Annotated in this window: 56 protein-coding genes and 1 tRNA gene (1 of these 57 running past the window's edge); 35 read left to right on the plus strand and 22 right to left on the minus strand. The window is 41.3% G+C overall.

All coding sequences use genetic code 11. The annotated features are described in order from the left end of the window. Positions 1–564: 564 nt before the first annotated feature. From ACFPIB_RS12080 to rlmB, 4 genes are all read left to right on the plus strand, one after another. Positions 565–966 (plus strand): T9SS type A sorting domain-containing protein, encoded by a 402-nt coding sequence (locus ACFPIB_RS12080; RefSeq protein ID WP_378017718.1) that lies wholly within the window; start codon positions 565–567, stop codon positions 964–966. A 149-nt stretch (positions 967–1,115) separates the two neighbouring features. Next, positions 1,116–4,076: a glycosyltransferase family 117 protein gene (locus ACFPIB_RS12085; protein ID WP_378017719.1), complete on the plus strand. Its 2,961-nt coding sequence runs from the start codon at positions 1,116–1,118 to the stop codon at positions 4,074–4,076. A gap of 88 nt (positions 4,077–4,164) precedes the next feature. Next, on the plus strand, positions 4,165–5,376 hold the full coding sequence (locus tag ACFPIB_RS12090; RefSeq protein WP_378017720.1) for a GWxTD domain-containing protein: 1,212 nt from the start codon (positions 4,165–4,167) through the stop codon (positions 5,374–5,376). Next, positions 5,349–6,155 (plus strand): 23S rRNA (guanosine(2251)-2'-O)-methyltransferase RlmB, encoded by an 807-nt coding sequence (gene rlmB, locus ACFPIB_RS12095; RefSeq protein ID WP_378017721.1) that lies wholly within the window; start codon positions 5,349–5,351, stop codon positions 6,153–6,155. Before ACFPIB_RS12090 ends, rlmB begins: the two co-directional genes overlap by 28 nt. Positions 6,156–6,363: 208 nt before the next feature. Here the strand turns inward: rlmB and ACFPIB_RS12100 are convergent, their stop codons facing one another. The 7 genes from ACFPIB_RS12100 to ACFPIB_RS12130 form a co-directional block, all read right to left on the minus strand. Then, positions 6,364–6,918 carry a hypothetical protein gene (locus ACFPIB_RS12100; protein WP_378017722.1) on the minus strand — a complete coding sequence of 185 codons (555 nt, stop codon included), beginning with the start codon at positions 6,916–6,918 and terminating at the stop codon, positions 6,364–6,366. 276 nt (positions 6,919–7,194) lie between these two features. After that, complete coding sequence (locus ACFPIB_RS12105) at positions 7,195–8,541, minus strand: hypothetical protein (protein ID WP_378017723.1); 1,347 nt, start codon at positions 8,539–8,541, stop codon at positions 7,195–7,197. A 155-nt stretch (positions 8,542–8,696) separates the two neighbouring features. Next, positions 8,697–9,170 carry a hypothetical protein gene (locus ACFPIB_RS12110; RefSeq protein ID WP_378017724.1) on the minus strand — a complete coding sequence of 158 codons (474 nt, stop codon included), beginning with the start codon at positions 9,168–9,170 and terminating at the stop codon, positions 8,697–8,699. A 248-nt stretch (positions 9,171–9,418) separates the two neighbouring features. Further along, complete coding sequence (locus tag ACFPIB_RS12115; protein WP_378017725.1) at positions 9,419–10,432, minus strand: hypothetical protein; 1,014 nt, start codon at positions 10,430–10,432, stop codon at positions 9,419–9,421. A gap of 35 nt (positions 10,433–10,467) precedes the next feature. Further along, positions 10,468–11,148: a hypothetical protein gene (locus ACFPIB_RS12120; RefSeq protein WP_378017726.1), complete on the minus strand. Its 681-nt coding sequence runs from the start codon at positions 11,146–11,148 to the stop codon at positions 10,468–10,470. Beyond that, positions 11,129–11,686: an RNA polymerase sigma factor gene (locus ACFPIB_RS12125; protein ID WP_378017727.1), complete on the minus strand. Its 558-nt coding sequence runs from the start codon at positions 11,684–11,686 to the stop codon at positions 11,129–11,131. The genes ACFPIB_RS12120 and ACFPIB_RS12125 overlap by 20 nt, the downstream gene beginning before the upstream one ends. A gap of 194 nt (positions 11,687–11,880) precedes the next feature. Further along, positions 11,881–13,380, minus strand: a complete 1,500-nt coding sequence (locus ACFPIB_RS12130) for a T9SS type A sorting domain-containing protein (protein WP_378017728.1) — start codon at positions 13,378–13,380, stop codon at positions 11,881–11,883. A 300-nt stretch (positions 13,381–13,680) separates the two neighbouring features. Between ACFPIB_RS12130 and ACFPIB_RS12135 the strand changes: the two genes are divergently transcribed. From ACFPIB_RS12135 to ACFPIB_RS12150, 4 genes are all read left to right on the plus strand, one after another. After that, positions 13,681–14,532, plus strand: a complete 852-nt coding sequence (locus tag ACFPIB_RS12135) for a cyanophycinase (protein ID WP_378017729.1) — start codon at positions 13,681–13,683, stop codon at positions 14,530–14,532. A gap of 236 nt (positions 14,533–14,768) precedes the next feature. Next, positions 14,769–15,218: a DUF2231 domain-containing protein gene (locus ACFPIB_RS12140; protein WP_378017730.1), complete on the plus strand. Its 450-nt coding sequence runs from the start codon at positions 14,769–14,771 to the stop codon at positions 15,216–15,218. Positions 15,219–15,221: 3 nt separating this feature from the next. Then, complete coding sequence (locus tag ACFPIB_RS12145; RefSeq protein ID WP_378017731.1) at positions 15,222–15,881, plus strand: sigma-70 family RNA polymerase sigma factor; 660 nt, start codon at positions 15,222–15,224, stop codon at positions 15,879–15,881. Positions 15,882–15,983: 102 nt separating this feature from the next. Continuing rightward, entirely contained in the window at positions 15,984–16,325 is a 342-nt protein-coding gene (locus ACFPIB_RS12150) for a hypothetical protein (RefSeq protein WP_378017732.1), read from the plus strand. Between the two features lie 150 nt (positions 16,326–16,475). Here the strand turns inward: ACFPIB_RS12150 and ACFPIB_RS12155 are convergent, their stop codons facing one another. From ACFPIB_RS12155 to ACFPIB_RS12170, 4 genes are all read right to left on the minus strand, one after another. After that, positions 16,476–16,904, minus strand: coding sequence for a DUF1801 domain-containing protein (locus tag ACFPIB_RS12155; protein ID WP_378017733.1), 429 nt, complete (start codon positions 16,902–16,904; stop codon positions 16,476–16,478). 337 nt (positions 16,905–17,241) lie between these two features. Then, positions 17,242–18,249: a competence protein CoiA family protein gene (locus ACFPIB_RS12160; RefSeq protein WP_378017734.1), complete on the minus strand. Its 1,008-nt coding sequence runs from the start codon at positions 18,247–18,249 to the stop codon at positions 17,242–17,244. 227 nt (positions 18,250–18,476) lie between these two features. After that, entirely contained in the window at positions 18,477–19,553 is a 1,077-nt protein-coding gene (locus tag ACFPIB_RS12165; protein WP_378017735.1) for a mannose-1-phosphate guanylyltransferase, read from the minus strand. 7 nt (positions 19,554–19,560) lie between these two features. Next, positions 19,561–20,538, minus strand: a complete 978-nt coding sequence (locus ACFPIB_RS12170; RefSeq protein ID WP_378017736.1) for a KpsF/GutQ family sugar-phosphate isomerase — start codon at positions 20,536–20,538, stop codon at positions 19,561–19,563. Positions 20,539–20,591: 53 nt separating this feature from the next. On the opposite strand from ACFPIB_RS12170, the gene recQ reads away from it, so the two are divergent. Next, entirely contained in the window at positions 20,592–22,775 is a 2,184-nt protein-coding gene (recQ, locus tag ACFPIB_RS12175) for a DNA helicase RecQ (protein WP_378017737.1), read from the plus strand. Between the two features lie 904 nt (positions 22,776–23,679). After that, a complete protein-coding gene (gene purD / locus ACFPIB_RS12180) occupies positions 23,680–25,008 on the plus strand; it encodes a phosphoribosylamine--glycine ligase (RefSeq protein ID WP_378017738.1) in 1,329 nt (442 codons plus the stop codon). A 272-nt stretch (positions 25,009–25,280) separates the two neighbouring features. Here purD and ACFPIB_RS12185 read toward each other — a convergent pair whose 3' ends face one another. From ACFPIB_RS12185 to ACFPIB_RS12195, 3 genes are all read right to left on the minus strand, one after another. Next, positions 25,281–25,697 carry a BrxA/BrxB family bacilliredoxin gene (locus ACFPIB_RS12185; RefSeq protein ID WP_378017947.1) on the minus strand — a complete coding sequence of 139 codons (417 nt, stop codon included), beginning with the start codon at positions 25,695–25,697 and terminating at the stop codon, positions 25,281–25,283. Between the two features lie 252 nt (positions 25,698–25,949). Further along, complete coding sequence (locus ACFPIB_RS12190) at positions 25,950–27,068, minus strand: S1C family serine protease (protein ID WP_378017739.1); 1,119 nt, start codon at positions 27,066–27,068, stop codon at positions 25,950–25,952. 39 nt (positions 27,069–27,107) lie between these two features. Continuing rightward, positions 27,108–27,686, minus strand: a complete 579-nt coding sequence (locus ACFPIB_RS12195) for an RNA polymerase sigma factor (RefSeq protein WP_378017740.1) — start codon at positions 27,684–27,686, stop codon at positions 27,108–27,110. A 136-nt stretch (positions 27,687–27,822) separates the two neighbouring features. On the opposite strand from ACFPIB_RS12195, the gene ACFPIB_RS12200 reads away from it, so the two are divergent. Beyond that, on the plus strand, positions 27,823–28,041 hold the full coding sequence (locus tag ACFPIB_RS12200; RefSeq protein WP_378017741.1) for a hypothetical protein: 219 nt from the start codon (positions 27,823–27,825) through the stop codon (positions 28,039–28,041). A gap of 840 nt (positions 28,042–28,881) precedes the next feature. On the opposite strand, the gene dinB is transcribed toward ACFPIB_RS12200, so the two are convergent. The 4 genes from dinB to ACFPIB_RS12220 all read right to left on the minus strand — a co-directional run bounded on the left by dinB (position 28,882) and on the right by ACFPIB_RS12220 (position 31,376). Continuing rightward, positions 28,882–29,925: a DNA polymerase IV gene (gene dinB / locus ACFPIB_RS12205; protein WP_378017948.1), complete on the minus strand. Its 1,044-nt coding sequence runs from the start codon at positions 29,923–29,925 to the stop codon at positions 28,882–28,884. Between the two features lie 86 nt (positions 29,926–30,011). Beyond that, a complete protein-coding gene (locus ACFPIB_RS12210) occupies positions 30,012–30,560 on the minus strand; it encodes an arylesterase (RefSeq protein ID WP_378017742.1) in 549 nt (182 codons plus the stop codon). Between the two features lie 55 nt (positions 30,561–30,615). Further along, the gene (locus ACFPIB_RS12215) at positions 30,616–31,029 is read right to left on the minus strand and encodes a hypothetical protein (RefSeq protein WP_378017743.1); all 414 of its coding nucleotides are present in this window, start codon (positions 31,027–31,029) and stop codon (positions 30,616–30,618) included. 188 nt (positions 31,030–31,217) lie between these two features. Further along, the gene (locus ACFPIB_RS12220; protein WP_378017744.1) at positions 31,218–31,376 is read right to left on the minus strand and encodes a hypothetical protein; all 159 of its coding nucleotides are present in this window, start codon (positions 31,374–31,376) and stop codon (positions 31,218–31,220) included. 806 nt (positions 31,377–32,182) lie between these two features. Between ACFPIB_RS12220 and ACFPIB_RS12225 the strand changes: the two genes are divergently transcribed. From ACFPIB_RS12225 to ACFPIB_RS12270, 10 genes are all read left to right on the plus strand, one after another. Continuing rightward, a complete protein-coding gene (locus ACFPIB_RS12225) occupies positions 32,183–33,400 on the plus strand; it encodes a tyrosine-type recombinase/integrase (protein ID WP_378017745.1) in 1,218 nt (405 codons plus the stop codon). Positions 33,401–33,411: 11 nt separating this feature from the next. After that, the gene (locus tag ACFPIB_RS12230; protein ID WP_378017746.1) at positions 33,412–34,314 is read left to right on the plus strand and encodes a hypothetical protein; all 903 of its coding nucleotides are present in this window, start codon (positions 33,412–33,414) and stop codon (positions 34,312–34,314) included. 192 nt (positions 34,315–34,506) lie between these two features. After that, positions 34,507–34,785: a helix-turn-helix domain-containing protein gene (locus ACFPIB_RS12235; RefSeq protein WP_378017747.1), complete on the plus strand. Its 279-nt coding sequence runs from the start codon at positions 34,507–34,509 to the stop codon at positions 34,783–34,785. Positions 34,786–34,797: 12 nt separating this feature from the next. Then, complete coding sequence (locus ACFPIB_RS12240; protein WP_378017748.1) at positions 34,798–34,983, plus strand: hypothetical protein; 186 nt, start codon at positions 34,798–34,800, stop codon at positions 34,981–34,983. A gap of 30 nt (positions 34,984–35,013) precedes the next feature. Then, positions 35,014–35,250, plus strand: coding sequence for a hypothetical protein (locus tag ACFPIB_RS12245; protein ID WP_378017749.1), 237 nt, complete (start codon positions 35,014–35,016; stop codon positions 35,248–35,250). A gap of 125 nt (positions 35,251–35,375) precedes the next feature. Continuing rightward, complete coding sequence (locus tag ACFPIB_RS12250) at positions 35,376–36,836, plus strand: DUF3987 domain-containing protein (protein WP_378017750.1); 1,461 nt, start codon at positions 35,376–35,378, stop codon at positions 36,834–36,836. A 344-nt stretch (positions 36,837–37,180) separates the two neighbouring features. Further along, a complete protein-coding gene (locus ACFPIB_RS12255) occupies positions 37,181–37,540 on the plus strand; it encodes a hypothetical protein (RefSeq protein ID WP_378017751.1) in 360 nt (119 codons plus the stop codon). 65 nt (positions 37,541–37,605) lie between these two features. Beyond that, positions 37,606–37,887 (plus strand): hypothetical protein, encoded by a 282-nt coding sequence (locus ACFPIB_RS12260; protein WP_378017752.1) that lies wholly within the window; start codon positions 37,606–37,608, stop codon positions 37,885–37,887. A 107-nt stretch (positions 37,888–37,994) separates the two neighbouring features. Further along, entirely contained in the window at positions 37,995–38,993 is a 999-nt protein-coding gene (locus ACFPIB_RS12265; RefSeq protein ID WP_378017753.1) for a DUF3871 family protein, read from the plus strand. 65 nt (positions 38,994–39,058) lie between these two features. Further along, positions 39,059–39,517 (plus strand): JAB domain-containing protein, encoded by a 459-nt coding sequence (locus ACFPIB_RS12270; RefSeq protein WP_378017754.1) that lies wholly within the window; start codon positions 39,059–39,061, stop codon positions 39,515–39,517. A 272-nt stretch (positions 39,518–39,789) separates the two neighbouring features. Here the strand turns inward: ACFPIB_RS12270 and ACFPIB_RS12275 are convergent, their stop codons facing one another. Both ACFPIB_RS12275 and ACFPIB_RS12280 read right to left on the minus strand, forming a co-directional pair. Beyond that, positions 39,790–40,797 (minus strand): GTP pyrophosphokinase, encoded by a 1,008-nt coding sequence (locus tag ACFPIB_RS12275; RefSeq protein ID WP_378017755.1) that lies wholly within the window; start codon positions 40,795–40,797, stop codon positions 39,790–39,792. 1 nt (position 40,798) lies between these two features. Next, positions 40,799–41,872, minus strand: a complete 1,074-nt coding sequence (locus ACFPIB_RS12280; RefSeq protein WP_378017756.1) for a hypothetical protein — start codon at positions 41,870–41,872, stop codon at positions 40,799–40,801. 216 nt (positions 41,873–42,088) lie between these two features. On the opposite strand from ACFPIB_RS12280, the gene ACFPIB_RS12285 reads away from it, so the two are divergent. From ACFPIB_RS12285 to ACFPIB_RS12345, 13 genes are all read left to right on the plus strand, one after another. Next, on the plus strand, positions 42,089–42,769 hold the full coding sequence (locus ACFPIB_RS12285; protein WP_378017757.1) for an SOS response-associated peptidase: 681 nt from the start codon (positions 42,089–42,091) through the stop codon (positions 42,767–42,769). Between the two features lie 104 nt (positions 42,770–42,873). Further along, positions 42,874–43,329 (plus strand): LexA family protein, encoded by a 456-nt coding sequence (locus ACFPIB_RS12290; RefSeq protein ID WP_378017758.1) that lies wholly within the window; start codon positions 42,874–42,876, stop codon positions 43,327–43,329. Further along, complete coding sequence (locus ACFPIB_RS12295; protein WP_378017759.1) at positions 43,326–44,600, plus strand: Y-family DNA polymerase; 1,275 nt, start codon at positions 43,326–43,328, stop codon at positions 44,598–44,600. Before ACFPIB_RS12290 ends, ACFPIB_RS12295 begins: the two co-directional genes overlap by 4 nt. A 350-nt stretch (positions 44,601–44,950) precedes the next feature. Continuing rightward, entirely contained in the window at positions 44,951–45,925 is a 975-nt protein-coding gene (locus tag ACFPIB_RS12300) for a YiiX/YebB-like N1pC/P60 family cysteine hydrolase (RefSeq protein ID WP_378017760.1), read from the plus strand. Between the two features lie 784 nt (positions 45,926–46,709). Further along, the gene (locus ACFPIB_RS12305; RefSeq protein WP_378017761.1) at positions 46,710–46,994 is read left to right on the plus strand and encodes a helix-turn-helix domain-containing protein; all 285 of its coding nucleotides are present in this window, start codon (positions 46,710–46,712) and stop codon (positions 46,992–46,994) included. Between the two features lie 15 nt (positions 46,995–47,009). Beyond that, complete coding sequence (locus tag ACFPIB_RS12310) at positions 47,010–49,802, plus strand: N-6 DNA methylase (RefSeq protein ID WP_378017762.1); 2,793 nt, start codon at positions 47,010–47,012, stop codon at positions 49,800–49,802. Positions 49,803–49,805: 3 nt separating this feature from the next. Continuing rightward, positions 49,806–51,173, plus strand: a complete 1,368-nt coding sequence (locus ACFPIB_RS12315; RefSeq protein WP_378017763.1) for a restriction endonuclease subunit S — start codon at positions 49,806–49,808, stop codon at positions 51,171–51,173. Next, the gene (locus ACFPIB_RS12320) at positions 51,170–51,805 is read left to right on the plus strand and encodes a restriction system modified-DNA reader domain-containing protein (RefSeq protein ID WP_378017764.1); all 636 of its coding nucleotides are present in this window, start codon (positions 51,170–51,172) and stop codon (positions 51,803–51,805) included. The genes ACFPIB_RS12315 and ACFPIB_RS12320 overlap by 4 nt, the downstream gene beginning before the upstream one ends. A 5-nt stretch (positions 51,806–51,810) precedes the next feature. Continuing rightward, positions 51,811–52,188 (plus strand): hypothetical protein, encoded by a 378-nt coding sequence (locus ACFPIB_RS12325; RefSeq protein WP_378017765.1) that lies wholly within the window; start codon positions 51,811–51,813, stop codon positions 52,186–52,188. Continuing rightward, entirely contained in the window at positions 52,166–52,345 is a 180-nt protein-coding gene (locus ACFPIB_RS12330; protein WP_378017766.1) for a DNA modification system-associated small protein, read from the plus strand. The genes ACFPIB_RS12325 and ACFPIB_RS12330 overlap by 23 nt, the downstream gene beginning before the upstream one ends. A gap of 2 nt (positions 52,346–52,347) precedes the next feature. Continuing rightward, positions 52,348–54,330 (plus strand): DNA sulfur modification protein DndD, encoded by a 1,983-nt coding sequence (dndD, locus tag ACFPIB_RS12335; RefSeq protein WP_378017767.1) that lies wholly within the window; start codon positions 52,348–52,350, stop codon positions 54,328–54,330. A gap of 9 nt (positions 54,331–54,339) precedes the next feature. Then, entirely contained in the window at positions 54,340–55,866 is a 1,527-nt protein-coding gene (locus ACFPIB_RS12340) for a DndE family protein (protein WP_378017768.1), read from the plus strand. A 26-nt stretch (positions 55,867–55,892) separates the two neighbouring features. Further along, complete coding sequence (locus tag ACFPIB_RS12345; protein WP_378017769.1) at positions 55,893–56,027, plus strand: hypothetical protein; 135 nt, start codon at positions 55,893–55,895, stop codon at positions 56,025–56,027. Positions 56,028–56,372: 345 nt separating this feature from the next. Here the strand turns inward: ACFPIB_RS12345 and ACFPIB_RS12350 are convergent. Both ACFPIB_RS12350 and ACFPIB_RS12355 read right to left on the minus strand, forming a co-directional pair. Continuing rightward, positions 56,373–56,446, minus strand: a tRNA-Arg gene (locus ACFPIB_RS12350). A gap of 58 nt (positions 56,447–56,504) precedes the next feature. Next, complete coding sequence (locus tag ACFPIB_RS12355; protein WP_378017770.1) at positions 56,505–57,233, minus strand: TVP38/TMEM64 family protein; 729 nt, start codon at positions 57,231–57,233, stop codon at positions 56,505–56,507. A gap of 306 nt (positions 57,234–57,539) precedes the next feature. Between ACFPIB_RS12355 and ACFPIB_RS12360 the strand changes: the two genes are divergently transcribed. Further along, on the plus strand, positions 57,540–57,671 hold the 5' end (the start) of the coding sequence (locus tag ACFPIB_RS12360; RefSeq protein ID WP_378017771.1) for a cystathionine gamma-synthase. It continues 1,008 nt past the right edge of the window; only the first 132 of its 1,140 coding nucleotides appear in the window; the start codon lies at positions 57,540–57,542; its stop codon lies beyond the right edge, outside the window.

Here is a 57,671-nt window from a genome sequence, read left to right on the forward strand (position 1 = left end):
TTTGCTTGTTTGTGATATATGGGTTTTAACGCCGGGTTGGAAAGGGAGTTGTACTTTAGCAAGGGGCTGTTTCAGGAGTGCAATTAATTTGTTGCTAAAGTGCTAAATGGAATGGCTGAAAAGGTGAGAAAGGGCAATAAATAGCGGGTGAAGAGCGAAACTAAGCTGGTGGAAAGGTTTTTATTGAATTGTACTATGCAAAGATACTGGTTGTAGGAACAGGCAGTCATCCCGTTGCACTGCCAGCGGGAAAGGAGGGAAGGGTGGTTTTAGAAGCCGGCAGCAAAGCGCTTTTTCAATTGAATAAGGAAGGAAAGATTGTACTCTTTTTTCGGAGGGAAGAAAGAGGCAAGAAATGGGTGCAAAAGAAAAGGGAACGTTGACAAACTTAACCGGTAACAGATTTGTTTATGAAGAAATTAAATTTTAATTTTAGAAAAATCAGATGCGTGCAACAAAACCGGTCATTCCGGCGTCAGTATTTTTAGGCACAGAAGTTGTAATGCATTTAACAGAATTAAGCAGGGTGCTGCTTTTTAAGAACAATACATTTTAAATTACTACATGATGAAAATCTTTACGCGCATATTTGGTTTAACCTTTTTTATATTCACGCTGCATACCTTTGCTATGACGGGTGTTTGCTCTGGTTCTACTGCCAATGGTGCAGTTGCAAAACCGCAGACGCAGACCGATCGTGACAAAGTAACCGCTAGTCTGGATGCTTATCCGAACCCGAGCCGCGGCGAAATTTATTTTACGCTTTCCAAAGCTTCCGGCGAAGATTATAAGATCCGGATCTCAAACGCTATTGGTAGAGTGGTAAAAACTGTAGATCTGAACAAAGCTACCGCCGAAACCCGCGTGCAGGTAGATTTAACCGGAATGCCGGCTGGCTTTTATTTCTACAGCCTGATCGCAAACGATAAAATGATCGAAACCAAACGCCTTATTGTGCAGCGCTAATACTTTTTAGCCTCAAAAGCATACCATTTTTTAAGCCCCGCAGACCGCGGGGCTTTTTTTGTTCAAAATAAATCGCATCTAAACCGCGTTAAGAACCCATATATTTTATTTATTTTATTAATTTCGGCGGTTCATTTAAACACTACTTAATGCGTACTTATAAACGGATCAACGACCTGGCCGGCTGGATCATCTTTCTGGTTGCCACTTTTGTTTACGTTAAAACGCTGGAACCTACAGCCAGCTTCTGGGATTGCGGTGAATTTATTGCCTGTTCTTACAAACTTCTGGTACCGCATCCGCCGGGAGCACCCTTCTTTTTAATGATCGGACGCCTGTTTTCCATGTTCGCTACCGATCCTTCCAACGTAGCATTCATGGTGAATTTGCTTTCGGCGCTTTCGAGCTCGTTTACGGTACTGTTTTTATACTGGAGCATTACCATTCTGGGCAGAAAAATGCTGATCGGCGACCGCTTTACTGAACCAACTGCCGGCCAGACCTGGCTTTTGATCGGTTCTGGTACGGTGGGTGCTTTAGCTTTTACTTTCACCGATTCGTTCTGGTTCTCAGCCGTAGAAGCAGAAGTTTACGCGATGTCTTCCTTCTTTACGGCCATCGTTTTCTGGGCCATGCTAAAGTGGGAAGCCCGTTCGGAAGAACCAACCGCCGATAAATGGCTGATCCTGATCGCTTATTTAACTGGTCTTTCCATCGGGGTTCACTTACTGAACTTACTGGCTATTCCTTCGCTGGCATTTATTTATTACTACCGCAAGCACAAAGCAAGCCGCAAAGGTGCCCTGGCTACATTTATTATAAGTGCGGTAATTATAGTTTTCATTCTTTGGGGTATTATCCCGGGCCTGCCTTCGCTGGCCGGAAGCTTCGAAGTATTCTTTATTAATAATATGGGATTACCGTTCGGCGCGGGTATCATCATCTTCCTGTTGTTCTTCCTGGCAGCCCTTTATTTTGCATTTGCTTATTCTTACCGCAAAAACCTGCGCTGGCTTAATACTGCCTTGCTTTGCTTCGTTTTCATCCTGATCGGTTATTCTTCATATCTCATGATCCCGATCCGTTCGGCTTACAACCCGACCATTGATGAGAACGACCCGGAAAACATTGTGAGCTTTGTATCTTATTTAAAACGTGAGCAGTATGGCGATCGTCCGTTGCTTTACGGACCGCAGTTCAACGCCGAAATTATTGACGAAGAGAAAACCGATCCGCGCTACATTAAAGGCAAAGACAAATACGAAATTGTAGATTATAAAACGGTACCGGTTTATAACCCGAAAGACATGGCTTTGCTGCCGCGTATTTACAGCAACCAGCCAAGCCACATTCAGGAGTATAAAAAGTGGGTAAATATTCAGGAAGGCAAAAAGCCGACGATGGGCCAAAACCTTTCTTTCCTGATGCGTTACCAGCTGGGCCACATGTACTGGCGTTATTTCCTCTGGAACTTTGTGGGCCGCGAAGGCGATGTGCAGCAGTCGGGTGTTTTATGGCCAGCCGAAGGCGATAAAAACCTGCCGGAACGCGTAGCAGACAGCATGGCCCGTAATAATTTCTACGCGCTGCCGCTCATCTTAGGTATTATTGGCCTGATCTTCCACATTCGCCGCAACGGTTTCGATGCTTTTATTGTAGGTTTATTGTTCTTCTTTACCGGTATTGCCATTGCGCTTTACCTGAACCAGCCACCGATCGAACCGCGTGAGCGTGATTATACTTTTGCCGGTTCCTTCTTCGCGTTCAGCATCTGGATCGGTTTGGGAGTAATGGGTATAGCGGCTGCGTTACAAAAAATGATGCAAAGCGAAACTGCCCGTGCTGCCCTCGCAACGCTGGTAGGCCTTTCTGTACCGGCCATTTTAGCGGCCGAGGGCTGGGATGACCACAACCGTTCTGAGCGTTATCATTCCGTAGATTCAGCTATAAACTTGTTACAAAGCTGTGCGCCAAACGCTATTTTATTCACTAACGGCGATAACGATACGTTCCCGCTCTGGTACGCCCAGGAAGTGGAAGGAATCAGAACTGACGTGCGCGTAGCCGTTTTAAGTTACCTGAACACCGACTGGTACGTTGATCAGATGAAGCGCCAGAGTTATAAATCCGATCCGTTGCCAATTTCCCTGGAAAACCCGAATTACCGCCAGGGCACTAACGATTACCTGCCTTTTGTAGAAAAAGCAGTGGTGAAAAACGGCATGGACCTGAAGCAATTCATTAAACTGGTAAAAGATAATTACGAAGGTTTGCAGGTACAGTCTGCCGGAGGCCGTTCGTTCATGTCGTTCCCAACCAAAACCTTCTTCCTCAACGTAGATCGTAACGCGGTAATTCAAAACAACGCCGTTCCGGCAGATCGTCAGGCGGAAATTGTGCCGCAGCTGAACTTTAACGTGGGCCGCTCGGCGCTGGAGAAAAAACACCTGGTAATTCTGGATATTTTGGCAAATAACAACTGGAAACGTCCGGTTTATTTCTCTACTACCGTAAATACTTCCGACTTCCTGAACCTGGATCCTTATTTACAGCTGGAAGGATTGGCTTACCGCATTGTGCCGGTTCGGAATCAACAGCAAGGCGATCTGGGTTACGTGGAGAAAGATATCATGTATAATAATATCATGAAGAAATTCCAGTGGCGCCAGATGGATAACCCGAATGTTTTCTACGACGAGAATTACCTGCGTTTCCCGAGCAATGCCCGTAATATGTTTGGCCGTTTGGCAACTGAATATTTAAAAGCCGGCGATAAAGCAAAAGCCAAAGAAGTGCTGGATCATTGCTTTAAAGTATTGCCGGACGAATCTATTCCGTATGATTATTATACGCCGCCATTGCTGTTGCCTTTGGCCGAAGTTGGCGAACGCGATAAAGCTGCCCAGATCATAGATGTAATGGGTAAGCGTACGCAACGTGCCTTGGATTATTACTTTACGCAGGGTACGCGCTTCGACAACGAAATTCAGCTGAACCTGTTTACCATGCAGCAGTTGGTAATGGCTGCCCAGCAGCTTGGCATGCAGCAGAAAGCCGTGGAACTGAATACCTTGTTCCAGCGCTACTACGGCAATATGCAAGGCATGTAAAAACGGTATCATTTTAAGTAGAAAAAGTCGGGTTAAACGCCGGCTTTTTCCGTTTAAAGGAAGCAATTTTGCGTATTCGAATCACTGTATGAAAAATTTAATTCAGATTCTTGCTGCCTGCATTTTAGTTTTCAGTTTTGGCTGTAGTAAAATGCCTGCGCCTTCGCGCTTCAACCAGGGTTTTGAATATCAGAGCAAAACCGCCGTACAGCACGATCTGCGCCGCGAAGGCGACAGCCTGCACGTTTATCTGAAATTTACCGACGCCGCTTTCTTTTCATTTCCGAAAAATCTGCAGGTTTCTTATGCTGGTTTTCTGAATTACGAAGAGTCTGATATTATCTTGACAGATTCGGTTAGAAAAGCAGGGAGCAGGATATTGAAAACGGAAGATGGCGTAACGTTCAATTTTAAGCTGCCGGTTGCCAAACTGAAATTCCCGATGGTGTTGCAGCTGAAACTGGCTTTGCGCAACGATCCGCAAAATGCCTTGTACCACGATATCCGGCTTTCGGCCAGCGAAGGAACGAAGCCTTATATTTTAGCCGATGCAGCTACCAACCAACTACTTTTCCGGAATTATGTGCGCCAGAACGAACTTTTCCTGATCGCGCAATTTGGGGTGGCCCAACCCGGCGAATTGCAGCGCTACGAATCCGTTTTCGGGGCCGCGCTGCCGCCTATGGCTTTGCAGGAAAAAACGGTAGCCCCAACGCTCAAAAAACTGCAAACATTGCCTTTTCTGGATAATGTGGTTGCGTTGCCGGAAACAGGGCTATATGGTATAGAAATTGGCGGTAAAACTGTGGGCGGAATTTTAGTAGAAAGCACTTCATTTCCTGATCTGGTTTCGGCGCAGGATCTTATTCAGCCGCTTATTTATTTAACCACCGCCGAAGAACGCAATAAACTTTATGCCGCCCAGGATCCGAAAGCAGCCGTAGATAAATTCTGGCTCGATGTAACGCCTAATCAGAACGAAGCCCGGAGGTTAATAAGAAGTTATTATGAGCGCGTAACGGCTGCAAACCGCTTTTTTACCGCCCATAAAGCCGGTTGGTTAACCGACCGCGGCATGCTTTATTTAATTTTCGGGCCGCCGGAAGAAGTGAAGCGTTACAGCAACCGGGAAGAATGGATCTATGCGCCGAATTTTAATCATAACCAGGCGCGGTTCATTTTCTTGAAAAAAGAGAATACCTTTACGCAAAATCATTATGAACTCGTGCGCAGCCCGTATTATGAGCAGGTTTGGTACGAAATGGTAGAACAATGGAGAAAAGGAACTATCGCGAAATAGGCAACCGCCGTCCGCCGTTTAAAAAGGACAATGCCGATAAAATTGAAATGATCTTCGGGCTGCGGCCTATTCTGGAAGCGTTGGCGGCCGGCAAGACCATAGAACGCATTTATTTGCAGAAAGGGCAGAAAAACACTGTTACCCAGGATATTACCGAGCTGGCGCGCAAAGCGCACGTGCCTATTGCGAGTGTGCCTATAGAAAAACTCGACAGCTTAACGCGCAAAAATCACCAGGGTGCGGTGGCGTATCTTTCCATGATCACGTATCTGCCGCTGGGCAATATTGTAACGTCGCTTTTCGATGAAGGCAAAGATCCGCTGATATTGGTTTTAGACCGCATTACAGACGTGCGTAACTTTGGCGCCATTGCGCGTAATGCTGAATGTTTAGGAGTAGATGCCATTGTAATTCCGAGCCACGGCGCGGCGCAGGTTAACGGCGATGCCGTAAAAACTTCGGCCGGTGCCTTGAACCGGATTCCGGTTTGCCGCGAGCATAATTTAAAAGAAACGCTCGATTACCTGCACAATTCCGGTATTCAGATCGTTTCCTGTACCGAAAAAGCGGAGCACAGCCTGGAAGAAAACCTCGACCTGACCGGACCTTTAGCGATTGTAATGGGCTCGGAAGAAGACGGTATTTCGCCGGAATATCTGAAACGCTCCGACCTGCGCATTAAAATTCCGATGGTAGGTAAAATTTCTTCGCTCAACGTTTCGGTAGCCAGCGGCATTATGCTTTTCGAAGTGCTGAAGCAGCGTTTATCACAGAAGTAATTTCGATTTGAAGATCTGGAAATGATCTTCAGGTTTTGAAATGCTATAGATTTAATAAGAAAAAGTCAGGTTTTACGGCCTGACTTTTTTGTTGGGAAAAGATATCGTTTTTTATCTGATCTTTAACCGTTGAGCGGGTACTAACTTTTGATTTTGAATTTTACTTAACGGTTGGGCTAAAAAACGTTTTAATGATTTTTAGCTTTGGTTATATGTTGTTGTTCTTTTTGAGTTTTCCATTATTCCATAATTTCATTTTATAACTTGTAGTCAATAGACTATCTTGTTGTTTTTTACCTGAAATTATTTTAGTTGAAATATTACTAATTGTCTTATTCTGATCAATCTTAATAATCTCATCACAACTTTTAAAGCCTATTGGAGGGGAGCCTACACAATTTTCGGATGAAAGGTCTGCTTCAAATAATTTATTTCCTTTCAAATCAAAAGTTGTAATAGTAAGACTTTGAAAGAAGTCGCCAGAATGCATAGATAAAACGTGCACAGTTCCACTATCACTTAAGAAATAACCAAAATGATCATATAATGTGGGACCAGAATTAAAATGCAATGCGTCAAAAGTATTTGAGGAAAGAGAACTAATAGGTAAGTGTTTTTTTGAGTTGTAGGTATAGGGAAATTGAACTTGGTTTAATTGCGAAATAAATTCATCAAATGGTTGTTTTTTAACTTGGCTTTGTTTACAACCTATTAGGCAACTTAAAATAAAAGAGACTATAAAGCCGATTTTTTTTATTTTCATTTTATTGCATATAACGTTTTACAGATTTGCGATGGCCGGGCTTTTTACCACAAATGTTTTTGCGAAGCACAAAACTTTCGGCTACCACAAAACTGTCTGCAGAGAATGAAACCCCGCCTATTGCAAATGTGCTGTTACCTGCAGGTGGTCCTGTTTCATTCATTTTGTCTCTGCAATAATATTTGGGGGCTGTGGGTGCCACTCAGTGTTCCATGCCCACAGCCCACCCGTGTGCGCATGTCCGTCCCGTCAGTGCGCCTCAACTGTCCTTCACCTTTAATCCTCTTCGCGGATCCTGCTTCTCCAGATAGCAATGCATTGATCGGTATAGAAATAGTCGTTTGAACCACCATATGAGATCTTTTGCGGGTAGGTTTTGCTTCCGGTAAAAAAATCCAGGGTAAACAGGAGGGAGTCGCTAAAATTCCTGATCGGTCCCTGATAGGTTTCATATAGGGCCCTGGGCAGCGTTTTTCTATAGTCGGCTAAGCGGATCAGAAAAGGAATGCAGCGCACATCGTTGAGCTGGCGCAATGCGTGCAGGCTATACATGCCAATTTCAGGGATGGTATGCGAAGCCATTAAACTCAAGAGGTATACTTTTTTTTCAGCAAGCAGTTTATCAATATATTGTTTCGACCACTCCACGTAAATGGGCATAGTTTTATAGTCTTCATACAAACGCAGCTCACCGTCAAATACTGCAGCCAGCAATACATCCCTGTCGGCCAGGGGCATATTGGGGCCGAAAAACTTGACCTTGGATGTATCGGTAAGCATGCGGGTATAATTTGCTTTTTCGTAGAACAGGTATTCGATGCTATACTGGGTATGTGGTTTGAAAGAGCGTAATATCAGTGTATCCGTTTTTTCAACAGTGAAGTTTTTGTATAGATCCCAATTGAACCATGAACTCAGGATGTGCGGGATCCACGGGGTGTATGCTTTGTAATATCCTACCTGGAAATTAATGTAGGCTTCCACTTCTCCCGAGTCGGTGCTGAACATATAGCGCACACCCATAGAAGAAGGAAGGCTGAGTAAAATTGCTCTGTCGTCCAATATCCATTTGATCCTTTGGTGTTGCATCCATTTAGGGCTATTGCGGTCGTTGCAGTGTTTGGCTACATATTTTTCAACCTTTTTCCAGTCGCATACCTTCACGTGGCGACAGAGTTCACAGCTGGCATCGCATATTTTGTCCCTGTTAAAATGCACAATGGGAATTGCATGTTGCTGTTGAAGTTCCACCATGCGTTGTGCATTCGCTTCACTGAATGGCCGGATGCAGGATTCGGGTAAAACCTCGGGTCCCATAAAGCTTGCGTGTTTCAAAAAAAAGATCCATTTGCCGTCCTGGTATTTGCTTATGCATTTCTTCATAGGCTTTTCCCTACAAAGCAGGTTGGAGATCTCCCAGCCAATACGGGTAGTTTTGTGATCGGGTATGGGGAAGGTATGCTTATAAATACTATCGATGCTTAGCTGCACAAGGTACTGTTCGGTGCCCAGATCTTCAGTACCAAGTGTTCCGTCAATCGACATTACATGGCCACTCAGCACCACATCAGCCTGGGTAAAAAGGCTGTTAAAGTCCGTTTGCTGGGCCTTTACTGCCGGCATGAGTAACCAAAGCAGCGCGGGAAGTATAAAGAGTTTAGCTGGTGGTTTTATTGGCATTGCACGATATTTGGCGGTCTTAAACTTGCTGGTAACGTCTGGGCTAAAAAACGTTTTAATGGTTTTTAGCTTTTGTTGTATGTTGGTTTTTTAAGTCGTTACCAATAATCCATTCTTTTCAAACTTAACCTTGGAACTTGGGTTTTAATGATTAAACTATCAACTTCTAACCCAGCCTTATTAAATTTTTTTAATCTTGTGGTATCAGGCAAATAGGTAAATTGAACTAAGATATGTGATGTATCTTTTTCAAGGTTAATCAAAGTATCTAATTTTAAACTAAAATAATTTTCCTCTAAATTAATTTTAATTCTTTCGTTTTGAGTTTTAAGCCTAAATACTGTGGCTTCGTCGGGTATATCCGAATAAAGGAGTTGACTAAAAAATAAGAAGGAAGAGTCAACAGTCATCTCAAACGAAATCTTTTTCTCCCTTTCACTATTGTTGCTTACTGAAAAAACAACGACCTTTTCTTTAGTTTTTTCAAGATTGTTACAAGCCATTATCAAAAAGACCATTAAAAAGTAAATGGACCTGAACAAAAAGTGCTTGTTACTTAAAAAGTCTTTCAAAACTTAAATTCCTTTTCTTATTTCAACTACCATACAACTATTGTATATCCGTAATAACTACTGCTATCCAACTACCATTAGCTAGATAGCAGTAGTTCCGTTTCCAAATGTAACAAAAGAATTCCTCAGCTTTTAAACTTTACGCCACATTTGTTCCGGAGAAAGGATAGGGAAAGAAACAGAAAAAGTCAGGCTTCTAAACCTGACTTTTTTGCGCTGAAAGGATACCGTTTTTGCCTGGTTTTTTATTAAAGAATAAAGCGTTTGTACGTGAACAAAAAGTACGATTCTTTATTGCCAACTGGAATAAAATCGGCGGAAAAATTATTGCGGCTTTGGGTGCAGGTCAGGCCCCAGGCCAGTTCTTTGCGTTTCAAGCCTGTAGATCTTTTGGTGTCTACGTAACCAGCACTTATCCCAAGCCAGCTGTCCGCCTGACCGGTAGAATTAAGCTTGAACTGGTAATAACCTTTCAGGTGGGTACCGGTATTCAGGTTTTCGAATTTACCATCTTTAAAATCGGTGAGGATAAAGGCGTTGTAAGAGCCCCCGAAACGCTGTTTCAGAAACCGGCTGCTGGGCAGCGTCAAGTAAAGTTCGTAGCTGATAACCGGGCAAGGCTGGCTGCCGAAGAGCATAGCGCCTAAACCACCGTTAAATTCTAATGTTACCACGTTCGTCTTTTTAGGGTTGCGGCGTTCAAATCCGAAACCGGTTTTTTCCAGGCGGTAGGTGGAGAGCAGGTTGGCTTTTTTACCTTCGTTTTTCACTTTTTGCAGCGCCGGGCTCAGCATGGTGGTGGTGGCCAACTCAAAAGTGGCAGAATCTTCCAGAAAGAAATGCATTTCCACGTTTTCCGGAAGATCGTAAATGGTGTAATGCAGCGGCGGCAGGTCCAGGTTCATCCGGTTTTTTTCGTAGCCAAGATCGAATTTTGCGGCAAACTCTTCATTTATTTCTGCTTTTAAGCGGCGTTTGCCTTCCGGACTTACAAAATAATGGATGCGTTTCGGCAATTCCGGAAATGCGTTGTTTTGCAGGCTTTTATCCAGATCGGAAAAGAAGGACGCTTTTAAAGAATCGGCACGCTCGTAAGTGGCTAAGGTTCTGAGGCGGTTGCCAATAATATGCACCTGGTTGCGGCCTTGTAAGCGGATCAAAACAGTATCCTGATCGGCGGAAAAACTGGTTTTTTGCTGCGCCAGAACCGGAAAAGTAAAGGCAATAAACAACAGGCACATAAAAGAATTTATGCTTTTCATAGTTGAAAGAAAGTAAAAGGATGATCTAAAAAATGTCAGAAAGTATGTTGTAACCGCAGCGGATTCTGGCCTTGCGCGGAAGTCCGGTCGAGGTCGGAGGTTTGCGGCCAGAGTTTAATTTTTAATTGTAGTTGCGCAGTTTGTACCGGTTGCGGCAAGCGTTGCGGCGTTTCCGGCGCATCGAAATCGAGTTCAACGTAGCGGTTCTTTTTCCTGGCAGTTGCTTTAGAATTTTCCGCAAGTAAAACCGGCGCCTTTTCTTCTTGAATTTGCGTTGGAACAGGTATTGCTAAAACCGAATCTTTTGCCGGAATTGCCGTTTTCTGAGCAGAAGCAACAGTTTTTGGCCGCTTAACCCTATCGTTTTTTTGCGCCGTTCCGGTTTTAGCAATTAGTGGGTTTTCAGGTTTAGAAGCTGGTTGAATAACTTCCTGAACCGGAATTTCCGGTGAGAATTTTTCAGTTGAAGTTTCCTTTCTGGCAAGCGTTTTTACCGTTTCTGGTTTTTCGGTTTGCCAGAAAACGAAGCCGAAACCGAGCAGCAAAAGCAAAGAAGCGGCGGCGGCGAACCAGAAATAAAGCGGCGTTTTTTGCTTTTCCGGTTTGCCGGTGCGCAGCAATTCCCACTTCGAATCCAGCGATGGCGCGTAACCTTCCGGCAACGAATCGAGGCTGTTTAGTTTTTCCCGGATCAGTTTATCCTGCATAGCTTCCATACACATTATTCATTTTTTCTACCATTGCTTTTAACCGGGTGCGGGCTTTTAGCAGCTGCGATTTGCTGGTACTTTCGCTGATACTGAGCATCTGGGCGATTTCCTGGTGCGAATAACCTTCCACCACATACAAATTGAAAACGGTGCGATAACCGTCAGGCAATTTCGTGATCAGACTAAAGAGCTCTTCCGCCGAAAGCTGGTCAATGGCATTGGTTTCTTCGGCTTCTTCCGGCAAGTTCTCCGATTGCACCAGTAGCAGCAAATTGTTCCGGCGTAGTTCCATCAGCGCTTCATTCACCATTATTTTCCGGATCCAGAAAAAGAGACTTTGTTCACCCTGCCATTCAAAATTTTCCAGCTTCTGAAAGATCTTCATAAAAGCTTTCATCAGGCAATCTTCGGCTTCAGCCTGTCGCCCGATATAGCGGAAACAAACCCGATACATGGGCGCATAAAGTTTCTCAAAAAGCGCTTTCTGGGCTTTCTGGTCTTCTTTTTTGCACTGGCCGGTAAATTCTTTGCTGAACGGGATCATCTGCTAAAGGCTTTCAACTGTCTTAATGCAGCCGGTTTAAATTGCGTTGCCTGAAGGTTGAAAAATATTTTTTTTTTCTTCCCTCGGCTTTGAAAATGGTATGGTTTTAACCAGAAAAAGTCAGGTTCTCAGGCCTGACTTTTTTGTTGGGAAAGGGTAGCGTTTTTTTGCGGGGAACCATGGCAAAAGGTAGGTCAGAACTTTACTATTTTTCTGATCGCTTTACCCTTATTAGTTAAAACCACCACGAAATAAATGGATCGCGCATATCGGCTTAAATCTAATTCCGTGGTGAATTTTTTGGAAAGGTTATTTTCCTTTCGCGTAAAAATTACCTGGCCAATATCATTATACAGGTAAACTTCCACGTATTTTAATTCCGGATCCTGCACTACAATTTTATAGTTTGGAGTATAGGGCAGGGGCGTAATGTAAATTCCGGGGTTTTGGCTTACAGTTGTGGTTGTGTCCGCCGGGCCAGGATTAGAGATTGGGTCAGGGGTTTTCAATCTATCGGAAAAGAGGGATTGTACAAAATTTGGCAGCCCACTCGAGTTGCGCCGTCCGTTTAAGAAAATAGCCGTATGCTGGTAATTGCAGGAAAGCCCCAGGGAGTCCGGGTAAGTAATTACGCCAAGCGATTCCGCGTTCCTTTTTCCCAGGTAGATCTTCGAATCCAGGGCTAGTTGCATGCCTCCAAAAAGGAAAGCCGTAGGCGTAACCGGAATTTCATATAGTAAAAAGCGGGAATCGTATATTTGCTTTTCAGTTGGCAGTGCTATATGAAACTGGTACAGCTTGGTGTTGGAAGTGGTGTATAGAATGCTATCGTTGGGTGAAAATTCCAACGCATAATACCCATCATCCATATTTAAGGTCTTTAGGTTGCTAAGCACTCCCGTGCTGTTGTCAAAATCGTATAGTTCAATTAAGCCATTGTGGGTAATGGTGCTGGCTGCTTTCTGGCCGTTATGCGAAAACTTCAGGTGCCCCTGCGCCTGGCCGTTGCCGTTCACCGGATTGTTGTGGACGATGCCTAATCTACTGATTGCGGGCGTGGGGTTTAAGCCGTTGCCGGTGAGTAGCCAGGCATATTTGGCGTTGCTTCCCCATTGTTGGGTCATGATCCAAACGTCAGTTCCATTTCTGTGGTGCACGGCAGAAATTTTTTCAGCAGTAGGAGTAAGCAGCGGGGTGTTTTTGGTGGTAACGGCGCCTAAACCATCTTCCAGCCGCATATCTACAATGCTATAAGCAAGGCCACCGTAATTACCGAAAGCTCCTGCCTGAAAATCTACCGTAAATATATAGTACAAGTCCAGGGAGGGTTGTTTCACAATTAATGCCGATTGGGTGGTAGACCAGTTTCCCCAGAGATCGGTTCCATTCGCCATAACCTGGTGCATTCTGTTCCATACCTTTACCCCGTCAGTATAAAAAAGAAGTTTACCCGTAGAATCGCTGATAGAAGAGCAGCCTTCAAGAGTATGCAAAGAGCCATTAGTAGTAGCCACGGGAGCAGAACCATTAAAATCCAAGCCTGCCCCGCTGCCAAAAAACCAGTTGGCCGTTTCCTTTTGTCCGAAAACATTTGATACCTTACTTAAAACAATAAATAACCATAAAACTCTTAATAAAGAGAAATTAAAGGCTTTCCATTTTCTAGAAGTAAATATTGGGAGCAGATGCGTCATTAAAGGTTAGATTATGTGCTCATTATAATATGTTGATTTAATTTGTATGTGTTCGGTTTATTCAATGGCAATTACATGTTTAAGGCTGAGTTTATTTTCCGGGGAGCAAAAATGCCTGCTATATAAACATCATGCGTATTTTTATTGTTTGCAATCTTAAAGGGAAGTTAGCGTTTGTTCCGGAAAAATGCAATGCTAAAGGCAGACTTTTCAGAGCTAAAATCCTAGCGTTTTCCGGAAATTAAAACCATTTCATATTTCCGGAGTTATCAAAATATAAGTTGCACAGTAAAACCGGATATGCAAACCCCGAAAGGTAAAATTGTTGCCGTTGGCGGCAACGAAGACAAAGGTTCTGTTCCGGCTCCCGCCGAAGCACATTTGCGGCAAAACGTCCGGTTTTTCGAACACGGCATTCTGAAACGCATTCACGATGAATTGTATGGTCTGGGCACGCGCATAGAAGTAATCACCACGGCTTCGCTGATTCCCGAAGAAATGGGGCAGGCATATTTCGATGCTTTTGTGCTTTTAGGTTGCGATAACGTGGGTATGTTGCATATTCAAACTGAAGAAGATGTTAATAATCCGGAATATCTGGAACGGCTAAAGAAAACCAATTGCGTGATGTTTACCGGTGGCAACCAGAACCGGATCACCGAAATTTTCCGAAACACGCAGGCGCTGCAAATTTTGAAAGAACGGTATTACAACGAAGAAAAATTCCTGATCTCGGGTACAAGTGCGGGTGCCATGGCTTTAACCAGCGTAATGATAGAAGGTTCGCAAGGAATTCTACATCTGGTAAAAGGCAACGTGTTTTTGGGCAACGGCCTGGGGCTTCTGAATGAAATTGTGATCGATACGCATTTCGTAAACCGCCGTCGGTTTCCGCGCCTTATAGAAACGATTGCCATAAATCCCTCGCTTATCGGCATTGGCCTCGGCGAAGACACCGGCATCCTGATCTCCCGTGGGGAACATATAGAAACTATTGGCTCTGGGCTGGTAATAGTGCTTGACGGGCGACATTTAAAGGAAAATAATTACAAAAATCTGCAAGCCGGCGAACCATTTTGCCTGGAGAATATCGTGATGCATGTGCTGCCGCACGGAAGAGCTTTCCTGATGGATTCGGGTAAATTGTTGTAAAGCAACCGCTCCGGCTTTTGGAATAGTAACGAACTTTATATTTACTTTTATTTGCAAAAATATAAATGGAACGTGCTGATTTTCTGTAAGAAAAATAAAATCTGAAGAAACATTGTAACTTATTGGCGGTTAGTCTACTCAAAGGGGAAATGGCTTCAGGGGAAGGATGAAAATTGCTTTCCTGGCTGAAAAAGCTGTTGGTTTTTTTTAAATTCCGGAGACTAAACTGCTGCATCATGAAACTCGATTACCATCCGCCGCATCTCATTCTGGTTCATTTTCCTTCGGCGCTTTTTCCGGTGGAGTTTGCGTTTGCGGCTATTGGTTATTACCGGCATGATCTGAGCTTTAGCAATGCAGCTTTTTATGTGCTGGCAGCGGGCGTTTTGCTCGGCTGGCTGGCCGCTTTCGCCGGACTGATCGACCTGAGTCGCATTCCGAAAGAAAAAGCCACGGGCCAACGCACCGGACTAATACACGGCGGCCTGAATGTGTTGGTGCTGAGCGGCTACACGGTGTTGGCTATTTTGCAATACAAAGCGCCGGAAATTAGTTACGCTACCGTTCCGCAACTTCTGCTGAAAGCTTTTCTGTTGTTGCTTTTAATTGCCGGTAATTATTTAGGCGGGCAGCTGGTCTTAAAATACAAGATCGGCACCCTGAAAAACGATAAAACCCAATCCTGAACCATGCACGATCCCGAAACCCTGAATAAAACATTTCCCGAATCTGAAACGATCCGGAAGATTATTGCCGGCGAAAAAGACTATTTCGAAATCCTGATCCGGCGTTACAATGGTGCGCTTTATAAAGTGGGCCGCGCCTACGGTTTCGGGCACGACGATGTGCAGGACCTGATGCAGGAAACCCACATTGCCGCCTTTCAGAATCTGCACAAATTCGAAGACCGTTCCACGTATAAAACCTGGCTCATCCGCATTATGCTGAACAAATGCTATAAACTGGCGCAGAAAAACAGCCGTCAGATAAATGCTGAATTTTCCGAACCGGTTAGTACCGGAGCAGTTTTACAGCCCCAAATCATACCGTTTTCCGATGCCCGCCACGAAGTGCTGAACCGCGAACTGGGGCAGGTGCTGGAAAAATGCATCGAAAAGTTACCAGTGGTGTATCGTACCGTTTTTGTGCTCCGCGAACTGGAAGGAATGAACGTGCAGGAAACCGCCGAAGCTGCCAACATTTCGGAAGCGAACGTGAAAGTGCGTTTGAACCGCGCCAAAATTATTCTCCGCAAGCAACTTGAAAGCTGGTACCCCAAAGCCGCCGTCTACGAATTTAACCTGATCTACTGCGATACAATGGTGAACCGGGTTATGGAAAAGATCTGAAAAATGAACCTGAACCGGATGCTGTTAAGCTGACTTTCGATAAAATCCGGAACTAACTTTTGTAATCCTTTTGAATTAAAAACTACACTAAAAAATAAAAATATGACCCTTATTTACGCCTCTATCGGATTTTTTGCGCTGGCCGCTTTGCTTGGTATGTACCTGCTAAGCTTTGTGTTGCAAGGCAAAGAAACGCCCAAAGCTATTGTTTTCACTCACGGCCCTTTGGCGGCAATTGGCTTGGTACTGCTCATTATTTATGCCCTGAAAGGCGGCCCGAGCCCAACTGAAAGTATTGTGCTCTTTGTGCTGGCTGCACTCGGCGGCACGTATATGTTCTTCCGCGATATTTCCGGCAAACCCTTCCCGAAATTCCTGGCGGTGGGGCACGGTTTACTGGCTGTAGCCGGATTTATTTTTCTACTGGTTTTTGCGCTGGGATAAACAAAGAACTGGTAAGCAGTTTTCAGCCTGAAAACGATATCGTTTTGAAGCAAAAAAGTCAGGTTTTATGGCCTGACTTTTTTGTTGGGAAAAGGTAGCGTTTGAAGCTGTTAACGTTTCTTTAAATCTCAGATGCTCTGTTGTTGATTTCTACGCGTGCTTATTTTCAATTCCGGAGCGGATTGCGGCTTCCAGTATTTCCAGGTTTATATCTTGCAGCTTTTTGAATTTAATGCAATACCCGGAAACGCTCGCCTTGCCAATTTTTTCTCCATACGTTCTGGCCAGATAAGTCTTATCATCTATGCCCATGATATAGACCGAAATGCCGGTTTTGTTTGCACTGAGGCCAATCTGATAAAAGTCCCTGGTCTTTCCGTCGGCATACGTTATGGTGTGAAGTCCGTAGCCAATATTCGGATTAGCAACCGTTTTATTTTCGCTGTTTTTACCATCCAGAAACCATAATTTATACCCAGGCATTACGCGTAGCATGGTGTTGTGCAACGCTTGCAAATCGTTGCGTTTTGGCTCCGGCTGACTGGAAATATAGGCCTGGATCTGTTCTTCTATGTTCACGTAAAAATAAAATAATGCAGTGGGTTGTTGGAGTTATAGAACTGCCTTCCACCAGCTAACCGTATGTTTCCCAAAGATAACCAAAGAATTTAACTGCCAGTAAGCTGCACAAACAATTCCTGATCTCAAAAAACGCTATCCTAAAAAAGCAAAAAAGTCAGGTTACAATAGCCTGACTTTTTATTGTGAAAGGATAGTGCTTTTTGAGTGAAAAATCTGAGAGAAAACCACTATCGGTTTCTTTCTGTAAATTTTATATAAAGAAATAATGATTACTATTGTATTACAAACCTGCACTAAATAAAAGGATTGTGAATGTTTTGTTGAATTACTGATTTTACCATTCCCTTGAACCTCGAAACATTATTTTTACTATATCCTCTATATCTTCTTTATGATTTACACTTCTGACTTCGTTGACAATATTCACTTCTTTTATCTTTCCATTATCTAATGGAAGTTTATTAAATGGGCTATTTGAATTTAGAAAGATAAAATTATCACCTTGCACACTATTGCAATTTGGGCAGGTATTGGCAAAATATTTTCCTCCAAAAGCTTTTGAAAATATATTTTTTATGGTCCAAGGAGATGGTTGTGGAGGTGCTTCCTTTGCAAAAGGAACTCCCTTCCACCAAAACACTGGTATCTCATGTTTGCATTTCCAGCAATTAATAGTACTTGCTAAATACTTTGAATGATTTATTTTATTAATGGTACTATAAATTTTATGATCTATATTCCACTTTGTGCAAAGTTCTTTAATTCTATTGCTCTCAATCTTACATAACGAACATAGGTTTCTAGATAATCTGTGTTGAGTTGGAATCCATTCGTATGGGTTGCTTATTACATCCGTAGCTTTTAACTCAATCCATGGCAACTGTAAATCTTCCTTTTTTTTATCATTAACCTTATGGGTTTGAAATATCTCTATTCCTAGTGAAGGAGTACCATTTCTATATCCTACAACATCACAAACAAAATTTTCAACTCTAGCTTCTTCCATAGCATCTGAAAAACTACCTTTCTTAATATTGAAAATATGAAGTTTATCACAATTATCACAGTGTATTTTTAAGTTAATTGAGCATTCGTTTTTACGATTTTTGGTAATAACATCATAGATTAGTCTTTTTGCTGTTTTATGAAGGATTGTCTCACCATTACAATTTTGATAAGGAATATGTGAGAAATGCTTCTGTCTAATTTTACCTTCTTTGAGGATTAACTGTGAATCACATTCAATACAGTGATATTGTTCTTCTTTAATTGCGTCGTCAACAGAAGTAAGAATTCCAATTTTATTTATACCAAACTCGATCTTGAAATTTTCTTCTATCATATTTTTATTTTAAATAATAACTAATAAATAGTTGATAATTATCGCTCCCGAAATGCAGTGAAGATAAACATCTGTTCTTTCAAATATAACAAAAGAATTCAAATTGTCGATAAACGAAATAACGATTCCTGATCTCGAAAAACGCTATCCCTAAAAGGCAAAAAAGTCAGACCATAACAGCCTGACTTTTTCGTATAAAAACGGTACCGTTTTCGGTGCAAAAACTGCTAAATATAAGCGGTGCCTTTTTTAGCTTTTACATCTGAAACGAATTCTTTTACTTTCTGCTCTTCGTCTTTGCTGCAGATCATAAGCACGTTATCGAATTCGGCAACAATGTAATTTTCCAAACCCTGAATAACTACCAGGCGGTCTTTTGGCGTTTTAATGATGTTGTTCTTCGCGTCGTAAAGCATCACATCGCCATCTACCACGTTGCCGGCTTCGTCTTTCTGGCCAATGCCGTACAAAGAATCCCAGGTGCCGAGGTCGCTCCAGCCAAAATCGCTGAGCAGCACATATACATTATCCGCTTTTTCCATAATGCCATAGTCAATAGAAATATTGCGGCAGTGGGAATAAGCTTTGGTAATAAATTCGTCTTCGTGCTGGGTGTTGTAAAAGTTATTGCCGTCTTCGAAGATCTCGGCCATTTCGCCTAAATGCAGTTTAAAAGCTTTCAGAATAGCCTGCGCGTTCCAGATAAAAATGCCGGAATTCCACACAAAATCGCCGCTTTGCAGAAACATGTTGGCAATTTCCAAGGTCGGTTTTTCGGTGAAGGTCTTTACTTTTTTCAGCTCCTTGCTGCCCATTTCTATGAATTGGATATAGCCGTAACCGGTGTGCGGTTTGTTTGGTTTTATGCCCAGCGTGATCAGTTTATCGTCTTTTTCAGATTCTTCCAGCGCTTTTAACACGGTGGTTTTAAACGCTTCCTCTTTCAGAATTACATGATCCGAAGGCATTACCAGGATATTGGCGTCCGGGTTTAGGTTGGCAATTTTGTAGCAGGCATACGCAATGGCCGGCGCCGTATTTCTGCCGATCGGTTCGCAAAGAATTTGCTCCGGTTTTAAAAACGGCAATTGTTCGGCTACCAGTTCGCGGTAATCTTTATTCGTTACTACATAAATATTTTCCTGGAGGCAGATCTCTGCTAAACGGTTGGTAGTGAGTTGCAGCATACTTTCGCCCACGCCCAAAACATCGTGAAACTGTTTCGGATTATTGGTCCGGCTGAAAGGCCAGAAACGGCTGCCAATACCACCAGCCATTATTACCGCATAGGTATTTTTATTCATATTCATGTTAAACCAAACCTTCTTTCAATAGATCGTGCAGGTGCACAAACCCCTCAAAGATACCAGATTTTGTGACAATTAATTGTGTAATATTTTTTTGCTGCATCAAAGCCAGTGCTTCAGCTGCATACGTGTCGGTTTCTACTGTAAGCGGCGCAGCCGTCATAATAGCTTTGGCCGTTATCTGCGGAATTTCGTTCAGGTCGAATTTCGTGAGCATGCGCCGCAGGTCGCCGTCGGTAATAATGCCCAGCAATTTTTTGGTTTCTGAATCTAAAACCGCCGTGGCGCCTAACCTTTTCGAAGAGATCTCAATAATGATCTCTTTTAAATTAGCTGTTTCCGGAACCTGTGGCGCGGCGTTCTGGTGGTAAATATCTTCTACTTTCAGGTACAGTTTTTTGCCCAGAGAACCGCCCGGATGCAAGGTAGCAAAATCGCGGGAAGAGAAATTGCGGCATTCGAGCAAACAAACGGCCAGGGCATCGCCTAGCGCTAAATGTGCAGTGGTGCTGGTAGTAGGAGCGAGGTTGTTGGGGCAGGCTTCGCGTTCTATGGTGGCGTTCAGCACAAAATCGGCATTTTTAGCCAGGTAAGAATCTACGTTCGAGACCAATGCAGCCAGTTTCGCGCCTTTGCGTTTCAGGAGCGGAGCCAGCACTTTTATTTCCGGAGTATTGCCACTTTTGGAAATGCAGATCACGAAATCCTCGTTTTGTATCATTCCAAGGTCGCCGTGAATGGCATCGGCAGCGTGCATGAATAAAGCGGGCGTGCCGGTAGAATTTAAAGTGGCTACGATCTTGGCGGCAATGTTGGCGCTTTTTCCTATGCCGGTTACCACTACGCGCCCTTTTAAGGCCAAAATGGCTTCCACGCAGGCCACAAAACTGTCGTCCAGATAATCTATTAATTTTAAAACTGCCTGTGCCTCATTTTCTAAGACATTTTTTGCAATTTTTTTAATGTTTTTCGGTATATTCAAGTTAAATTTGTATTAAGAGTTCAAATACTGAACCATTGTTTTTTGAAGTCCAGATGGAAATAATAGCGAAAGAAGACGTTAAACTGAAAAGCAAATTAAAGGAAGTTTTTGGGTATAGTCAATTCCGGGGAAACCAGGAGGCGATCATAAACAATATTATTGCGGGGAAGAATACATTTGTGATCATGCCGACGGGTGCCGGAAAATCGCTTTGTTACCAACTGCCGGCTTTGGTGCTCGATGGCACTGCCATCGTAATTTCGCCGCTCATTGCCTTAATGAAAAACCAGGTAGATCAGCTGAATGCGTTTGGTGTAAATGCCCAGTTCCTGAACTCCACGCTTTCCAAAGCCGAAACGAACCGGGTAAAAAAAGAAACCATCAGCGGCGAAGTAAAACTGCTTTACGTAGCACCGGAATCTTTAACCAAAGAAGAAACTCTGGAATTCCTGCGCAAAGCCAAGATATCTTTCGTTGCCATCGACGAAGCGCACTGTATTTCCGAATGGGGCCACGATTTCCGTCCGGAATACCGCAGAATCCGCGGCATCATCGATCAGATCGGGAATTTGCCAATTATTGCACTCACGGCTACAGCCACGCCAAAAGTTCAGCTCGACATCCAGAAAAACTTACAGATGGATGAGGCTTCGGTTTTCAAATCTTCGTTCAACCGTACCAATCTTTTTTACGAAGTTCGTCCGAAGCACAAGACCAAGAAGCAACTCATAAAATACGTTAAAAAGCACAAGGGCAAAAGCGGCATTGTGTATTGCCTGAGCCGCAAAAAGGTAGAAGAAATCGCCGAATTGCTGAAGGTAAACGATATTAAAGCGCTTCCTTATCACGCCGGTTTAGATTCGCATATCCGTATGGCCAATCAGGATGCGTTCCTGAACGAAGAAGCCGACGTAATTGTAGCCACCATTGCTTTCGGGATGGGGATTGACAAGCCGGACGTTCGTTTTGTAATTCACTACGATACCCCGAAATCCATTGAGGGTTATTACCAGGAAACCGGTCGCGGTGGTCGCGATGGTTTGGAAGGTAACTGCCTGATGTTCTACAGCTACGATGATATTATCAAGCTCGAAAAATTCAGCAAAGACAAACCGGTTACGGAGCGCGATAACTCCAAATTATTGCTGCAGGAAATGGCTTCTTACGCCGATTCAGCGGTTTGCCGTCGCAAGCAATTGCTGCATTATTTCGGCGAAGCGTACGAAAAAGACTGCGGTTTCTGCGATAACTGCGTAACTCCGAAAGAGAAATTCGAAGCCCAGCATGAAGTGGCTATGGCCCTGAAAACAGTGGTTCTTACGGAGCAACGTTTCGGTTTCGATCATATTTCGGCGGTGCTGGTAGGGTTGAACAACCAATACGTTACGAGCTACGGCCACAACCAGCTGGAAGTATTTGGCCAGGGCAAAGACCATGACATGCAATACTGGAATTCGGTGGTGCGGCAGGTGCTGCTTTCCGGTTTCCTGGAAAAAGATATCGAAAATTTCGGCGTACTGAAAATTACCCAGAAAGGTCTCGATTTTATTCAGAACCCGCATAGCATTCAGCTTTGCAAAGACCATAATTTCGACGAGGAAGTTGCGCAGGAAGAACGTCAGGAAAACCAGACCGCTTCCGGCCACGACGAAACGCTTTTCAGCATGCTGAAAGATCTCCGGAAAAAAATTGCGAAGGATAAAAACCTGCCGCCGTACGTTTTATTCCAGGACCCGAGCCTGAAAGAAATGGCTACCACCTACCCAACTACCAAAGAAGACTTGGCGCATATTGCCGGGGTGGGCATGGGTAAAGTGCAGAAATTCGGCAAGCCATTCCTCGACCTGATCACCAAATACGTAGAGGAAAACGACATTGTAACGGCCACGGATGTGGTGGTGAAATCGGCGGTAAACAAGTCGAAGATCAAGATCTATATTATTCAGCAGATCGATAAGAAAATGGATCTGGAGGAAATCGCTTCTTCCAAAGGCATTTCCATGGGTGAGCTGATCGAGGAAATTGAACATATTTGCTATTCCGGCACTAAACTGAACCTGGATTATTACATCGATAATATTCTGGACGAAGACCGCCAGGATGAAATAACCGATTATTTTCTACAGGCCAGTTCCGACAATATGGCAGAAGCAATGAAAGCTTTAGGCCCCGATGAATACAACGAAGAAGACGTTCGTCTGATGCGCGTGAAATTCCTGAGCGAATATGCGAACTAAGCAATTCATTACTGAAATTTAAAAAAGAGGCCGGCAGCAATGTCGGCCTCTTTGTTTTTGGAAGGTAGCGTAGTTATGACTTTTTGAGGTTAAAAGGATAGTGTTTTTGCTTGCAAAAGGCAGTTTTTTACCTGAAAAGGATAGTGTTTTACTTTGTCATCCTGAGCGCTAGTGAAGGACCTTGTCGGCGGTTAGCAGTTTTTTTAACCAAAAGTGCTAGCGTTTTTGAAACACCTTTTCTGCTAAACATCTGACTTTTAACTTTCATAGTTGATTTGTTCCCTCAAGCCGGGCGGGCTTCGTTTCTGCGTTCGCGGCTGCAACCTTACCTGCCCTACCGGGCTGGCTAAAGCCACCGGTAAGCTTGGAGGCCGCTCTCACAGAAACTGGTATCGTTTACCTTCGTAGTAAGCTTTTTTAAGTTTTCTTAATAGCGTGATTTTCAGGTGACGCTGCGCTGGCGGAATGCGTGAGATCTCAGTTTAGGAAATCACAAGAATCAAATGAATCACAGTTCAGACCAATTTCATTGCCGTCTGCTTTAGCTAACGGAACGTTTACAGAAGGAAAGTCCCCCTTTGGAGGGGGTAGGGGGAGGATTTTTACTTTTTCTGATATTCTAATCAAATACTCGTGCTCCTCGCCCTACCCCCCCCTCCAAAGGGGGACTTGCAAATGGCCAGTTTAAATCTGATCAAAAAAACGCTATTCTTTTCAGCCGAAAAAGTCGGAAGGCTATGAAAAGCGCTATGCTTTTACCCATAAAAAGTGCTGAAAATAAAGGGATGATACGTTGTTTTTGAGGCAGGATTTAGGTGAGGTCGTGCACTTTTAATAACTTGCAGCCGATTGAAAATGAAGGCATATTCAGCTTCAGTCTACTTTTTAAAAAGCAGCTTAAAACATGAAAGTACTCATCATCGGATCGGGCGCCCGCGAACACGCCATTGCCTGGAAACTCAGCCAAAGCCAATATTGCGAAAAAATTTACGTAGCGCCCGGAAATGCCGGTACGGCCCAGTTTGCTACCAACGTAGATGTTTCCATTACCGATTTTGAAGAAATTGCCAAATTTGCTACCGATTTCGATATTATGATGGTGGTGGTAGGGCAGGAGGCTGCGCTCGTAGACGGCATTCACGATTATTTCCTGGCTTCGGAATATTTGAAAGAAATTCTGGTGGTTGGCCCGTGCAAAGCCGGCGCACAGCTGGAAGGCAGCAAAGATTTCTCTAAGAAATTTATGCAGCAATACGGCATTCCAACGGCAAAATCACAAACGTTTACTACCGAAAATTTCGACGAAGGACTGGCTTATCTGCAAACCCAAAGCTACCCAACGGTTTTGAAAGCCGATGGTTTAGCGGCCGGTAAAGGCGTAATTATTGCCAAAGATTTTGAAGAAGCCAGCTACCATTTCAAAGACATGCTGCAAAACGCCCGTTTCGGAAAAGCCAGCGCCAAAGTGGTGGTTGAACAATACCTGGACGGCATTGAAGCATCGGCGTTTATTTTAACCGATGGCAAGGAATATATTTTACTGCCGGAGGCCAAAGATTACAAACGCATTGGCGAAGGCGATACCGGATTGAATACCGGTGGCATGGGCTCCATTTCGCCGGTAAGTTTTGCCGACGCAACCTTTATGGAAAAAGTGAAAACCCGCATCATCGAGCCGACTTTAAAAGGTTTGCAAACCGAAAATATTCCGTACAGCGGGTTTTTGTTTATTGGCCTGATGAGCGTGAACGGTGAACCGTACGTGATTGAATATAACGTGCGCCTCGGCGATCCGGAAACGGAATCTATTCTGCCGCGCATCAAATCCGATCTTTTCGAAATGTTCCAGGCGTTGCACGACCATACATTGGGTGAATTCAAGCTGGAAATTGATCCGCGCACGGCTGCAACGGTTATGCTGGTGGCTGGCGGTTACCCGGAAAACTACGAGAAAGAAAAAGAAATTACCGGGTTAGAAAATGTGAAAGATGTACACGTTTTCCATGCAGGTACCAAGCTGAATGAAAATAAAAATGTGGTTACCAATGGCGGCCGCGTAATTGCGGTAACGGCTTTAGGCGAAAACCTGACCGATGCGCTGGAAAAAGCAAATGCCGCCGCCGCAAAAATCGAATGGCAGAACCGCTACTTCCGGAAAGACATCGGCTTCGATCTGAAAGCGCTGGAAAATAAAGCCGGCACAAGTTCAGAACACGACCAGATTTTAGGCTAAAAAGCATAGCGTTTTACTGTCATTCCGAGCCTGTCGAGGAAACTAATGCGTACTACTATGGAATTCGAGCGAAGCAATGAATTTCTTGCTCAAGGTCTGAGATAAGTTTTCGTACAGGCTCGGTACGCATTAGTTCCTTCCACAAGCTCAGGATGACGCAAAAAAAAAGTAGCGTAGGGTTTTAACCCTGCGCTACTTTTTTTATTCCCACTTTTCAGCAGTAAAACGCTACCGTTTCAGGCTTAAAAAGTGCTGTTTTCAGATTTTGCTGTTTAGCAGTTTGCTTCGAAAGCGCCTTTCAGGTTATCTACAATGCGTACCAGGTCGTTGCCTTCAATGTGATGGCGCTCGATCATGTGTACCAGTTCGCCGTTTTTGAACAATGCGATAGACGGAGAAGACGGCGGATAAGGCAGCATGTATTCACGGGCTTTAGAAACCGCATCTGCTTCCATACCGGCAAATACCGTGATCATTTTCGCAGGTTTTTTATCGGCAGAAGAAACCGCCATTTTCAGAGCCGGACGAGCTTTAGAAGCTGCGCAACCACAAACCGAGTTAATAGCTACTAAAACGGTACCTTCTTTCTGCGAAAGCACATTTTCTACTTCTTCCGGCGTCATTAATTGCTCGAAACCAGCCGAAGTAAGATCTTCGCGGATCGGGGCTACCATATATTCAGGATACATTCCCATAATTCAGATATTTTAAGCTGAAACAAAATTTACAACCGCAAATTTACGAAAACCAAGCCGGATTTGCGAATGCTGACAAAATGATCGTTATCAGGCAGATAGTTGTCAGTTATCAATGTCCGAAAAGCATTCGAAATATTTTTTATCACAATATCTACCAGAACGGTATCAAAAACCGGTAAAAAAGTCGGGCCAGCTCTTTTGAAGCTGGCCCGAAGCAAGTATTTCCGGTTTCCTGATAAAATTTTAGTTATAAACTTTCACCAAATAAATAAAATCTTTCAGCTTTTTAAGTTGCTGCTTGCGGGCTTTGCCGCTTAAAGTATTCTGGCGGTTGAAAGATACGCGGGTAGCAGAATCAGATTTCAGTTGTTCGGCAATGCCCATTAAATAAGCCGATTTGGTCGCAAAAGCCGCGCCCTGCGCATCGAGTTGCTTGCCACTGATCACGCCAATTAAGTTGCCTTTATCATCGAAAAGCGGACCGCCGGAGTTACCCGGGTTTAGCGGAATAGAAATCTGGTAAGCGGCCGAATCGCCTTCAAAGCCCGATTGAGAGCTTAACGAACCTTCGCCGAAAACCATGTCTTCGCGTGGGAAACCAAGCGTGTAAACTTTTTCACCTAGATCCGCATCTGAACCGGAAACGGTATAAGGTAAGCTTCCAAAACTCGTGAAGTTCGGGTCCGTAACTTTCAGAATGGCCAGGTCATGGTCCAGGTCTTTATAAACTTCAGTAACTTTAAAGCGGCTGCCGTTCTTGTTTTCTATGTAAACCGAATCGGCGCCTTTAATTACGTGATAGCTGGTTACGAAGTAGCCGTTTTCTGTGAGTGCAAAGCCGGTTCCGCTGAAAGCGCCCGGGTTTATCTCGGCTTTCGGGGTTTTCTGATTCCGGTTGAAAGCCCGGTTTATGGCCCGCTGATTTTTCTTGATATTCTCAACTTCGCGGCGCAGCTCGGTATACCGAATAGCTTGCTGCTTGCCCAGCGAGTTCCAGAGCTGAATGCTTAAAAGCGTACTGAAAACCGTAAGAATTGCCACGGAAGCTGCCACAGCCATAGTGGTAGCGTGAGCTTTCCAGAAAACTTTCCATTTGGGGTCTTGCTGCAAGGTATCTTGCACCGTAGTCATTACAGCGGCATTTTCGGCTTCCATTTCGGCGTGGATGGCGGCCATTTTTTGCTTCAGGTTTTGCCGGCGGCCAAATTGTTGCAGGTTCCCGGTCAGTTCCTCGAACTGCCGCGAACGGTGCGCTAAAATGGGGTCCTGGAGGAGTTGCGCTTCAAAATCGGTAGCCTCCTGGTCGGTCATATCACCGGCAAGGTAGCGTTCAATTAAGGCGTAAGCTTCAGTTTCAGTCATGATATTTTTCCGTTTCCGGAATGGTTAAGGGCAGCGCCTCTATTCGGCCGGCGCGACGGTTTTATAAGCGGTAAAGAACAATTTCTTCAGCCGCATTAAGCATTTATATTTCTGGTTTTTGGCATTGTCGGCGTTGGTGTATCCAAACTTTTCCGTAATGTCCTGCATAGAACGTGCCTGAATGTAAAAATCTTCGAGCAAGGTGCGGCAAGGTTCGCCTAACTGGTTCATGGCCTGTTCCATTACCGAAAATTTCAGTTCCGTTTCTTCCGGCGCAACCGGCTCATCTTCCAGGCCAATAAAATTTTCCGAATCAATAACCCCGGAAAACCGGTTCTTTTCAGCCAGTTTTTTCAGCCAGAGCCGCCGGCAAACCGAATACAGGTACGTTTTTATCTGGCAGGTAAGCTCTAAAGTGCCGTCCTTGATCTTTTCATAGAAAACCAGTATGCCTTCCTGAAAAATATCTTTGGCCTCGTCGGAAGTACCGCTGTTGCTCAGAATAAAATGCGAAACCATGGGGTAATGCAATTTATACAGGTAACTCAACGCCCGGTCATCGTCGTGCCGGATTCCGGCAATCAAAGCTTCATCAGTATGTTCTGCCGCTCGCTGCATGCACGTTTCAAGTGTTTATACAATTCGGGCCATTTTGTAACCCAAGAAAAAAAATATTTTTTGCCGGGTTACTTCTTAGCCTTTCTGGTATGAAGGTGAGAAATTTAAAACTAAAACACTTAAACGGATAAACAAAATGAAAAACACAATCAAATTAGCAGTAGTTGCTTTCGCATTCGCAGCTTTCACTACCTCTTGCAACAAAACTGAGAAAACTGTTGAATCTACAACTGAAAGCCTAGAAACTACTGTTGATGAAGCCGTAACCCCAGAAACTGCTGATACTGCGGTAGTTATCGATCAGGAAGCTGATGCGGTTATCAAAACTGACACTACTGTTACTGAAGCAAAATAATTTCTGATATTTTATTTTTTCTGCGAAGAGTCCGGCCCTAAAAAGCCGGATTTTTTTTTGCCCTTACCAAACGTTTCCTTGGGGGAATAGATATTAAAATCTGGGAATTGAAACAGTGCTCTAATCTAACTCCTTTCAGCGTTAGCTAATGGAGCCCTAAAGTTGTCTGAACACGATTTTCAGGATTTGTGGGATGGACAGGATTCTCTTTGGAATAGGCTTTTTTCTTTTGAAGCAAGCGACAGAGCAGGTTAACCACCCCCAACCCCTCCTGTCCAGGCGGGGAGCTTTTTACATCCTTCCTAATGCACACTTCTTCACTCGAACGCGCAGCGGAGTACGGTCAACGAAAAACGAAGAACTACAAGCAAAATTTGCGCTTACGGCAGCAAAATTTGCCGTCTGCCCAGCCGCTGAAGTCTACTATCTATGCAATGTTCAGTTAGCTGTGAAATGCAAAAAGTGAACGGGGTGCGTAAATGTCAAGCGCACTGTTTGAGCGGTCAGCGAGTTTGCGCCTGACTTGACTTTTTTGGTTCTGGGGGTTGGGTCCCTCTTTATTTGTGTCAAGACAAAAAGAAATCGAAAGCTAACTATGTAAGAATAAAGTCAAATGATAAAAGGTAGAATGTCTACTATGAAAAACGGTATCCTTTCAGGCCGAGAAAGTAAATTGTGGGTGAAAACACCAACAAAGGCAGGAAGCAAACTATGAAAAATGGTATGGTTTCAGGCTCAAAAAGTCAATAGCAAACGAAAATACCAACCCGATGGGATCTCTCCTCGCATCGAGATGACGAAAAAAACGGTATCCTTTTCACCTTAAAAACTCAAAAAAACTCAAAACGGCAAAGTAAGCTGATGACCAAACCGCGCCTCTTCCTCAGAAAGTAAATTCGAAACGGAAATCCCGAGCAACCTCACCGGCAATTGCGGCACAAAAGGCGCGCGCAGCAATTCTTTAGCAATCTGCCAAAGCAGATCAGCCGACTGAATACCCGATAAAAACGTTTTGCTGCGCGTATTCATGGTAAAATCGGCGTATTTTATTTTGATGGTAACGGTGCGGCCGGCATTGTTTTTTGCAGCAAGGTATTCGGCTATTTCCTCAGCCAAAAGTTTCAAACGTTCGTCCATTTCCTCGGCAGTCGTCAGGTCTTCGGCAAAAGTCCGTTCGGCTCCAACCGATTTCCGGATCCGGTTCGGGTTTACCTGCCGGTCGTCGTTGGCGCGGGCAATTTCATAATAATACAACCCCGATTTCCCGAAGTGCCGGCTGAGTTCCGAAAGGCTGCGTTGTTTCAGATCCAGGCCAGTATGAATACCCAAAGTATGCATTTTACCGGCCGTTACGCTGCCAATGCCATAAAATTTTTCAATGGGCAGCGTTTCGATCAGCGCTTCCGCTTTTTCGGGCCGAACTACGGTTAAGCCATTCGGTTTTTGCAACGCGGAAGCTACCTTTGCCAGAAATTTATTGTAAGAAACGCCAGCCGAAGCCGTAAGGCCGGTTTCTTCCAGAATGCGCTGCTTAATTTCTTTGGCAATCTGGGTAGCCGAAGCAATGCCAAAATGATTTTCTGTTACGTCCAGGTAAGCTTCGTCCAACGAAAGCGGCTCTACCAGGTCGGTATAACGCAGGAAAATTGCCCGGATCTGCCGCGAAACTTTTTCATATACCTCGAAGCGGGATTTGGCAAAGATCAGGTGCGGACATTTGCGTCTGGCAATACTGCCGGGCATGGCCGAATGTACGCCGTAGGCCCGTGCTTCATAACTTGCCGCCGCCACCACGCCTCTCGGTCCGGCGCCGCCAACTGCCACGGGTTTGCCACGCAATTCCGGAAAATCGCGCTGCTCCACCGAAGCAAAAAAAGCGTCCATATCGATGTGAATGATCTTGCGCAAGCGAGAGAAATTTTTGCCTCAAAGATACGCATAGAAAACGGTTGGATTTTCGGCTCCAAAACTCAAAGCAGGTCTTTCAGAACTTTCCAAACGTGTTGCGCCAGCATTTTATGACCTTCGGTATTGGGGTGCACATGGTCGGGTAAGTTCAAATGCGGCACGCCCACCACGCCTTCCAGCAGAAAGGGTACAAAAGCCAGGTTGTTTTTTATGGCCAGTTCGCGGAATAAAGCCCGGAATTCTGCCGCGTATCGACCCGGGAAAATATCCGGAATTTCCATGCCGGCCAGTACAATTTTCGTTTCCGGATGATGCTTTTTTACGACATCAATAATTTCCTGCAGGTTCTGGCTCGTTTCCCGCGCCGGAATGCCCCGCAAACCATCGTTAGCGCCCAGTTCCAGCACAAAAATATCCATGCGTCTTTCCAGCCATTTATGAATACGGTATTTCCCGCCGGCCGTAGTTTCGCCGCTCATGCCCGCATTCACCACTGTATAAAGTTTACCCGCTTCGTTAATTTTTTGCTGAATAAGCGCCGGAAAAGCATTGTTTTGCCCCACGCCGTAACCCGCCGAAAGACTATTGCCAAAAAACAGTATGGTTTTCATCCGAAAAAGTAAAAAGTTTTCGGGTGGGTTATACGCAATAAAGCGGGAAGGGAATTTAACTTTCGGAAATTAGCCAGGCAGCAGCACTTTCGCGGGTTTCAAAATTCCCGACCTTGAAATTTACGCCAATGCCGTTAATAATTTCCTGATTATAACGCTGGTACTTTTCTTCGATATCGGCATATTTGCTTTTTATGCGGGCCATTTTCTGAAGCCTGGTTTGCGCCAATCCGCTGAAAAGCAACGTGAAAATATTGAGGTAGTTACCCACCGACAGGTTGTTGCGGTTTCTGGCAGAATCGAGTAAAAAATATTTTACATCGTATTGATTAATAGCCTCAATAACAGCCTCTAACGATTCTTCGAAATACGTAGCCATAATCGGGCTGCTATCCGGCCAACGGGCGTATAGAATTCCGGTTTGCGCGTCGTACTTTAAAAGAACCAAGTCTGTAATTTCTAACTCCAAAAGAATCTTCCTAATTGCTACCGGAATAGTCACCGGGATTTAAGAACTGCAATTACGAACAAAACTCTTAGAATTAAAAAAATAATTAAGTTTTTTAATTAAAAAATGATATTTAATATAGGTGATATATCGTTTGGGTTTGCTGTCGTAAATTTTGGAAAGTCACCTGTAACGGGTGGGATTGTCTTTTAGTAAAACTGGATTTCTGTTGATTTTAAGAATTCAAAAATCTTTCTCTTTGTATCTTCCATTTCGCTTACCCAAGTGAGAATGTTTTTAGTAACATTTGCAACTGAATCATCAAAATCTTTACGAATTTCATCATCCCATTCTTTTACTACTTTCATTCCTGCAATTATTAATTCAAAAGTTTTAGCAGGGTTAACGCCATATAGACCTTAACCTTGCCATATATTGCAGTTAACTAGATGAATTCCTTTTCTTCAAATGCTTTGTGGTAATCTATATATGAATTGCTTTCATATACTCGTGTATTCATAAAATCAAAATTTTCGAATAGGTTTATTATATCCTGAATATCTGAATTTGCATCTTCAATCTTTTTATGGATGCTTTTAGTTATATAGTTAATATTAAATATTTGATGTTTTAAGCGGTATAGATAAGTTTTCTTAAACTTTCTCTTTTCTGAAATTCCAAATACCAATCGTAAATGGCTTTCAGAACTAAAGCTATTAACGCACCAATAAAAGCAGTAAAAAGTTTTCCAGAATCTAACACCATACGGCAAAGGTATCAGAAAAAATATTTTTACAAATTTTGAGAGATTATAAAATAGGAGATTAGATAGGATAGTTTCGGGCTTGTGAAAAACGAAAATCTTGTGGATTGGGAATAAAAAAAAGCCCCTCAGCGTTAACTGAGAGGCTTTTAAGTGGTCGCGTAGGAAGCTGTGTTATTTCCTTCGGTTTCACCAAAATGCCCTCTAATGCCTTTTAACTAGGGTTTTTAGAATGCAAAGGTAGCAGTAATAGGTAAAACAATGCACCCTGATGCAAGAAATGTTTTACCAAATGTTTTACCTATTCACAATAGATATTCCATTCTGGTAATTGCTGGCGCATCTGGGAGCAAGGAGGTGAAGGCTTTTCACACTCTGTAATCCTAGTTTTACCACTTAAATATTATACCAATGGCAACAGTAAAAATTCTACTGAAAGTAGACAAAACCAATGCTTCCGGAGAAGCACCTTTATACATCAGACTAATCAAAGATCGCAAACCAAAGTACATCTCATTAGGATTCTCGATTAACCCTAAACATTGGAATGCAGAAGACAAAAAGGTAAAGAAATCTCATCCCAATTCACAGCGCTTAAATAATTTCATTGCGGCTAAAATTGCTGAAGCAGAAGGGGTGGCTCTTACTATGGAAACCCAGGAAAAAGGAATATCGACTCGAAAGATAAAAGAAGCAGTTCTGGGCAAATCAGCCGAAAGTTTCCTTAAATATGCTGACAATTATATATATGGTTTGGAGAAAAATGGTCAGGTAGCAACAGCTATTAAAGCAAAATCCATTATCGCAAAGCTTAAAGCTTATCTTGGAAGTAAGGACCTCTTATTCGATCAGTTAACAGTAAGCTTTTTAAAGGCTTATGAGCGCTATCTGAAGGATACGGTTAAGAACAGCGTTAATACCATTCATTTGAACCTAAGAGTTATCCGAAGAATCGTAAATGAAGCTATCCGGGAAGACCTGCTTCCTTATGAGAAGAATCCATATCTGAAGTTCAAACTGAAACTCGAAAAGACTATGAAAATCTATCTTACAGAAGAAATGCTGCAGAAGATAGAAGACTTAGCTTTAAGATCTGGTTCCAGAAAGTTCCATCACCGTAACATGTATGTATTTGCTTCTTATGCAGGTGGGTTGCGCATTTCAGATATCTTAACTTTAAAGTGGAAACACTTTGACGGGGAGCGTATAATCCTGGATACCCAAAAAACGGGAAGTACAGTATCAATAAAATTGCCCTTAAAAGCAAAGGCTATTCTGGAACTTTATCAGGATAACTCGCAGACAAAGCAAAATCCGGAGGATTTTGTCTTTCCGATTCTGAAGTTAGATAAAAACTACACTGACCCTAAAGTTTTATATCAGTCAATTTCATCGGCTACAACATATACCAATAAAGATATCCGGGCAATAGGAAAGGAAGTGGGGGTGATTGGTAATCTTAGTTTTCATTCTAGCAGGCATACCTGGGCTACAAGAGCGTTAAAGAAAGGCATGCGCATTGAATACGTATCAAAGTTGATGGGGCACACGTCAATAAAGACAACCCAAATATATGCTAAAATCGTATCAGAAGAGCTTGACAAAGCTATGGATATATTTAATAGTTAAATCTTAACCCTATGCTAGATCATTACAATAACCCTTTGCAATCTAATGCACCGCTAAGTTATTTCCATTTCCTTCTTAGGGATAATAACCTAAATAATTGGAAGCAAAGTTTTTTAAGTCCAGATCCTTCCGAGGCAGTAGCTGAATTAATTCATTTAAAATCTGATTTTGAAAAAGAAGAACGAAACTTTCTCCGTTGGGAACCTAGGGTAGAGGAGTACTTGGAATATGACGAAAGCTTTAGGGACGTTTTAGACCAAAAATTACGGCAAGGTAAGGAATATGCTGAAGAGTATATTAGGAATTATGTATATAATTACTCAGGGTTAGAACGAAGAACGTTTCTAAATCGAGTGTTAAATGAACTACAATTATTGAAACGTTTAGCTTCCAAAGAAGATATTGCCAAGTATTCCGAAATAAAAGGTACTCTACAAGGTTTGGAAAAAAATGTAAGAATGGTGTATCAACCCGACTTAAAAAGTGAGCAACGAGGGTTAATTTCCACAGTAAACTTAGCTTTTAAACTTGCAGGAGAAGCAGACGCAACATTGCAGGGCTTGGCTGACCTTTTCGAAAGCTTAACAGCTGACGCGCACTATAAGTTTTTAGCTCCAAATACTAAATGGTCTGACTTTGAAAAAGTATTTACAGGTGGACCTGTAGAAAACAAATTAGTATGGCAAGGCCATAAGAAGGATCTTGTTTTTTTTATTAATGAATTAGAAAGGTTAAAAAAAATCGAAAAGTGTAACAAGTGGAAAACTGCGAGTAACTGCTTTTTATTTCTCGATGAGAAAACAAAGCTTCCTGTTGAAATAAGTAACAAACTCAGGTTCAATAGACCGGAACGTAACGAAGACCTAAAGTCAGGCGTGTGGAAATTGATCACAAGCTTAGTTAAAAACCTATAATTCTAACTACACGCATAGTAAAATATTATTTTCTTTTTTTTTATACGAAATGCAGCCTGCGAAAAGTGGGCTGCATTTTTTTTTTCCTTCCGCAACACACTAGCTACACACCTAAAGGGTGTAGTCAAGAAGGCGCATTTTTCTGCTCTAGATTTGCATCACAATTAATTAATAATCAAAACAATAATGCCTATGGAGATAATCGTGATGCAGAATGAAGCGTACCGGGAGCTGGTGAAAGAAACCTACCGGTACCTCGAAAATCTATTTAGAAAACAGCAGGAAAAACCTAATGAATGGTTGGATAATCAGCATCTGATGAAGCAGCTAAAAGTAAGCAAAAGAACACTACAGAACTGGCGGGATCAGGGGCTGATTAGTTTTAGCCAAATCGGAAGTAAAATTTATTACAACCAGAAAGACATTGATACATTCCTGGAAAAACACATTAACAAATCCTTTAACCATTAACAACCAAACACGATGACACAAACAGAATACTGGGACAAAGTTGAATCAATTATAAGAGACTTAGGCCGCAAATTAGAAGAGCTAGAAAAAGAATCCGGGGAAAAATTCACCGGAGTTGAAGTTAATTTTAGCAAAAGACCTGATAGAGCGGCTTTTAAGTTGCTGCTACAAAAGCTACAGGTACGAGATATATGTTAATTGACTGTTTGTATTTTTAAAATAAGAATTATGACTAAAATTCAATTTATTCCGAATCCAATTGCATTAAAATGGAAATATGACCGGCAAAGTATATGCCAAGAAAGGGTAATGACAATAATGAGGCATTTAGATAAACAATTAAAGAAATTGGATGACTCAATTTGTACTGGTATTGATTCAATGGAAGCTATTGGTATAGATGATTCAGACGGACAACTATATAAAATAACTGTAAAAAGGGAAATTTTAAACAATAAGCTCTAAGCAAAGCTAACATATAAACAGCTCGCATTAAAATGGCTATTCTTGTCTGAAATTGGAAAATGTAGGATAAGAATAGCACTAGCGAAGAATAATTAAATTATTAATTAATCAACATAGTAAATCTAGTGAATGATAATAAAGAAGCTGAAGAAAAACCTTCAGATGTAAATATCAATACTAATCATCAACCAATCAGTAATTCTGGTAATGAAAAATTAACAGACTTAGGACAAGACAAAGATGCCGTCCAAGCTAATAATGAAAATAGCTTCAGTATGACAAACTTGGAACTGGGCAGAACTCCAGTGATTCCATCTGAGGTCTATGATAAATTGCCCAAATTCTTAGAAAAGAATTGTTTAATATTTGATACTGAACGAGAAAAGGATGTATTCTTAACAGGAGCCTTAACTATTTTAAGTGGTTGTTTAAACTCAGTTATGGGCGTATATGGTCAGAAAAATGTATATCCTAATCTTAATTGCTTTATAATTGCTCCGCCCGCAAGTGGAAAAGGAACATTTGTCTACGCGAAGATACTGGGAAATGCATTACACGATAAGTTGGTAGAAGAAAGTCAGAAACAAAAACGAAAGTATGACGCTGTCTTAAGACAAACGGAGCCACCAAAGCAACTCGATCTTTTCGAAAATGGAAAGCCACCTTTCAAAATCCTTTTTATTCCTGGCAATTCAAGTTCTTCTGCCATAATAAATCACTTGGTCGAAGGCGATGGTAAGGGTATATTTTGTGAAACAGAAGCAGATACCTTGGCGAATAGTATAAACCAGGACTGGGGTAACTTTTCAGACCTTTTGAGAAAAGCTTTCCATCATGAGGATATTAGCTTGAGCAGAAAGGGAAATGATGTGTATAGCTCGATAAAAAACCCGAGGCTTTCAGTTGCCTTAACAGGAACGCCAGAGCAAGTGCTAGGTATAATTCCCTCTGCTGAAAATGGTCTATTCAGTAGGTTTATATTCTATTCATTTAAGGTAAAACCTATTTGGCGCAGCGTAGCACCTAAACCTGGGCAACAAAATCTAACTGAATATTTTAACCTACAATCACTTGAAGTTCTTAAAATGGCAGAATATTTAGAAGATCATCCTACGCATTTTAATTTAACGGCGAAGCAGTGGGCAGAATTAGATAAACAATTTACCACCTGGACGGAAGAAGTTAATGATTTGTTAGGAGATGAAGCGGTAGGTACAGTATTCCGTCTTGGCCTAATTCAGTTTAGAATTGCCATGATACTAAGTGCTATTCGTAAATATGAAAATAAGCTTAAAGATTTAGATCTTCTGTGCGTTGACGATGACTTTAAAACCTCTAGCATTTTGGTCGAAGTTTATAAAGAACATGCTTTATTGATGTTCAGTAAATTGCCCCAACGTGGGAATATTAGCAAGCGAATGATAAATCAATTCTTTGATGCATTACCATCAAAGTTTAAGCGTGAAGATGCTGTTAATATTGGTCAAAGGGTTGAAATTATGCCAAGAACAGTCGATAAATATCTAAATGAGCTACTCTTATCAAATAAACTTAAAAGAAGTAAGTTAGGTATTTATAATAAGTAACCGTGCAAACAATGCGAACTCTGCAAAGTGAGGCAGGAAAAGTCTGCCCGCTTTGCAAAGTTTCTACAGTTTTAGTATATAAAATTCAATAATATCCGTGGAAGCAAAATCAGCAGAGAGGCAGAATTTGCTCCAAATCTAACTTTATTGGCTCCAATTGTAGCTTTGATATACAATAATATAGCTTTCCCATCGCAACAGCGCCCATACCTTATCCCAATTTTTTTTAGATTTTTTTGCTGCGCCAGTAAAACCCGCCCCCTGGATCAGAAAAAGACCCCGCCTAGGGATCAGGGTTTGGGTACGGTGCCTTTGCTCTATAACCAATCTCATTATATAAGACTATGGTAAAAGTTATCGGCTACCAAGAGCCATCCCTTGGGAAAAAACACAATCGCTTAATCCTGCAGGGCGAAATTGAGATGATTCAGTCTCAACGCGAGAAAAAGATTTACTACGCCACTATCCAGACTTGCACGGTTTCCTGCACCTTCAATAGTGTTCTCTGCGATGGACTTGTAGGAAAAACACTGCCAGGCACCATCGAGAAGATGGAATGCTTGCCATACGAGTTTAAAGCTCCGAATAGCGATGAAATATTGCTATTGGACTTCACTTACTACTACAACCCTTCTCCAAAGACAATGGAGCAAGCGGTTTTCACGAGAAAAGCGACTTCAGTTAATACGTCAAATGTCGCTTGATTAGGGGGGAGAGAGGGCAGTCAGCTTGGCTGTCCTTTTTCAATATAACTAAAACCATAATATTCATGCACCAGGAAGAAAACAAGTCTGATGGGTTTGATCTGGATGAAGACGAAAGAAGCTGCCTGTTTCTGTCAGGTTTCCAGCTGTATCGGGTAAGCTGCCCATTCCAGGTAACGAGCTTGATGAATAACCTCGATCTGAAGGAAGGCAACAAATACACCGTGGAGCAGGTGATTGGATGGGACGAACGTACTGTTCTTTATCGTGTTTTCACAAAGCTCTACCCGCACTTCTACTTTTCATATTCGCCACCAACAAACATCGTCATTTCAGGCCTGAAATAGGTCTGGGATGGTTTCTACGACAGATGCCATTCCATTACCGCATTCAGCTTGCAGTGAAAACCTCATCAATAACTCATTCATTTTATTCACTTTAACCCCTTACAATTATGGAAAATGCAATTTTTCGGGTACAACCCGAGCCACAAGTGCCAATGTACATCAACAACCAGGAGACAGCCCAGCCAGCTGTCTCTTCTGCTTTTATAGAGGCTAATACAACTGCGGTAGCTTTTAGCGAGATTCAGGAAAAACACATAATACCTGTGTACGTGAAGGATAACGAACCGCTGATCAGCCAAGCGGATTTTATCACTTCTACAGCGGATGCAGTTTCTGAACTGTTTCGTGGTGAACAAATCCTACAGCCGCAAATCAGGGTTTCGCATCCTATTAAAGGCAGAACGCCCGATGCCAGGCATAAGCCAGCCAGTCAGTTGCAGGAATGGGAGAAAACGCTGTATTATGAGCGCATGATGTTTGTAATTGAGGTGCCGACAATAATGGACACTATTGATGGCAACCTGCTTACGCTGACAATTGGTGGAGTCAAGGCCTATAATCTCGATAACCTGTATAATAAGAAAGGAGCGGCAGAGCACTTCAAACTATTCGTAGGCTTTAAGAATTTGGTCTGCACGAATATGTGCGTAAGAACAGACGGGTACCTGGAAGATTTCAGGGTAAACACCATTGAACAGCTACGTGCTGGCATTTACAGACTCCTGGATTCCTACGACCAACACCGCCACCTACAGCAGATGCAAAAGCTTACTGAGCATTCTATATCTGAACAGCAATTCGCCCAGCTGCTTGGCAGATGCAGAATGTACCCGCATTTATCAACCGCTGACAGGAAGCAGATCCCAACGCTTTTGTATGGAGATTCACAACTGACAACAGTCTGTCGCGACTATTACAAAGATGTGAATTTCTGCAAGCAGGAAGATGGCAGGCTTAACCTTTGGAAGCTTTACAACTTATTCACGGGTGCGAACAAATCTACCTATATAGATCAATTCCTGGATAGGTCTGTAAATGCAATTGACTTTGCCACTCAATTGCAGGGTGCGTTGGAAGGTCGTAGTGCTTCTTGGTACCTGAATTAATACCAGTTAAATCAATGTTTTACACCCACCTCTGGCTTCAGGGGTGGGTTTTTCTTTATAAACCAATGGATAAAACAACCCAAACTGTGCAGGAAATTCGCCTGCAATATACACCTGACGAGAAACGTATAACTTCGCCAAGCATCACAGATACAGCAACAGCTTACAGGATCTTAAAAGAACATTTTGACCAGGATTACATCTCCATTAGAGAGGAGTTTATGGTTCTGTACCTAGACAATGCTAACCGGGTGCTTGGGGTTTTTAAAGGTTTCAAGGGGGGCATAACCGCAACCGTTGTGGATGTTAGATTGATTATGGCCGTCGCACTGAAAGGTCTTTGCTCTGGAATGATTATAGCCCATAACCACCCAAGCGGTACGCTTTCACCATCAACCGCTGACAAGACTACTACAAACCAAATCAGCAAGGCTGCAGAATTGTTCAACATCAAGCTACTGGATCATATCATACTGTCACCATTCGATAGCTACTATAGCTTTGCAGATGAAGGAATACTTTAATCCGACACGACAATACTATAAATTAGTAGCTTGTTATTGGGGTTTATACTACGAGATGAAAAAGGGTAGTAGTCTGATAAGGGCTACTACTCTCCCTCTCTCAGATATTGAAAAAAGTGTGTTAAGATCAGGTAATGAGCTGTTCTTTTTGGAGTGAAAGGCACTGATCTTTTTAAATGGTAGCGACTGATCTTTTAGAGATTGCGAATTCTCCTTTGATGATACTTAGTATTATGCTAAAAAGCACTAACCGCCTAACCTTTAACTTCATATTAAGAATGCTGATATGAAACCCCTAGATTCAAAGCAACAGCCTCAAGCATGCTTCCATCCAAATCACAGTTTTTAAGGTCATCTACTCGTTTTTCGAGTAGATAGGCAATCATAATAATGATTGGATGAGAAGAAATCAAAAAATTCTCTAAATTAATTATTCGCTTTAATTTTGTGACATTCGATTGTACAAATTCATTAATTCTCTCAATCCTCAATTTCTGTAACACATTTACTTTCTCCAATTCTTCAATGATAAGTGCGTCAAGAGACAAATTTATACCATCAGTCTTGAACGTAGGATCAAGATTAGCATATAAATTTATTAATTCTCTGAGGAATTGGTTAGGCACGTTCTGATTTGAGTTTATATAATTAAACATTTCACAGAAAAAATCATCCGTAGCCTCCATCAAGGCCATGCTTTTTGCTAGTGTACGTAAAAGGTACCTATCTTGGGTAAAAGCTCCTTTATATACTGTATCGTGGCTTACTTCAGCATAAGCATGTTGAAATAGAGTTTTCACCTGTATTTCACAAGAAATAAAAGGCAGAAATTTATCTGGTACATCAAAAGCCCCTTTCATTGGTTTTACAATTAGATGATAGGCTTGATAATCAAATTCCTTAACATTCTGACTAATCCTGTCTTCCCTATCTCTATCCACTTTACATTCCCAAAACTCTTGTTTGCTTAGAATAGATGTAACTTTTGAGATATTTTCATTAGTTAAAAGCACTACCCTAGTTCCAACTTTATCCTCTATCTCTAATAGAGGATTAGAATATTTCTTTCCACGATGCAGGGCCTTTTGAATGAAAGAGTCTAAGTCCTTAACTCTATTTTTGGGCTTAATTTTAACTGCTGCCAAGTCGAAATCATTCCCTTCTACGGCTAAGAATTCCATTACTTTTAGATCCACTAAATCACCCCATTCTTTTAGAAAAGGTTCAATGGCAGCAAAAAGCTCCCTTAAGTCACGCTCTCTTTCAACAAATGAATTCATGCTATTTCTTCACTGTTGATGGATCACCAGGCAGAACAATAATAGTTGCTCCTGGCTCAATGCTAAGATTGCGTAGTTGATCAGAGTTCTTAATGATTCTCATTTGTTGTTGAATCTGATTCTTCTTACCAGTAACCTTAATACCATTATTAAAATAGATCTGATGGTTTTCTATTTTGTTTTCCAAAAGGGTAGTATCCTTTGGGATTAAATGAGAAAATTCAGATTGAATTTCTTCAGTAAAATCACCTCTCAAATCTGGGGCTATAATCGTTTGCTTTATTTGCTCTGGGTCTAATATAGTAATGTTTTCGTTCGCCATTAGCTCTTCCAACCTAGTTTTCGCTGCATTTTGAGCTTCAAATCCTTGGTAGTTTTGTGCTATAAAATCAACCATTTTGGTATAGAAGCGACTTGTCTGTATTTTTCCATTTTTACTTATATCTAACCCAAGAAATCCATTCCAAAAATAGTCAGAAGGTTTACTGCCAGGAGTGAAATTCTCATCATAGAGAATGGCTGTCCACTCGCTGTTTGGGTAAGATTCTTCAGGATTATCTTTTTTCATTAATATCCCTATTTTAAAAAGCTTGTCTGACTTACTAAGAAATATATCATTAACTAGTTCAAGCATTGGAATCTCTCCTTCACTATTGTTTCGAAGAGCTTCATGTAGTTCAGCCTTAATTGCAATTACTACAGGTTGTGCCAAATTATCTACTGCATCAATAGTAATCATATATCCTCCAGGAATTCCTTGCCGAGTCTGACTTTCAGCTAACTTATTTGCAAGGAGTACTGTTGCATCAAGAAATTCAATATCCTCTAGTGTTCGAAGGTTTTTAGCTATTCCAAAGAAGGAGTATTCACCTATATTGGCAATCGGCAGATCTTCAAATGATTTCCCCCTTTTTCCGAAAGCATCATTAAGACGCACTTTAAATAATGCACTAACTGCAGGATCTAAGACAGTTAAGCAACTAGATGGATCAACTGTAGCACAAGGTAAACTTGGCTCGCGTTTATTAATTGTGTGTATACAAGCTCTAATGAACGTTAAAGCAATAAAGTCCATAATTAAGTAATTCCAGGTGTAGATTAATAAGATGATATGTTTCCTCCTTGAGGTCGCTAATGTACAACATTTAGAGGCTTAACAAAACAGAAGTTAAACAATCTTGCCTTTCTCAAAACTAGCACTGCTAAACTACAAAGGGTGTTTAATCCAGCTCAGGAGGTAAATAATTAATAAGTTGTATCTTCGGGTTGTTGAATAATATTTAATTAGCATATGTGTGGAAGATACACCATCAGCAAAAAGCAGCTAGCTAAAGGGCATCGCTTTGCAACTCAATATTCAAATGTTGTCAATGATCCTAACTACAATGCAGCTCCTAGTCAGAGCCTTCCAGTAATCACTAATCAGGATAAGAAACATATTCAGTTATTCCACTGGGGCTTAATTCCATTCTGGACAAAAGAGCTTAAAGGTGCCAGGAAACCAATCAATGCTAGGGCTGAAACAATAATAGAGAAGCTATCCTTTAGAAGTCTGCTAAAGTCGAAGCGCTGCCTCGTATTGGCTGATAGCTTCTATGAATGGAAGGTAACGCCACAAGGCAAAGTACCTCACAGAATCTTGCTCAAGAACGAGGAGCTATTCACCTTCGCTGGCCTGTGGGATGAATGGGCTGATAAGTCTACAGGTGAGGTGCTGCATACCTTCTCCATTATCACTACTGAGGCTAACGAGTTGGTTCATCCTATCCATGACCGGATGCCTGTAATTCTTACCCCAGAAGCAGAAGAGTTGTGGCTGAATAACGATGAAACCCCGAAGGAGCTTTTAGATCTGCTTACTCCTTATCCTGCTGAAGAAATGAAAGCTTATCCAGTTTCACCTTTGGTTAACTCACCTTTGAACAACTCTCCTGAGTTACTTAATTCACTCTGGTCATGGAGTTTTAACTAAAAATTTTAGTGGTTGTCGATAAGTGTGTGAATAAATAAACCTAATATATTTAGCTTTTCTATGTACTTAACCCGTATTTGCTATATCATTTAGCAAATACTACTATGAAAAACCCACTGAACATGCCAATGTTTAGCACTGACTTGGTGCTCCTCAATGTAGACCTGACCCAGCCACTTTTTCTCCCATTCTTCGATACTAGGCTTTCTGCGGGATTCCCCTCGCCAGCAGAAGACTATTCCATCTCAAGCATTGACATAGGAGAGTTTGTTACTTCTAATCCACTCTCTACCTTCTTTGTGCGGGTACAAGGCGACTCAATGATTGATGCTCATATTACTGATGGCTGTCTGCTAGCTGTTGACAAGTCTTTAATAGCTAAATCTGGTGATATAATTGTAGCAGTCGTGAACAACGAGTTTACTGTGAAGCGACTATCTGTTAAAGCCAAGAAGGTCTTCCTGGTCCCAGAGAATAAGAAGTATCAACCCATCGAGATCACAGAGGAAATGAACTTTCAAGTATGGGGTAAGGTGGTAACGATCATGAATAAGCCATGACTTCTCTCTTTGCCTTGGTTGACTGCAATAACTTCTATGCCAGCTGCGAGCGTTTGTTCAGGCCAGAGTTGGAAGGCAAGCCCGTTGTGGTACTTTCCAACAATGACGGATGCGCTATAGCTAGGTCCAATGAAGCAAAGGCATTAGGAGTCAAAATGGGTGATCCGCTGTTCCAGATACAGGACATCGTCAAGCAACATAATATTCATGTCTTCTCTAGTAACTACGAGTTGTATGGTGATATGAGCTTTCGAGTAGCAGAAACTTTACGCTCGTTCACTCCTAATGTCGAGGTTTACAGTGTAGATGAAAGTTTCCTGGATCTAGGAGAGTTCAAGTTCCTTAACCTGCCAGAGTATGCTCTAAACATTAAGAATAGGGTAAAGCAGAACACTGGCATTCCTGTTTCCATTGGTGTAGCGCCAACTAAGACCCTTGCCAAGGTAGCTAATCGCATTGCCAAGAAATCTCCCAAGGCTAACGGGTGCTTAGTGCTTACAGACTCCTACCATATAGACGAAGCGCTAAAACGCACGGAGATTGGTGATGTATGGGGAGTTGGCAGACAATATGCCAAGTTCCTGATCAACTATGGCATTGCTACAGCTTACAAGTTAAAACACACTAATGACAGCTGGATAAAGAAGCACTTAAGCGTTGTAATGCTCAGGACCGTTAAGGAGCTTAGAGGTGAACCATGTGCCGATCTGGAGCTTGAACCAGGAAAGAAGAAGGAGATATGTACTTCCCGCAGCTTTGGTAAACCTGTGAAGGAGTTTGATGAATTGTTGGAAGCAGCCTCTACTCATGCAGGCAAGTGTGCTTTTAAACTGCGCAAGCAGAAGTGTTGTGCGAAAGAGCTGACTGTATTCGTTCACACCAACCGCTTTGCTGATACGCCTCAATATTTCAACAGTAAGAAGATTCAATTGCCTACAGCTTCCAGCAGTGACCTTGAACTGATCAAACATACAAAGAAAGCACTGGAAAGAATCTACAAGCCCGGGTACCTATACAAAAAGGCTGGAGTGATAGTGAGTGATATAATACCCGGTAGCAATGTGCAGTTAAACCTTTTGGACAAGACTGATCATGGCAAGGAGTTTACACTGATGCAGTTCCTGGATCGTATTACAAATAAGTTTGGTAGGGATTCAGTCAAAGTAGCTTGCCAGGGTATTGACCCAAAGAAGAACTGGAACCTGAAACGGGAATTCATTTCGCCTTGTCGTACTACTCGCTTGAATGAAATTTTAACAATTAGAATTTAAAACTCATAAGCACCCTTCTTTATTTCAGTTTAAATTACCAATTTTCAAGGGCTTAAATTCTTATGAACTTTGGTGCCTATTATTAATATTTGGCCTACCTAGCGTTAAACATCATTTTTGGGCCTGTTTCGATGTAATATTATCTATACTTAATTGTGGAGTTTTCACAAGTAACAAGCCTAAAACTATTAGTGAGTCTGGTTTAAAGTATAAGGTTTCGTATGCTTTGCATACTTTGCACAGTTAGCAAATCCTGCCATTTATGTTTGCTCTTGTATATATTGTTCCATATGTTGTAATTCGCAAATCCTTAAATTAATTACTTCCCCAAAAAGTAGAAAATGTATATTTTGGAAATAGACAAGTTGAAAGTAGGTGACATTATTCTAATCCGGTCAAATTCACGGATTTCTGAAATGGTACGTCGTCTTACAAATAGTCAATATTCACATGCCATTTTATACGTCGGTGTATCTAGTATGATTGATTCAGACGGTTATGGTGTACAATCTAATAACATACAAAGATTATTAATTGATGATCCTGAAAATGCGGTTGTTCTTCGTTTAAAAAGAAGGGGCACAGTACAGGAGATGTTTAATGTGGAAACATTTGCAAGACAGAAAATCGGCACAGAATATTCTACAGAGGAAGCTAAGATAGCTGCAGTTACAAAAGATATTGAAGCAAAAAATCCAAATCGTCAATTTTGTACAAGATTTGTGGCACAAGCATATGATAATGCAGGATTTAAATTGGTACAAAATCCAGATTATTGCACCCCAGAAGATCTTTTAAATTCTGATCTACTTGAGAGAGTACCTGATATGTTGCGAATAGCTTCTGAGAAAGAACTTGAGTTTGCTAATTCTGAAAATCCACTCGAAAAGCAAAGGGATATTCATAATAGTATCTTTCAAAAAGCAAGAGAGTTGACAGGAAGGGATATCCAGACCTTCGAACAATTAGGCCAAGTTATAATTGAGATGCCTGAAATTGATCAAGAAATTACAAATTTCGTTCGTGATTCTGGTTTCTTAACGATGACCGAAGGTGATATTGAGAAAAACCCCTGGCATTATGATGCAAAGAAGATGATTGAGCATTATAAGCATCCTGAACAACTTTTTGAAGTGGCTAAGTTTTATGCTACAACGGAAGAAAAAACCCGAGAGCGCCTTATTCTTACACTTAATTCACTGAAACAAGCCAACAAGGTAATACCTAGAGAATATTTCAAAATGGAAATAGAACTATACCAAAAACTTATTCAATTTAGCTTGCAACGTCAAACCGAGGCAATGAAAGTGCTAAAATATTCTTAACCAAAATTGGCTCAAATCCAGTCAATGAGGGTATTCAATAGGGGATCTTGATAATACGGGCTGTAAGATAGGTGTTAAACTGATTGGATTTTGACCTATAAACAAAGGCTAAGCAGGATGCTTCTAAATGACCCTAATATGAGAGTCTTTTACTGTTTTGCTCTTTGCATTAGGTTTTATATAAACAAATAAATGATAACACCAAACTAAGCCAAATACTACGCTTTACGAGCTCTTGAAGCGAGCTGTTTCTCATTCATCTGAAAAGTTTGGTGTTACCCTTATGAATGCTCATGTAGAGTTAAACCCATACCAGGCAGAAGCCGCATTATTCGCTTTTAAATGTGAGTTTTCAACGTAGGTGGACTAAAGTGACGTAGCTGGTTAAGTAGAATTTAAGGATAAACAGACCACTTAAATCCTTAAAAAATGGAAAAGTAGAAACAGAGTGCCAGCAGCATCGTTCGGGAGATCAAAACAGATTCTTCTATAAAACATCAGTAAACAAAGAAGTCCCGGTGCGAGCCGGGCCTTTTTCTTATAAAAACGCTACCATTTTCGAGCAAGAAACTACCCGATAGCTTGCTTCTGATTGTCGATCAGGTCTTCTGTATCTTCCATCCCAACCTTTTAACAGATCAAGGGATTGGCGAGGTCCCTTTCGTATGTTCCTCGTTTAGAATTGTTCTCAGAACTGATAAGAATCAAATTATTAAAAATCTTGAATATTTGATTGCCTTTCTTAAATTAGCCAAATAATGACAAGTCAAAAACAAAGCAGATAATGCATTTTGGTGAAAAGATCAAAGTGCTGCGTGAGAGCAAAGAGCTTTTACAACGCCAATTAGCCGCCACCTTAGAAATTGATACGCCAATGTTTAGTAAAATTGAACGTGGTGAACGAAGGGCCAAACGCGAACAAGTCATTCAACTGGCAGAACTTTTAAAAACAGATTCTAAGGAACTATTAAGTATATGGCTCGCAGATCAGATTTTTGAGTTAATCGCCAATGAAGATTCAGCTTTAGACGCATTAGAGTTGGCTGAAAAACGAATTAAACAGATTTAAATATAATTATAGCGAATGATCGCAAAAGAATTACTCGATAAGATTTTCAAAGATCCCTCAACCCAATACGATCTTGCAGAATTTAATAACCCTGCCATTGATTATGATGTGGCCCTAAATTTAATTGCAAGACCAGGAACAGGCAGACTCACCGGGAAAACAATTTACTACCTGAAAACTTTAGCGCCTTTCCATTCTGAAAAGGAAGAAGTTCAGGTGTTTGTAGAAGATGGAAAAGCGAACCCAGAAGAAATAATCCGGCAGTTGTGGGTACATCGGCTCATCAATTATTATGGTTATGATAAAGAAGAGATTGAACTAGAAACCCCAGTTGCCTTTGGAACAGATGTTAGTACAAAATTCGCAGATATAGTTGTATACACAAACAAAGAGAAAACTACCCCAAAGATCATTATTGAGGTTAAGAAACCGAAACGAAAGGACGGGATTGAGCAGTTAAGAAGTTACTTAAATGCTAAAGGTTCGCCGATTGGGGTATGGTCTAATGGCAGCGATAAAGTAATTTTATACCGCCCCTACCCACAGGATTTTGACGCTTTGCCGGAAATCCCGAGAAAAGGCCAATCTCCGGAAGATTTGCAAGCTGCCAAACTTACCTTAGCCCATCTGGATAAAAGCTTCGATTTCAAGAAGATCCTGCTCGATTTGGAAGAACTCGTATTAGGTTCTTCTGGTGTAAACGTTTTCAACGAAATTTTCAAGATCATTTTTGCGAAGATCTGGGACGAAAAGCAGGCTATCGAATCACGGCCGGACCAATCTTTAGAATTTAAGTGGTTTAAAGACCCAGAGTTAACATATGAACGCATAAATCATTTGTTCAAAAAAGCAGCTCAGGAGTGGAAAGGCATCTTTGAAGAAACAGACCGCATCCGCTTGCAAAAGGAACATTTGAATGTATGTATTGCTCCACTTGAAAGAAAACGATTTTTAGGCTCTAATCTTCGAATTATTGACGATGCCTTTGAATATCTGTTACCTACTGAAGCTAAAAAGAAAAAAGGGCAATTCTTTACTCCTCGCTTTGTAATTGATATGTGTGTTAGGATGCTTAATCCTAAACGTAACGAATATGTTTTAGACCCTGCTTGTGGCTCTGCCGGTTTCTTGGTTCATACCATGGAATGGGCTTATCCGGCTGAAGGGCCAGATGAAATGGAACTCCGTAAAAGCCGTTATGCTGCCAGGTATTTGTGGGGCGTAGACTTTGAAGAGCAAGCTGCTAAAACCTCCAGGGCTTTGATGCTGATTGCTGGCGATGGCCACACCAATATTTTTGGCCCAGATGTAGACACCTTAGAACCCAGAACCTGGTACAGAACACCATCTGGAAAAGCGCTGATGCAGACGCTTAAAAAGTATAGTCTAACCAAAATAGAAATTCCGGAGGACGAGCTGTTTACGGACGATGAAAATGCCTGGAAATATTTTGAAGACCTTAAATTCGATGTAATTCTTTCTAACCCACCTTTTGCGGGTGAAGTAAAGGTTAAGCAGCAATTGGCGCATTACCAATTAGCAAAACCTGCTTTAAAAAGAGCAAAAGACAAACAGGCCAAAGAAGAACGGGATGTACTTTTTATTGAGCGCATCGTTAAGATGCTGAAACCCGGCGGCAGAGCGGCTATCGTTCTTCCGCAAGGCAAATTTAACAATTCTTCGCTGGCCTTTATAAGGGAATGGATCTTAAGAAAAGCCCGCTTACTGGCAGTTGTTGGTTTACATGGTAATAGTTTTAAACCACATACCGGCACCAAAACTTCAGTACTCTTTATTCAGAAGTATACAGAGAGGGAGTTGCAGGAAATTGAACAGGTACAAAATGAAGTAAAGGCTTCCTGCCCTAATTATGCCAGTCAAATTAGAACTTTATTAGATGCTCATGTAGAAGCAACAGAAGTTCCGGAAGAAATAATACCGGAAAATATTCTGGAATTGCTATTGGAAGAATTTGCAGAGCCCGAGCCGGAAGCTACCGACGATGCTGGAACAGATGAAAAAAAGGAAAATGAAGAGGAAGTAGTTGAAACTGCTGAACCATCTTTAGAAGAACAATTAGAGGCCGCAGATACAAAAATTCAGGAGTTAAAAACTGAGCGCTTAAAAGCTAAAAAGCAATTAGATGAACTTTGCGATGCTGAAGAAGCACTAAAAGAAACGCAAAAAGGAGAATTGGAAATTATTTCCCAGAATTGGGAAGGCAATAAATCTGAATTGCGGGAGCATTTAAAAACAATTAAAGCTGGTCACAACCAAGCCCTAAAGGAGCTGAAAGAAAAGCAGAAAGCTACGGCAAAACAACTCACTGCTTTTCTGAAGCAGTTAGATAGAGACATACCGCAAGCGGAATATGATAAAAACCTCCTTACAAATAAGGGCAAGTTGAGTCTTATTCTAAATGATGATTACCTGCTCCAGAAATTATCAGATCGCTTCATCGATGCAGAAGTAGCCAAACGTCTGGATTACTCCATTTTTATGGCTGTAAGCGAACAGGGTGGAAAAAATAATTCGGGCGAATATGAATATATGCTGGATGAGGATGGTAATATTATGGAGGACGAGAACGGCAACCCGATCTTTAACCAAGACCTGGTAAACTACGAAATTAGCAAAGAAGACTTAGAAAATTTAAAGGCTGAAGAGAAAGAACCCACTTACGAAGACCAACTTCCAATGGCCGCCGACCCAGAGATAGAATATAATGTAAAAGGCAAGCCGTTGGCCATTGCGGAAGCATTCGTGCAGTATGCAAAGGAACAAGGCTTTAACTTTTGGAACAATTAAACTATGGCAGTAATTTCTACTGTAAAATTATCTGAACTTAAACCAGGTTTTAGGATAGATTCAGAGTTTTACCAACCGGATTATCTTTTTCTAGAAAGAGAGTTGAAAGCATTTTCATGCAGAAAAATTAAAAGTTTTGCTAAAGTTACCGATGGTGAACACGGTTCCGTAAAATTAAGGGCTAATGGAATCAAGTATTTAACAGCTGAAAATGTTAAAAATGGATATATTGACATTTCTAAAGTAAGATTTGTAGATGAAGAAGTAGATAGAAGAAATAGAAGGGCATCTGTTAGAGCAGGTGACGTGTTAATTTCAATTAAAGGTACTTTAGGAGAAGTGGCAATTGCAGAAGAGTGGTTATTGCCTGCCAACATGAATAGGGATGTGGCCATAATTAAACCATTTGAAAATTCTGAAATTTTACCCGAATATCTTACAATATTCTTAATGTCAAAGTTTGGCGCATTTCAAGCCAAACGTGAAGGCTCTGGTGGTGTTCAACAAATGATCACGCTGGGAAGGTTAAGGGAGTTTTTAGTACCAAAGCTACCTGAGGAGTCTCAAGAAAAAATTAAATCTCTTTATTTAGGTTCATTAAGTAAAAAAGTTGAAGCGGATTCCCTCTATTCACAAGCTTCAAAATTTCTAGAAGATGCTTTAGGCTTAAACCATATTTCCTTAAAAAACGAAAAAACTTTTACAGCAAAATTAAGCCATATAAGTAATAGAAATAGGTTTGACGGTGAACATTATAAACCAAGATATATACAGCTTAAAGAGATAATAAAAAATTATAAAAATGGATGGGAGTATTTCCTTTTAAACGTTCAATACAAAAGGCCAAACTTTAATCCAGTTAATTCACCAAACAAAGTCTTCAATTATATAGAGCTTTCTGATATTAATTCCAACTTTGGTGTTGTAAATAGTTCTAATTTAATTAAAGGAAAGGAAGCTCCATCAAGAGCCAAAAGGGTTGTAAATCATGGCGATATAATCGTTTCTTCAGTTGTAGGTTCAATTGACAAAGCTGCAATTGTTTCAAAATCTGAGGATAATCATCTTGCTTCTACAGGGTTTTTCCATTTTAGGTCTACCGTTTATTCACCGCAATTTTTGCTTTTATTAGTACGTAGTAAGTTATTTACTGAACAGCTATTTCAGGAATCAACAGGTGGAATTTTAAGTGCTGTTCCAGATTCAAATTTAAGGCACATTATTATTCCAAAGTTTTCAATTGATATACAGGAAACTATTACTGATTTAGTTTCTCGTGCTCATCAAGCACATTGGGAATCAAAAGAATTACTTGAACAAGCCAAACAAGAAGTTGAAACTTTAATCGAACAAACAGAAACTGTTTCATGAATCGTTGGAGTAACTATATTGCCCAAGTAGAATCAGCCGTCCAGGAGCTATCAAAGGAACTGGCCCCATATCTCAATGCGGCTAATAAAAAAGAAAAACAAGCCCAGCTAAATTCTATAGACCAGTCTATTTACCAAATGGAGAAAGGTCATATTAATATTCCAGACGAGTTGCGCCAGCTCAAGCTTAAACTTTTAAAAGACCTGGACCAATTCAAAGAAGCTGAAGCGGCTCAGCAAAAGGTATTAGAGTTACTTCAGCCATTATTGGCGATTGCACCCCAGACAAGAAAACAAACTCAATTTGGTGAAGCACCTAAAAAGGTTAGTAATAAGGTAAGCGGATCCCGCATAGATCTAACAGATCTTTTAACAGCCGGTTACCTCAAACCCGGAATGCAGCTAATTAAAAAATATAAGGGGGAAACTTATAAAGGTACTATTACCGAAGAAGGCTTTATTTTAACCAATATAAGCGGTCAGGAACTTTCCTTTCCTACGCCAACTGCCGCTGCCGAAGCCATTACCTTAAAGGCGCAGAATGGCTGGGTTTGGTGGTCAGTTGAAGGTGATCCTAAAGACAGAACAATTGATTATTATCGCCAGCAGTATAAAGTAAAAACAGGGCAATAGCGTAAATGGGTAGCTTGCAAGACCATTTAGAGGAAATTAATAAGCTATTCCAAAGAATAGAGGAAAATGCTGTTGACTACCGGAAACGCAAAATAATTAAAGACAAGAAGTTTCAATTAGAGGGTATAGAGCAAACTATCAATAAATTAAACAAAAAGGGAGTCGCCGTTCCAGATGATCTTAGAAAGTTAAAGCTTCTGCTTGTTAAGGAGATTGAAGACTTTTATGAGGCAAAAAGAGTAATGAAATTACTGCTTGCCCGATGCAGAAAATTTATTTCAGATCATAAGCAGGAAAGAAAGATGCCACCCCAGAATATACAATTAGATTTATTTGATTCAGGAAAACTAAGCAGCAAAAATGAACCTAAAGGAAGAAGATAAGCAGTTACTTAAAGAACTGTGCAATCAGTATAAAATTTCTTACGAAAAGGTACTGAAGCTTATAGACATTACAAAGGAATATGAGTTTAAAGATCGTAGAACCGGTATTTACGATGCTTTGGCAGAAATAATAAAGTCGGACCTTAAAGCAAACTAACAATGAAGTTTAGAAAACTAATTATAGAGAACTACAAAAGTTTTCAGTTTCCTACTACCATTGAGTTTCCGGATAGTTCTGCTGGTAAAAGCATTTTCCTGATTGGAGGTATGAATGGAGCAGGAAAAACCTCTGTAATGGAAGCTGTAAATATCTGTCTATATGGAGCAAAACCTGATCTAATATACAAATACATCAACCGCAAAGAATTGGCCAAAGGCAATGCTTTTGTTTCATTTGAGTTGCTAATAGAAACTGATGAACTTGAAGAGATTCAGGTAAAACGTACTTGGTCTGCAGGTACGGTAGATTCCCCTAAGCCCAAGGATCTTGAAGAAAAACTCGTGGTTATCAAGGATGGCAAAAGAGTTTCTGTTCAGAATAAGGAAATGTGGCAAGACTATATCAATGCCATGATCCCGAAGGGTATCACCCAGTTTTTCTTTTTCGATGGAGAAAAAATTCAGGAAATTGCTGCAGACGATCACTCAGAAGTTCGTTTAAAATCTTCATTAGAAGCTGCTTTAGGCATTCAATACATTACTCGGCTTGCGAACGATATTCTGCATTTAAAACAAGATGAAAGAAAAAACTTTGTAGAAATATCTGATGAAGATATTGATTTTAAAGAAAGTGAGCTTAAAAGAGAACAGGCCAAGCTTTCGAAAAAACAGGCTGAAAGAAGCGAAATAGAATCAGAACTCAATAATTTTAAATCTGAGTATGAGGGTGCCAAAAACAGGTTTCAGGCTGCCTTTAATGTAGAACCTGAAAGTGCTGATGAAACCAAACAACGGGAGCGTAAAAGAATTCAGCTTGCAACTAAGAGAGGTCAATTAGATAATCAGGTAAAATCTATAATCGACAGGCATTTGCCCTGGGCGTTAGCAAGCAGACTATTTGAGCCACTAAAGCAACAAATTGAGCATGAAAGAAACGCTACAGCATCTAGAGCTATTAGTGACCAAGCAGTCCAATTAGCATTTAATATTGTTTCTGCAGTAGATTATCCACAGCCAATTTACAACACCCCCTTAACAGAAACCCAAAAAAAAGAACTTCAGGAAAGAGTATTGGCTGTTCTTAAAGAAGAGGATGGCCACGATAATTCAGCATTCTTAACTCTTTCTGACCGTGATATAGCCAAAGTACTGAGCAAAATTGAGGAAATAGAACAAAGCGACGTTTTATCCTTAAAAGACTTGTTAGCTGAAAGTACTGACTTAGAAGCACAACTCGGGAAAGTAGAAGGGTCTTCTTTAGGTGTTTCCTCCGATTCTGAAAAGCAACTATTTGAAGAATTGCAACAACAAATGGAAAGTTACCAGAATCAAATTGGTAGGCTTTCAGTCCGGATGCAGAATGTATCTGAAGATGTTCTTACAATAGAAAATCGAATCAAGGACATAGAATTAGAGTTAAACAAACTCTATGAAAAACATCATATGTCAAGGGAGAAAGTCGATGTAATTAAGGAATGTGATGCTATCGCTAACCTATTAAACACTTTTATTATCAGGCTCAGAAAGAACAAAATCCATTTGCTACAGGAGAAAACTTTTGAAATGTATAAACTCCTATCAAGCAAGAGCGGCCTGATTAAAGACCTTGAAATTGATGATAAAACCTACGAAATCATAATTCGTGATCGTAATGGTCATGAAATGAAGAAGTCAGGATTATCAGCAGGAGAAAAAGAAATATTTGCTGTTTCCCTTCTCTGGGGCTTAGCTCAGACTTCTCAACTTAATCTACCAATAATAATAGATACTCCTCTGTCCAGGTTAGATAGTATTCACCGTGATAATATTGTTAATAATTATTTCCCAAGTGCGGCAGAACAAGTAATTATTCTTTCAACAGATACAGAGATTGATAATAATTACTATAAAACTCTTGAAACTCACTTAAGCGGAGCAGGTAAATTAGAGTTTAGTCAAATGAACGAATTAAGCACATTTAAAGAAGGATATTTCTGGAATTAAAATCAGATTATGGCAGATAGATTATATACCTCTCAGAAGGCAGACGAGTATATTAATGGACTTCGTATGGAAAGCAAGCTGGATAAAGCCGTACTTGCCAGAATGGCTTTCGCAGTTTCTTTATCAAAAAATGGAATAGCAGTAGCTAATAGCACCAACTTTAGTGGTGGTGAGATGAAGCGGACTTCATTTTTCAAAGAGGACGAGATTTTTGTCAAAACATTAGTTCAGCAAGTTTATAATAAAGCTGAGATAGAGGATGACGAATTATATAGCAATAGATCTATAATCAAAAACCATGTAGATAGCGGGGCGCAATTACTATGGGAGCTTTTCGAGTCTAATGGTCAGGAAATTTCTAAATGGTACGCTGCACTACTGGAACAAGTTGAATTGAAAGGAGCCAAAGATAAGCTAACAAAAGATCTGGATATTTTTATTGGCAGGGGAATTTTGAATAAGGAAGCTTTAATAATGGAGCTAAACAATACTCAAAAACATGCCAATTCTCATTTGGCAATTATGGGGAAACCCGGTGTAGGTAAAACACAGTTCCTACTCAAGATTTTAGCAGATATTAGAGTTCAGTCCAATTTTCAAACAAACTTTATATTTTTCGATTACAAAGGAGATGTGGTCGATAATGAAACATTTATTGAAGTAACTAAATCTAGATCTTACAGGCTCCTTCAAAACAATGAATCTCTTCCAATCAATCCCTTTGTACTACCTGGATATGATGAGCAGTCTATTCAAGTTTCAGCCAGAGAAAAAGCAGAAAGTTTTGCTTCTATAAATTCTAAATTTGGTGTTGTACAAAAAGGTGCTTTAACTGAAGCCATAACTGCAGCCTATGCAAAGCGTTCCTCTTCTAATGAGCCTTATCCAGATTTTCAGGATATATTGGAAATTGCTATTTTAAATTATGAAGAAGAGGGCAAAAGGGATGACTCACTCATTGAAGTGCTCCGGGATCTTGCAAATTTTAATCTTTTCTGGGCTCATGGAAGCGCCGTAAAACCAATAGAGAAGTTATCAAATCGGTCCATGATAATAGATGTTCATGCAATGCCGGTTTTAAAAGAACTAGTTGGATACCTGGTTATCGAAAGGCTGTATAAAGAGATGACAATGCTGCCAGATAGTCCAGTGAAAGACGGGAAGCGTACACTAAGAACTATCCTAGTAATTGATGAAGCCCATAATTATTTAGGCCAGAAAAATATTTTCTTGCAAAGAATTATTAGGGAAGGCCGTTCAAAAGGAATTGTAGTGTTTTTTGCCTCACAATCACCTAATGATTATCAACAGAAATTTTTCAACTTCCAAGAGCTACTTGAATTTGCTTATATATTCCAATGTGAAGGGGTTTCTTCGTCCTCAATACAAGACATTCTAGGTTGCAATAGTAAAACAGCCAAAGATCTACAAAGTGAAATAGCAAGATTAGAGCCATTTCAAGTAATCAGTAGAAGCGGAAATAAAACTGAAGAATTTGTAAAATTTACTGCTGAACCATTTTATAAGAATTATTAATAGCAAGTAATAATCTTCAAAGGAGTTTGGAGTTAGCACACATAGAAAAAGTACAAGCTAAAGTTGATAGGTTAAAGGTAAATGCAGCTGCAGCTGCAGCTATTTTAGCAAGCCTTAAAGATAATACCAATATTGTCGTGAAGCTTGGTCCATTGTTTTGATAAAAGTAGTAACTAAAGGGCAAGAACATGCCATGATTTACGACCTATCATACGATTTGCGTCAGATCCTTGAAAAGAATGGCTTACAAATAACTGTGCAATCCGTGCAAAGTTTGCAGTCGAGATAAACAATTTGACTTTCTATTCATTGCATGGTTTGCACGGTTTGCACGGTTACAAATTTGGAATGAATTAAGATTTCGAGCTAGAAAGGAGAGGCTGATAAATTAATTTCTAAAGCATTAGCTGAACTATTATTTCCTACTAATGTTTTACCTATGTTTTACCTATAAAATGAAAAACCCCTCAAGATATTGATTCTTAAGGGGTTTTAACTACTAGTTGTGGTCGCGTAGGGAGTCGAACCCCAAACCTTCTGATTCGTAGTCAGATGCTCTATCCAGTTGAGCTACGTGACCGTTTTGCTGTAATGCGATGCAAAGGTGCGAAGAATTCTGATACTTGTCAAGTGTCTGCTTAAAATTTTTCCATATTTTTTTCAGAACTGCGCTTTAAAGCCTTTTTAATGGCATTATTGAGTAAATAATATAGCCCGAAAATCGAGATCACGATCAGGCCAATAAGCAATATTTTACCGAAAATACCTTCGTTGGGGTCTTTCAGGAGCGTTAATAAGCTGCTAGCCTGGGTGCCTACCCAAAAAAAGAACAGCGTGCGCGGCAGCATCCCGGCCATGCTGGCGATTAAAAATTTCCGGAGCGGCACTTTTATAATGGAAAGCACAAAAGTCATGAAAGCAAATGGCAGAACCGGGGAAATACGCGAAAGAATGATCAGTTCCCAGCTGTGGTGTTTCAGTTCGTCCATTACCAAAGCGGCTTTCGGGAAATGGTTGATGAAAGCTGTCATGCGGCCGTGGTCTATAAATTGGGCAGTTTTGTAACCAATAAAAGCGGCAATGCCATACGAAATCACCACGCCCGGGAAGCCAATCCAACCCAGAAAGAAGCCGGTAACCAGCGCAACAAACGTAGTAGGGGTAAGGGCAAAAGACATGGTAATAGAAGCCACTAAAAAATAAGCGATCATCTGCCACCAATTCAGGTTCTGGAAAAAATCCTGGTGTTCGTAAAAGAAATAGATCAGAAAAGAACTGGCCAGAACCGGCACCGCAATTAGCAAGACCAGCGAAACCAAGGTGCTCCGGTTTTCCCGGAAAAGTTCTTTAACAGCGTTTATGGGCATGAAGCGAATTATTGAGTTAGTGAATGCTGGAATGATTGAATAAGAATAGCAGAGTTTTTTTATTCTCCCTTTCACTCATTCAAACATGCAGTTATTAAAAAAAACGGTAGGGTTTTTACGGTAAAAAGTCGGGCTTGGGTAAAAACTTTACGGCAGCGATGTTCGGTTAAAAATTTTTAACTTGCAAACGACTTTAGAAAACGGTAGGGTTTAGAGCCTGAAAAGTCCATTATTAAGTGGAACAACCGCATAAATCAGTTTCCCGGAAAGTCTTGAAAATTTTGTCTTACAACTTAATCTGAAACCATGAAATTCGGAACCAAAGCCATACATGCCGGCGTAGAGCCAGACCCAACCACGGGCGCTATCATGACCCCAATTTACCAGACTTCAACCTACGTGCAGAAATCGCCGGGCGACCACAAAGGCTACGAATAT

This window comes from Adhaeribacter terreus (assembly GCF_042657365.1).
GTDB lineage: Bacteria > Bacteroidota > Bacteroidia > Cytophagales > Hymenobacteraceae > Adhaeribacter_A > Adhaeribacter_A terreus.

Excerpts from the sequence above, each read along its gene's own strand:
- ACFPIB_RS12325 (WP_378017765.1), top strand. The coding sequence starts at position 51,811 with ATGGGTAGCTTGCAAGACCATTTAGAGGAAATTAATAAGCTATTCCAA.
- ACFPIB_RS12290 (WP_378017758.1), top strand. The coding sequence starts at position 42,874 with ATGAAAAACCCACTGAACATGCCAATGTTTAGCACTGACTTGGTGCTC.
- ACFPIB_RS12260 (WP_378017752.1), top strand. The coding sequence starts at position 37,606 with ATGCACCAGGAAGAAAACAAGTCTGATGGGTTTGATCTGGATGAAGAC.
- purD (WP_378017738.1), top strand. The coding sequence starts at position 23,680 with ATGAAAGTACTCATCATCGGATCGGGCGCCCGCGAACACGCCATTGCC.
- ACFPIB_RS12240 (WP_378017748.1), top strand. The coding sequence starts at position 34,798 with ATGACACAAACAGAATACTGGGACAAAGTTGAATCAATTATAAGAGAC.
- ACFPIB_RS12270 (WP_378017754.1), top strand. The coding sequence starts at position 39,059 with ATGGATAAAACAACCCAAACTGTGCAGGAAATTCGCCTGCAATATACA.
- ACFPIB_RS12265 (WP_378017753.1), top strand. The coding sequence starts at position 37,995 with ATGGAAAATGCAATTTTTCGGGTACAACCCGAGCCACAAGTGCCAATG.
- ACFPIB_RS12310 (WP_378017762.1), top strand. The coding sequence starts at position 47,010 with ATGATCGCAAAAGAATTACTCGATAAGATTTTCAAAGATCCCTCAACC.
- dndD (WP_378017767.1), top strand. The coding sequence starts at position 52,348 with ATGAAGTTTAGAAAACTAATTATAGAGAACTACAAAAGTTTTCAGTTT.
- ACFPIB_RS12105 (WP_378017723.1), bottom strand. The coding sequence starts at position 8,541 with ATGCCGGCAGTAAAGGCCCAGCAAACGGACTTTAACAGCCTTTTTACC.
- ACFPIB_RS12150 (WP_378017732.1), top strand. The coding sequence starts at position 15,984 with ATGACCCTTATTTACGCCTCTATCGGATTTTTTGCGCTGGCCGCTTTG.
- ACFPIB_RS12200 (WP_378017741.1), top strand. The coding sequence starts at position 27,823 with ATGAAAAACACAATCAAATTAGCAGTAGTTGCTTTCGCATTCGCAGCT.
- ACFPIB_RS12145 (WP_378017731.1), top strand. The coding sequence starts at position 15,222 with ATGCACGATCCCGAAACCCTGAATAAAACATTTCCCGAATCTGAAACG.
- ACFPIB_RS12245 (WP_378017749.1), top strand. The coding sequence starts at position 35,014 with ATGACTAAAATTCAATTTATTCCGAATCCAATTGCATTAAAATGGAAA.
- ACFPIB_RS12090 (WP_378017720.1), top strand. The coding sequence starts at position 4,165 with ATGAAAAATTTAATTCAGATTCTTGCTGCCTGCATTTTAGTTTTCAGT.
- ACFPIB_RS12295 (WP_378017759.1), top strand. The coding sequence starts at position 43,326 with ATGACTTCTCTCTTTGCCTTGGTTGACTGCAATAACTTCTATGCCAGC.
- ACFPIB_RS12125 (WP_378017727.1), bottom strand. The coding sequence starts at position 11,686 with ATGATCCCGTTCAGCAAAGAATTTACCGGCCAGTGCAAAAAAGAAGAC.
- ACFPIB_RS12080 (WP_378017718.1), top strand. The coding sequence starts at position 565 with ATGATGAAAATCTTTACGCGCATATTTGGTTTAACCTTTTTTATATTC.
- ACFPIB_RS12235 (WP_378017747.1), top strand. The coding sequence starts at position 34,507 with ATGGAGATAATCGTGATGCAGAATGAAGCGTACCGGGAGCTGGTGAAA.
- ACFPIB_RS12160 (WP_378017734.1), bottom strand. The coding sequence starts at position 18,249 with ATGATAGAAGAAAATTTCAAGATCGAGTTTGGTATAAATAAAATTGGA.
- ACFPIB_RS12195 (WP_378017740.1), bottom strand. The coding sequence starts at position 27,686 with ATGCAGCGAGCGGCAGAACATACTGATGAAGCTTTGATTGCCGGAATC.
- ACFPIB_RS12330 (WP_378017766.1), top strand. The coding sequence starts at position 52,166 with ATGAACCTAAAGGAAGAAGATAAGCAGTTACTTAAAGAACTGTGCAAT.
- ACFPIB_RS12230 (WP_378017746.1), top strand. The coding sequence starts at position 33,412 with ATGCTAGATCATTACAATAACCCTTTGCAATCTAATGCACCGCTAAGT.
- dinB (WP_378017948.1), bottom strand. The coding sequence starts at position 29,925 with ATGGACGCTTTTTTTGCTTCGGTGGAGCAGCGCGATTTTCCGGAATTG.
- ACFPIB_RS12225 (WP_378017745.1), top strand. The coding sequence starts at position 32,183 with ATGGCAACAGTAAAAATTCTACTGAAAGTAGACAAAACCAATGCTTCC.
- ACFPIB_RS12280 (WP_378017756.1), bottom strand. The coding sequence starts at position 41,872 with ATGGACTTTATTGCTTTAACGTTCATTAGAGCTTGTATACACACAATT.
- ACFPIB_RS12315 (WP_378017763.1), top strand. The coding sequence starts at position 49,806 with ATGGCAGTAATTTCTACTGTAAAATTATCTGAACTTAAACCAGGTTTT.
- ACFPIB_RS12220 (WP_378017744.1), bottom strand. The coding sequence starts at position 31,376 with ATGAAAGTAGTAAAAGAATGGGATGATGAAATTCGTAAAGATTTTGAT.
- ACFPIB_RS12085 (WP_378017719.1), top strand. The coding sequence starts at position 1,116 with ATGCGTACTTATAAACGGATCAACGACCTGGCCGGCTGGATCATCTTT.
- ACFPIB_RS12130 (WP_378017728.1), bottom strand. The coding sequence starts at position 13,380 with ATGACGCATCTGCTCCCAATATTTACTTCTAGAAAATGGAAAGCCTTT.
- ACFPIB_RS12185 (WP_378017947.1), bottom strand. The coding sequence starts at position 25,697 with ATGTATCCTGAATATATGGTAGCCCCGATCCGCGAAGATCTTACTTCG.
- ACFPIB_RS12190 (WP_378017739.1), bottom strand. The coding sequence starts at position 27,068 with ATGACTGAAACTGAAGCTTACGCCTTAATTGAACGCTACCTTGCCGGT.
- ACFPIB_RS12120 (WP_378017726.1), bottom strand. The coding sequence starts at position 11,148 with ATGGAAGCTATGCAGGATAAACTGATCCGGGAAAAACTAAACAGCCTC.
- ACFPIB_RS12210 (WP_378017742.1), bottom strand. The coding sequence starts at position 30,560 with ATGAAAACCATACTGTTTTTTGGCAATAGTCTTTCGGCGGGTTACGGC.
- ACFPIB_RS12275 (WP_378017755.1), bottom strand. The coding sequence starts at position 40,797 with ATGAATTCATTTGTTGAAAGAGAGCGTGACTTAAGGGAGCTTTTTGCT.
- ACFPIB_RS12255 (WP_378017751.1), top strand. The coding sequence starts at position 37,181 with ATGGTAAAAGTTATCGGCTACCAAGAGCCATCCCTTGGGAAAAAACAC.
- ACFPIB_RS12355 (WP_378017770.1), bottom strand. The coding sequence starts at position 57,233 with ATGCCCATAAACGCTGTTAAAGAACTTTTCCGGGAAAACCGGAGCACC.
- ACFPIB_RS12165 (WP_378017735.1), bottom strand. The coding sequence starts at position 19,553 with ATGAATAAAAATACCTATGCGGTAATAATGGCTGGTGGTATTGGCAGC.
- ACFPIB_RS12100 (WP_378017722.1), bottom strand. The coding sequence starts at position 6,918 with ATGAAAATAAAAAAAATCGGCTTTATAGTCTCTTTTATTTTAAGTTGC.
- ACFPIB_RS12340 (WP_378017768.1), top strand. The coding sequence starts at position 54,340 with ATGGCAGATAGATTATATACCTCTCAGAAGGCAGACGAGTATATTAAT.
- ACFPIB_RS12285 (WP_378017757.1), top strand. The coding sequence starts at position 42,089 with ATGTGTGGAAGATACACCATCAGCAAAAAGCAGCTAGCTAAAGGGCAT.
- rlmB (WP_378017721.1), top strand. The coding sequence starts at position 5,349 with ATGGAGAAAAGGAACTATCGCGAAATAGGCAACCGCCGTCCGCCGTTT.
- ACFPIB_RS12305 (WP_378017761.1), top strand. The coding sequence starts at position 46,710 with ATGCATTTTGGTGAAAAGATCAAAGTGCTGCGTGAGAGCAAAGAGCTT.
- ACFPIB_RS12135 (WP_378017729.1), top strand. The coding sequence starts at position 13,681 with ATGCAAACCCCGAAAGGTAAAATTGTTGCCGTTGGCGGCAACGAAGAC.
- recQ (WP_378017737.1), top strand. The coding sequence starts at position 20,592 with ATGGAAATAATAGCGAAAGAAGACGTTAAACTGAAAAGCAAATTAAAG.
- ACFPIB_RS12320 (WP_378017764.1), top strand. The coding sequence starts at position 51,170 with ATGAATCGTTGGAGTAACTATATTGCCCAAGTAGAATCAGCCGTCCAG.
- ACFPIB_RS12140 (WP_378017730.1), top strand. The coding sequence starts at position 14,769 with ATGAAACTCGATTACCATCCGCCGCATCTCATTCTGGTTCATTTTCCT.
- ACFPIB_RS12115 (WP_378017725.1), bottom strand. The coding sequence starts at position 10,432 with ATGAAAAGCATAAATTCTTTTATGTGCCTGTTGTTTATTGCCTTTACT.